This is a genomic window from Rathayibacter sp. VKM Ac-2803 (assembly GCF_009807175.1).
GTDB lineage: Bacteria > Actinomycetota > Actinomycetes > Actinomycetales > Microbacteriaceae > Rathayibacter.
The window spans coordinates 2430466-2487591 of the sequence record NZ_WUCD01000001.1 but is presented as its reverse complement, the minus strand read 5'-3'; the positions used below and the strand labels follow the sequence as shown (position 1 = coordinate 2487591).

The window sequence follows — 57126 nt, the reverse complement described above, 5'->3', positions numbered from 1 at the left end:
CCGCCCCGTCTCGATGGCCCGGAGCCTGGCGATGGCCAGCTGCTGCACGCTCTCGTCGGTGCGGCCGAAGTCGGCGTTGTTCGTCTGCGCCAGGATCACCTGCGCACCGCCGTCGACCATCGCGTTGGTGAGGGCGTCGTCCGAGATGTCGAAGCAGATCGCGATACCGGCGAGGATGCCGTCGATGTCGAAGACGTTCGAGCGGGTGCCGATCGAGTAGTCGCGACTGACGAGGTCGACGAGATCCGGAGCGAAGATCCGCCAGAATGCCCGATCGGGCATGTACTCGGCGAACGGCACCGGGTGGACCTTGTCGTAGACCTGCGTCGCGCCCTCCCCCGCCTTCCACAGCAGCGAGCTGTTGTAGAACACGTCCTCCTCGGGGTTCGTGATCGTGCCGACGATGAAGGGCGCGTCCATCGTGCGGCTCAGGTAGTCGAGCACCGCGGCCGACTGCGCGTTCCTCGTCGGATCGATGTCGACGCCGTTCTCCGGCCAGACCACCATGTCGACGTCCTCGTCGAGGACGGGCAGGGTCGCCGAGGTGTGGTCCTCGAGGATCTGCCCGCGGTAGCTCTGCGAGAACAGGCCCGCATCGGAGTCGCCCTGGATCGCGGCGATGCGCGCCGTGCCCTCCGTCGGCGCCGGCCAGGCGGGGAACACGAGGGCGACGATCGTGAATCCGGCGACGGCCGCGACCCGTCCGGTCGCGGGGACGCTGACCTCGCGGACCGCCTGTGCGAGCGCGGCCGCGAGGAAGGCGACGACGAAGCTGAGCCCCGCGAAGCCGACCCATGCGGCGAGCTCGGCGAGCGGACCCGTGGACTGCGACAGGGCGAGCCTCCCCCAGGCGAAGCCGCCGTAGGGCCAGACGTTCGTGATCGTCTCGCGACCCGCCCAGAGGGCCGCCAGGATCGCGGGCAGCCCGACCATCCGGCCCAGCGGACCGGTCCACACTCGGTGCCCCCGCGTCGAGACGACGGCCATCAGCCCCGCCGACAGCGCGAAGAAGATCGCCTGCAGGCCCGCGAGCGCGGCCCACGGGACCAGACCGAGGTAGAGCGTGAGCCACGAGATGTGGACGCCCCAGAACACGCCGCCGCCGACGAGACCGACGAGCGCACCGCTCCAGAACCCGCGACCGGCGAGGGCCAGCAGGATCGCGGCCGCCCCGAGGATCGCGAGCAGCCAGACGTCGGCGTCGGGGAAACCCTGGTCGAGCACCGCGCCGCCGAGAGCAGCCAACGGCAGCGCGAGCCACAGCGGAGCAGTCCGCCCCGCAGGCGGCGTCATCCCGCCCCTCATGCGACCGAGGAGTAGGCGACGATCCCCCGGCGGACGGACTCGAGAGCGGTGCGCGCGGCGCGCCCGACCTTGCCGTCGGCCACGACGGAGAGCTGGTCGAGGAGGTCGATGGTCTGCTTCGACCAGCGGACGAAGTCGCCGGCCGCCATGTCGGCCTCGCGCAGCACCGCATCCAGCGGCATGCCGCGCGCCCACATGTTCATCGCGAGGGCGAGGCTGGCCGAGATCGGGTTGCTGCCCGGGAGGCGATGCTCCCGCTCCACGTCGTCGAGGCGGGCCCAGAGCAGCTGCGTCTTCTCGAGCGCCTCCGGGAACGTGCCGCGCGGCAGGAACTTCTCGCCGAGGGTCCCCTCCTCGCGCCGCGGCTCGAAGACGAGGCAGCAGGCCATCGCGGCGAGACCGGCGGGGTCGAGCTCGGTCCAGGCCTGCTTCCGGAGGCACTCCGCGATCAGCAGATCGCGCTCTCCGTAGATCCGGCGCAGGGTGCGCCCGTTGGGGGTCAGCGACAGCTCGCCCACGTCGTCCCGGCGGAAGTAGCCGAGCTCGAGGAGGACCTCGGTGATCCGGTCGAAGATCCGCGCGACGGCGCCCGTCCGCGAGCGGATCTGACGCTCGATCTCGTCGGTCTCCTTGCGGAGCTTCCACCAGCGCTCGGCCCAGCGGGCGTGCTGCTCGCGGTCGGAGCAGGCGTGGCAGGGGTGCGCCTTCATCCGGCGACGCAGTTCGGCGAGCTGCGACTGACGCCGCTCGCGCTCGCTGTGCGACGCGGATTCCTTGCGCACGGCGCCGCGGCGCTCGAGGTCGCCGATCTCGCGGCGGATGGACGCGTACTCCGCGAAGTCGCCGAGGTGGCACTGCATCGCGGTGAGGTAGCCCTCCATCGACTGCTCCTGCTGGCGCACGCGGCGGGCGAGGTCGACGACCGATCTGTCGGCCTGGAACTGCGCGAACGACGACTCGAGGATCTCGCGCGTGCGGGTGCGGCCGAACTGCTCGATGAGGTTGGCCGCCATGTTGTAGCTCGGGCGGAAGCTCGAGTTGAGCGGGTACGTGCGCCTCGAGGCGAGCGAGGCGACCGCCTGCGGGTTCATCCCGCCGCGCCACTGGATGACGGAGTGGCCCTCGACGTCGATCCCGCGGCGGCCGGCGCGACCGGTCAGCTGGGTGTACTCCCCCGGCGTGATCGGGACCCGCGCCTCGCCGTTGAACTTCTCGAGCTTCTCGAGCACCACGGTGCGGGCGGGCATGTTGATGCCGAGGGCGAGCGTCTCGGTGGCGAAGACGACGCGCACGAGGCGCCGGAGGAAGAGCTCCTCGACGACCTCCTTGAAGGCGGGCAGCATGCCCGCGTGGTGCGCGGCGACTCCGCGCTGCAGGCCGTCGAGCCACTCCCAGTAGCCGAGGACGGCGAGGTCCTCGTCGCGGATCGTGCGGCAGCGCTCCTCGACGATCGCGCGGATCTCGTCGCGCTCGTGGCGCTCGGTCAGCCGGACGCCCGACCGGAGGACCTGCCGGACCGCCTGGTCGCAGCCGGCGCGGCTGAAGACGAAGAAGATGGCCGGCAGCAGGTTCTTGCCACGGAGGATCTCGACGACCTCGGACCGCGGGACCAGATCCTCGGTGCGCGACTCCTGGAAGCGACTGCGTCCGCCGCGCTGCGATCCGCGACCACCGCGCTCGACCCGGGAACCGCCCTGCGCCAGACGCGCGAGCTCGGGATTGACGCGGTTGGTGGCCGCCCGCCCCGAGGAGTCGAAGAGGTCGAGCAGCTTGCCGCCCACCAGCACGTGCTGATCGAGCGGCACGGGACGCTCCTCCGACACGATGACCTCGGTCTCGCCCCGGACGGTCTGCAGCCAGTCGCCGAACTCCTCGGCGTTCGAGACCGTCGCGCTGAGGGAGACGAGACGCACCCGCTGCGGGAGGTGGATGATGACCTCCTCCCAGACGGCGCCGCGGAAGCGGTCGGCGAGGTAGTGCACCTCGTCCATCACCACGTAGGCCAGATCGCGCAGGAGGTCGGAGTCGGCGTAGAGCATGTTGCGCAGGACCTCGGTCGTCATCACGACGATCCGCGCGCGGGCGTTGACGTTGGAGTCGCCGGTGAGGAGCCCCACCTCGGAGGCGCCGTACTCGCCGACGAACTCCTGGAACTTCTGATTGCTGAGAGCCTTCATCGGCGTCGTGTAGAAGACCTTCGCGGTGGGGTCCCGCATGGCCAGGTGGATGGCGAACTCGGCGACCGCCGTCTTGCCCGCACCGGTCGGAGCGGCGACGAGGACGCTGCGACCGTCGTCGAGCGCGCTGCACGCCTCGTACTGGAACGGGTCGAGGTCGAACGCCAGGGTCGAGCGGAACGTCTCGACCCTGGCGTGGCCCTGTCGTGTCCGGAACGCCGCGAAGCGCTCCGCCGGAGACGGCTCGATCACGCGGGGAGGTCGGACGGGCTGCCGTCGAAGACCACCTGGCGCTTGGCGACCCGCTTGTCGTGCAGGATCGCGATCCCGCAGGCGAGGAAGAACAGGACGATGATCGGGATGGCGAGCAGGAACATCGAGATCGGGTCGGCCGCGGGGGTGGCGATCGCGGTGAACAGCACGATGACCATGATCGCGACGCGCCACGACTTGAGGATGAGCATGCCCGACAGGATCCCGAGGAAGTTCAGGAGCACGAGGAACACGGGCAGCACGAACGCGATGCCCACCATCAGCACGAGCTTGAGCACGAAGTCGTAGTAGTACTTCGCGTCGATGAAGCTGGCCGCGTTCTGCCCGGTGAAGCCGGTGAGCAGCTCGACGATGTGCGGGAACACGAACCAGCCCGCCGCGCAGCCGGCGAAGAACAGAGGGATCGCGGTCAGGATGAAGCCGAGACCGTACTTCATCTCCTTGCGCGTGAGGCCGGGCACGAGGAAGGCCCAGATCTGGTAGAGCCACACCGGACTGGCGATGACGACACCGACGGTCATCGCGATCTGGAGACGGAGATCGAAGGCACCCGCGATCGTCGGGAAGTTGAGGATCGCGTCCTTGCCCTGCGTGGACGCCACCTCGAGGATCGGCGCCTTCAGCGACTCGAACACCCACTCGGAGACGAACCACCCTGCGACGCAGCCGATCACGATCGCGATGGCCGACTTGAAGAGCCTGTTGCGAAGCTCGATCAGATGCGACCCGAGGGACATGCGTCCTTCAGGGTCCTTCTTCGAGCGCTTCGTCCGTGGCTTCTTCGCTGCCACAGACGTCATTACTTGATCGGAGTCTCGGGCGGCAGCGTCGTGCCGGTGCCGGTGGTGCCGGTCGCGGTGGAACCGGGGACCGTTCCGTCAGCAGGACGCTCGGAGCCGTCCTCGTCCTTCATGGTCTTCACTTCGCTCTTGAAGATGCGCATCGACTGCCCGACACTGCGGGCCAGCTGCGGAAGCTTGGGCGCACCGAAGAGGAGGAGGATCACGGCGAGGATGATGAGGAGGTGCCACCCCTGGAGGCCAGCGAACATTGCAGACTCACTTCACTTGTCGGTTGCGGTGTACGAGGAGCTTACCCCGATCGATGCGCGCGGACCGTCGATCCTCAGCCCTGTCGCGGCGAACGTCGCGACGTGACTCATGAGCGCGGCGGACGTCGTCGCGGTCGGCGAACAACGACGAGGGAGGCCGCGTCTCGGCCTCGGCCCCTCCCCCGGGCTGCAGGGCGTCCAGCTTCGCGGTGAGCTCGTCGATCTGCTGGAGGAGCATCCCGCCCTTCCGCCAGTAGGACAGCGCGAACAGCACCAGCACGCCGACGGCGAGCACGGCGAGTCCGAGCCAGATCAGGATCCAGGACCACCAGGTCACGGTGCCTCCTCGTCGTTGGCGCGGAGCGCCGCGCGGGTCCAGTCGGCCACCGCTCGCCGGGCGGCGTCGGGCGCGACGACCACGACCAGCCCCGGGAGGGAGGCGACGAGCCGGGTGAGGCCCTCGAGGTGGGCGACGCGGATCCGCACCACGACTCCGTCGCTCGACTCGTCGCCCGGCACCTCGGGGAACTCGGCGTCGACCGCGTAGTCCCCGAGGAGCGCCACGGAGCCCGGCGCGACCCGCAGGTCGACGACGAGGTCGGAGGCGGACGCCTCGAAGAGCCGCTCGGACAGCGTGACCTCGTTGCGCCTCCGGACGATCGGCGACTCGGTGTCGGTCAGCGAGCGCATGCGGTCGACGCGGAACGTCCGGACTCCCTCCCGCAGGTGGTCCCAGCCGCGGAGGTACCAGTCGCGATCGACGGACTCGAGCAGGAAGGGGTCGACGAGCCGGGACTCCGTCTCGCCGCGGGCGTTGCGGTAGTCGAAGGCGAGCTGGGTCCCCGCGGCGAGTGCGGTGCGGATGAGGGAGACCGACGCGTCGGCACCCGTCCCCCGCGCCACCGCCACCGCACTCGGGGCCGACGAGGCGCCGCGCGCGAGCTTGCCCATCAGAGCCGCGATCCGGTCGTTGCCCTGGTTCTCGGGGAGCGCGGCGAGGTACTGCATCCCCGCGATCAGGGCCGCCGCCTCCCGTGCCGAGAAGCGCGGCGAGTCGTCGATGGCGACCTGCTGGGTGAGGACGATGTGGTCGTTCTCCTCGAAGTCGTCCCAGCTGATGTCGAACAGGTCGTTGGCCTGGTACTGCGAGGTCTCCCCCGGCACCCCCGAGACGGCGATGAGCCGGACCGCGCGGCGCACCTCGTCCTCGGCGATGTCGAAGTGCCGGGCCACCTCGTCGACGCCGACGCGACCGCGGTCGAGGAGGTAGGGCACGAGGGAGAGCAGGACGGCGAGCCTGTCGCGGGCCTGCAGCGAGCGCGGCCTAGCCATCGGTCGCACCTCCGTGATCGGAGAGGGAGCGGCGCAGCCGCTCGACGACCTTCCGGCGCAGATCGGCGGGCTCGAGCACGACGACCTCCGGCCCGTAGCCGGCGAGCTCGTCGGCCAGGATGTCGGGGTCGGTGAAGTGCAGACGGAGGGTGTGCTCGCCCTCCCCCTCGGCCTCGGCGCGGCGGCCGAGTCGCAGGGCGGCATCGGAGTCGGCGGCGACCCGTACGAGGGCGGTGCTGCGACGGAGGATCTCGTCGAGCTGGGCGAGCGCGGTCGCGGCGTGATCGCCCTCCTCGACCGGCGCGGTCCGCCCCGTCGAGGCGACCGGGCCCACGATCCGCGAGAGGAGGAACGTGCGCGTCCCCTCCGCGGCCTCGTCCCAGGCGTGCAGGTGCCACCGGCCCTGGTGGTTCACGAGGGCTCGCGGATACACGGTGCGCAGCCGGGAAGCATCGGCGCCCGGCTTGAGGTAGGGGAACCGGACGACCTGGTTGCGGTCGAGCGCCGTGCTGAGGGGTTCGAACGAGGCCTCGCGCACGCGGATCGAGGGGCTGACGCCGATGACCGGGTCGACGGATTCGACTCCGATCGAGCGCAGCTTGATGAGCGCGCGACGGGACTCGGCCGACAGCGTCCCCTCACGCCAGACCGCTCCCGCCAGGCGCAGCAGGGCGACCTCCTCCGGGTCGAAGGAGATGTCGGCGGGGAGGTCGTAGCTGCGCTTCGCGATCCGGTAGCGCACGGTCTGCGTGTTGCCCGGGTCGCCCGGCGTGTCCACCGTCTCGATCGGGATGCCGAGCTCGCGCAGGTCGTCCTTGTCGCGCTCGAACTGCCGCTCGAGCGCGGCGCGGTCGGCCGTCTCGGCGCGCTGGCGGTAGCCCTGCACCGTCGAGAGCACGTCGGACTTCGTCAGCCCGTTCTCGGCGGCGACGAGCGCGAGCACCAGATTGAAGAGACGCTCCTCGGCCGGGATGCGGCTCGAGGACGAGACGTCGGCAGGCACGCCCACCAGTCTAGGGGCGGGCTGGATCAGCTGATCGCGAGCACGTCGGCAACGAAGACGAGTGCCGACTCGGCCGTCTCAGAATGCGGATCCTGATGACCGATAACGAGGCGGTCTTTAAGCACCAGCAGTCCCTGATGCCCAGATCGCACCGCTCGAGTTGCCGCTTCGCTGATAGATCACCAAGTTGCCGTCAGCTTGCATCACGAGATCGAAAGAGCCTCGATGCCCCTGAGTCCCGGTTGACCACCAGGCCCTGGACGGACGGGGTGGAATATTGTAGATCACAACATTGGCGTCTTTTTGGAAAGACAACGTCTTCGGGTCGGACGAGGATGAATTCGTCGCCCAGACAGGTTGATTACTGTTCTTGTAGATAACAAGATTACCATCCTTCTGAAAAACGGCCTTAAATCGACCGTTTGTCAGACAAAGGTCACCGGCGTCGAAGTACTTGTCGCTTCCCTGACTCCCGAAGGCGTTGTCATAGCCGAACGAACTCGTTGTACCGCAGGCGATTCGGGAAGCCCGAATGGCCGCCTCCGAGGATTGCACCGGTCCAGCAAGCACACTGCTTCCGACGATCCCGACCAACAGGGCCATAGTCGCGACCCCGCGCCCCCTACGCTTGCTTACCATGACTGCCCCTCTATTCCTGCCAATGCGCGAGCGACTCTCGCGATAAAGAAACGGTACCGAGGATCACGTCGGAGGTGCGAGTTGGCGCGAAAGGCGTCCCGCGTTAGCGCGGTTTCAAGGCTGAATAGCCGAAAAGTGAAAGCCCACCATCAATATTCGGGTTGGATCGAGCCGACGCCTCACTGCTCGCTCCTACTGCTAGAAGCTCTTCTTTGCAGGATCCGGCCCCGACGGCCAATCACGATGAGCCTTCTCCTAGAGCCGACCGTGAGCGCTGTCGAGTGAGCCTTCAAGATCATTGCTGGCGGATGACGCGCGTACGATCAGCTGATCGCGAGCACGTCGGCGACGAAGACGAGAGTCGACCCGGCGGGGATGCCCTGCTGCTCGGTGTCGCCGTAGCCGTCACCGGGCGGGATGATCGCGATGACCTGCGAGCCGACCGGCTGGCCGATGAGCGCCTTCGCGAAGCCGGCGATGACGCCGCCCTGAGTGGTGGCTCCGTCAGCAGCGGTGAAGGGGGCGGGCGAACCCTTCTCCCAGCTCGAGTCGAAGATCTCGCCGGTGCTCCAGAGCCATCCGGTGTAGTGGACGACGACCTGGTCGCCCTCCTGCACGACGTCGCCGTCGCCCTTCTTGAGCTGCGCGATCTTCAGCTCGGCGGGAGCGTCGCCCGAGGGCTTCGCGAGTCCGGGCGTGCCGTCCTCGGCGAGCGTGACGGTCGGGAAGCCGTTCGGCGCGGGCTGGGGGTCGCCGTCGGCACGGGCGAGCGCCGCGCTCCGGACGTCGGCGACGAGCACGAGGGTGTCGTCGGCCGAGATGCCGAGCTGCGCGGAGGAGTCGCCGAAGCCGTCCTCGGGGGCGATCGCGATGGCGACGCGCGAGCCGACCTGGGCGCAGAGCAGCCCCTCGTTCAGACCGACGAGACCGGAGCCGCCGGCCACGAAGCTGGCGAGGCTCTCGCCGTCGTACGGCGAGGCCTCGAGGACCGAGCCGTCGGCGCCGTTGACGAGGGTGTAGTCGAGGCTGACCAGCTGCCCCTTCTCGATCGGGTCGCCGGACCCCTCGATGAGGGTGCTGACCTGGGAGCTGCCCGCGTTGAGCGGAGTGGGGACGGTGACGTCGGGCGCGGTTCCGAAGTCGCCGGTCGCCGTGACAGCGGACGAGGAGTCGCCGGAGCCGAAGGGCGCGTCGCAGTCGGCCGACGAGGAGGACGCGGTGCATCCCGTGAGGGCGGCGACGATGCCGATGCTGGCGATGAGCGCGACAGTCCTGCGCACGGGTCCTCTATTCGTCGGGGTGGGAGTGGTGATGCCCGAGTGCGAGACGATCGGGAGGAGGCCGAGAGGCCGGATTCAGCTTAGACGATGCCCTCGTCGCCACCGGGCTCGGCGGTGTCCTCGCCGAACCCGCGGGCCCGCGAGAGCTCGGCGCTCGTCGCCGACTCGCGCACGCGCTTGCGCAGGCTCTTGGGGCTGACCACCCGCTCGCCCAGGGCGCCCGGCGTCCAGGCCTCGACGTCGTCGTCGCTGAAGTCGGTCTTCGAGGGCCGGCGCTTGAGCTCGGGGAGGACGGCCCCGGGAGCGAGGCGTCGGGCCGTGATCAGGAAGCCGGTGTGGCCGATCATCCGGTGGTCGGGTCGCACGGCGAGCCCCTCGACGTGCCAGCCGCGCACCATGGTCTCGTTCGACGCCGGGTTGGTGAAGAGCCCGGAGGCGCGGATCGCCTCGGCCGTCCGCGACAGCTGGGTCACCGTCGCGACGTAGCAGAGGACGACACCGCCCGGCGTGAGCGCGTCGGCAGCGACGTCGAGGCACTCCCAGGGAGCGAGCATGTCGAGGATCACGCGATCCGCCTCGCCGGGCGCCACCGCCTCCGGGAGCGCGTCGACCAGATCGCCGACGGTGACGCTCCAGTTGTCGGGGGTGTAGCCGAGGAAGGTCTCGATGTTGCCGCGGGCCACCTCCGCGAACTCCTCGCGGCGCTCGAACGACGACAGCCGGCCGGTGGGGCCGACCGCGCGCAGCAGCCAGAGCGAGAGAGCGCCGGAGCCGACGCCCGCCTCGACGACGCGCGCACCCGGGAAGACATCGGCCAGCGCGAGGATCTGCGCGGCGTCCTTCGGGTAGACGATGGCCGCTCCGCGCGGCATCGACATCACGAAATCGGCGAGCAGGGGGCGCAGCGCCAGGTGCTCGACGCCCACGGTGTTCTCGACCACGGAGCCGTCCGGCAGGCCGATCACGGTGTCGTGCTCGATGCCTCCGCGATGGGTGTGGAAGACCTTGCCCGGCACGAGGGTGATCGTGTTCATGCGGCCCTTGGGGCCGGTCAGCTGCACGCGGTCGCCCGCGCGGAAGGGGCCGGATTGCTGCAGTGCCTCACCGGTCATCGGCGGGCCTCCGTCTCGGTGGGGCGCGGCGACGAGCCGCGGTGCTCGGTGGACACCTGCGCGAGGTCCGCGAGAGTGCGGCCCGCGAGGGTGGGCCAGAGGGCGTAGGGAGCGTCGGCGTCGAGCTCGAGCTGGTGCGGGACGCCGATGGCGGCGGCACCGGAGGCGACTGCGGAGGCGAGGCCGGCGTGCGAGTCCTCGATCGCGACGCACCGTGCGACGTCGACGCCGAGCGTGCGCGCGGCGAGGAGGTACGCCTCCGGGTGCGGCTTGCTGTGCTCGACCATGTCACCGCTGACGACGGTGTCGAAGGCGGCGAACGGGAGGCGGTCGACGACGGCGTGGGCCATGCGTCCGATCGACATGGTCACCAGCGCCTGGGGGACGCCCGCGTCGCGCACGGCGCGGAGGAGCTCGAGGGCGCCGGGGCGCCACGGGATGCTCTCGGCGAGGCGCGCGACGACCTCGTCGGTCATCCGCTCGATGATCGCCTCGACGGGGAGATCGACGCCCTTGCCCTGCAGGATGCGCGCGGAGGCGGGCAGGCCGGAGCCGACCAGGCTCATCGCGTCCTCGTGGGTCCAGACTCCGCCGAAGGACGAGACGAGGGCGTGCTCCGAGGCCATCCAGTAGGGCTCGGTGTCGACCAGGGTGCCGTCCATGTCCCAGAGCACAGCGGCCGGGACCCCGGCCGGCTGTCCTGCAGGGAGGGTTCGGCCGGGAGAGGTCGGGGCGGTGGTGTCGGCAGTCACGAGCGTCCATGGTAGCGGGAGGCCGTCGGCCCGGCCCCGTACGCGGACAGCGGAAAGCCCCGGGGGCGGCGGAGCGGTCGGAGGGCGGGTCCTATCCTTGTCCGACGGGGACGGGCGCAGCCGGCGCGTCCCCCCACACCGAGTCGAACGCGGAGACCTCACCTATGAACGTCATCAAGGGGAACGTCCTGGTCGTGGCCTTCGAGGGCTGGAACGACGCCGGAGACGCTGCGAGCGGTGCCGTGCGACTCGTGAAGGACGACGGCGGCGAGTACGTCCCCCTCTTCTCCGTCGACGCCGAGCAGTACTACGACTTCCAGTACACCCGGCCGATGCTCTCGATCGGCGAGGACGGCCGGCGCACCCTCTCCTGGCCCGGCACCCAGATCTTCGGCCCCGCCGACACGTCCGTGGACGCCGAGAGCGCCCTCTACCTGATGATCGGCACGGAGCCCTCGCGCAGCTGGAAGAGCTTCGCCGCCGAGGTCGTCGACGCCATGCTGGCGATCGACATCTCGACCGTCGTCTTCCTGGGAGCGATGCTCGCGGACGTCCCGCACACGCGGCCGATCTCGATCTTCGCCTCGAGCGAGAACGCCGAGCTGCGCTCCGCGTTCGAGCTCGAGCGCTCGAGCTACGAGGGTCCGGTCGGCATCCTGAGCGTGATCGGCGAGGCCGCCGCGAAGGTGGGCATCCCCGCCGTCTCGATCTGGGCCTCCGTGCCCCACTACGTGCACAACGCGCCGTCGCCCAAGGCGATGCTCGCGCTGCTCGAGAAGCTCGAGGAGGTCGTCGGGCTGGCGATCCCCCGAGGCGAGCTCGTCGAGGAGGCGGAGGAGTGGGAGCACGGCATCGATGCGCTCGCCGCCGACGATGAGGAGATGGCCGCCTACATCGCCCAGCTCGAGCAGGCGCGCGATACGGTCGACTCCCCCGAGGCGAGCGGCGAGGCGATCGCCCAGGAGTTCGAGCGCTACCTGCGCCGGCGCGGCGACGGGCGCTCCGGCGAGGAGCCCTGGCGCTCCTGACGGAGCCCCCTGGCCGGTCGTTCCGGCGAGGAACCCGGCGCTCCTGACGGGGGCGCCGGGGTCAGGCCGGTCGGACGCCGAGCAGGGCGTCGACCGCGTCGCGCAGCAGCGCCGGGTCGTCCACTCCCTCGGCGATCGCGCTGTCGACGGCCGCGAGGGCGGTCGGCGTGTCGAGATCGTCGGCGAGGGCCGCGCGGAGGCGACTCAGCGTCTCGAGGGACGACACCGGTCCGCGGTTCGCGAGCGACGCCTCCCAGCGGGCGAGACGCGCAACGGCGCCCGGCAGATCGTCCGGGAGCCACTCCCAGTCGGACCGGTAGTGGTGGGCGAGCAGGGCGAGGCGGATCGCCCTCGGGTCGGCACCCTCGGCGCGCAGTCGCGACACCAGGACGAGGTTCCCGAGGGACTTGCTCATCTTCTCGCCCTCGAACGCGACCATCCCGGCGTGCAGGTAGGCGCCGGCGAGGGGCTCGCCCGACAGTGACGCCGCATGGGCGGCGCTGAACTCGTGGTGCGGGAAGACGAGGTCGCTGCCTCCGCCCTGGACGGTGAAATCGGGGCCGAGGCGCTCGAGCGCGATCACCGAGCACTCGATGTGCCAGCCGGGGCGGCCGCGGCCGATCGGGGAGTCCCAGGCGGGCTCGCCCGAGCGCTCGGCACGCCAGAGCAGCGGATCGAGCGGGTCGTGCTTGCCGGCGCGGTCGGGGTCGCCGCCGCGCTGGGCGGAGAGCCGCAGCATCGACTCGCGGTCGAGACGGCTCTCGGCGCCGAGGTGCCAGACCGCGCTCTCGGCGGCGGCGATGTCGTAGTAGACGTCCTCGCCTCCGTCGACCACGGCGTCGGGGGTCGGGACGCGGTAGGCGACGCCCTCGCGCTCGAGGCGGGCCACCGCCTCGGCGATCGGCTCGACCGTCTCGGTCACGCCGACGTAGTGCGCGGGGGGCAGGATGCGCAGCGCTGCCATGTCGCCGCGGAACAGCTCGACCTGCTCCTCGGCCAGCGCGCGCCAGTCGACTCCGGTCGCCGCGGCGCGCTCGAGCAGCGGGTCGTCGACGTCGGTGACGTTCTGCGCGTAGTCGACCGTGCTGCCCGCGTCGAGCCACACCCGCTGCAGGGTGTCGAAGGCGAGGTAGGTGGAGGCGTGGCCGAGGTGCGTCGCGTCGTAGGGCGTGATCCCGCAGACGTACAGGCTCGCGACGCCGTCGGTCGCGGCGGCCTCGACACGAGCGCCCGTGGCGGTGTCGTGCACTCGGGGAGCGCTGCCGTGGCCGGGGAGGGCGGGGACGGCGGCCGTGGTCCAGGCGCGCATCTAGGCGGCGATGGCGCCGGTGCCCAGCGCGATCATGAGGCCGACGCCGAGGACGATGCGGTAGATCACGAACGGCAGGAAGCTGCGCCGCGAGATGTAGCCCATGAAGAACGCGATCACGATGAAGCCGACGACGAAGGCGACGATGGTCGCGACCAGGGTCTCGAGACCGCCGACCTGGATCTGGTTGGGCAGGATCTCGGGATCGCTGATGCTCTTGTACAGCTGGTAGAGACCGCTGCCGAAGACGGCGGGGATCGCGAGGAGGAAGGAGTAGCGGGCGGCGGCCTTGCGCTCGTAGCCCATGAAGAGGCCGGCCGTGATGGTGCCGCCCGACCGCGAGACGCCCGGGACGAGGGCGAGCGCCTGCGCGCCTCCGTAGATCAGGCCGTCGCGGACGTTCAGATCGCGGAGACGGCGCTTCTTCGCACCGACCGCGTCGGCGATGCCGAGGAGGATGCCGAAGACGATGAGGGTGGTCGCGACGACCCAGAGCGAGCGGAGGGTGGTCTCGATCTGGTCCTGGAAGACCAGGCCGAGGACGATGATCGGGATGCTGCCGATGATGATGAGCCAGCCCATGCGGGCGTTGGCGTCGGTGCGCGGGACCCGGCCGACGAGGGAGCGGCACCAGTTCGAGATGATCTTCACGATGTCGCGCCAGAAGTAGATGATCACCGCGGTCTCGGTGCCCAGCTGCGTGATCGCGGTGAACGCCGCTCCGGTGTCCCTCCCGTCGAGGTTCGGCAGCAGCTCGCTGACGATCCGCAGATGAGCGCTGGAGGAGACGGGGAGGAATTCGGTCAGACCCTGGACGAGTCCCAGGATCAGCGCGTCGAGCAGGCCCATGCGTCACTTTCGAGGAGGGCTGGGGCGTCGTCGGCCAGCAGGCGGTCGGTGGCGGTCGTGGATCTGACCTCAGGATCGCAGCAGCAGATCGGTCAGGACCTTCCTGCCAAACACTAGTGCGTCGAGTGGGACCCGCTCATCGACCCCGTGGAAGAGCGCCGGGAAGTCCAGCGAGCCCGGGAGCTGCAGCGGAGCGAAGCCGTAGCCGGTGATCCCGAGGAGCGAGAGGGCCTTGTTGTCGGTGCCTCCGGAGAGCAGGTAGGGCAGCACCTCGGCCTCGGGATCGAAGCGTCGCAACGACTCGGCCATGCTCTCGACGAGGGGCCCGGCGAAGGGGACCTCGAGTCCGATGTCGCGGTGCTGCACGAGGATCTCGACGTGCTCGCCGGCGAGGACCTTGATGCGCTCGAGCACCGAGTCCTCCTCCCCCGGGAGCACGCGGACGTCGATCGTCGCCTCGGCGGTGTCGGGGATCACGTTCGCCTTGTAGCCGGCGGAGAGCATCGACGGGTTCGCCGTGGTGCGCAGGGTCGCGGCGATGAAGCGCGACGCCGTACCCGTCGCGAGGGCGAGCTCCTCCGGGGTGCTGCGCTGCGGGTCGTGGCCGAGGATGCGGGCGACCTCGTCGAGCAGCTGACGGGTCGTGTCGGTGAGCCGGGTCGGCCACTCCTCGCTGCCGATGCGCGCGATCGCCTCCGCGAGGCGGGTGACCGGGTTCTCGCGGTTGATCTGCGAGCCGTGGCCCGCAGTGCCGTGGGCGCGCAGAGTCAGCCACATCAGCGCCTTCTCACCCGTCTGCACGAGGTAGGCGCGCTTGCCGCCCAGCTCGATCGAGTAGCCGCCGACCTCGCTGATCGCCTCGGTCGCTCCGGCGAACAGCTCGGGCCGCGTCTTCACGAGGTGGGCGGAGCCGCGGACTCCGCCGGCCTCCTCGTCGGCGAAGAAGGCGACGACGAGGTCGCGCGAGGGCTTGCGGCCCGAGCGGAGGATGTCGCCGAGGGAGGCGAGGATCATCGCGTCCATGTTCTTCATGTCGACCGCGCCGCGACCCCAGAGCATGCCGTCCTTGATCACGCCGCCGAAGGGGTCGACGCTCCAGTTGTCGGCGATCGCGGGGACCACGTCGAGGTGGCCGTGCACGACCAGGGCGCCGCGCTCGCGGTCCTCCCCCGCGACCCTCGCGACCACGCTGGTGCGGCCGGGATCGGAGTCGACGAGGACGGGCTCGAGACCGAGGTCGCGCAGGTGCGCGGCGACGTACTCGGCGGCCTCGCGCTCGGGCTCGGCCCGCCCGTCGCCGTAGTTGCTCGTGTCGAAGCGGATCAGGTCGCGCGCGATCAGCGCGGTCTCGTCGAGCTCGGGGAGGTCGTCGCGGTGGGGCGTCGTCATGCGAGCAACGGTACCGCGGAGGTGCGACAGCGAAGCCCCGGCCGGTGGCCTGGCGCCCCGCGAAACCGTGCTAATGTCTTCTTCGGCCGCGGAAACGCAGGCCGGAGGAAACACTCGTCCGGGTGGCGGAAATGGCAGACGCGCTAGCTTGAGGTGCTAGTGCCCGTATAGGGCGTGGGGGTTCAAGTCCCCCCTCGGACACCGATCGGAACCCTCGTATCTTCGTGAGAAGGTGCGGGGGTTCCTCGTGTTTAACGGCTCGTCCGCTCGTCGCACCCGCCTCTTCTCTTGAAAACCGAAGACAGCTAGGGTTCGGAGCGCACCGACCGGTGCCCCTCTCGATGACGAGCAAGGACTCCTCCGTGTCACCCTCCCCCTCCGCCCGGCGCACTCGCTCGGGCCTGCTCTCGATCCTCGCGGTCACCGCCCTCGCCGCGGGAGGCGTCGGCGTCGCCGGGTCCGCCTCCGCGGCCACCGGCGCCGACTGCGTCCGCTCGCTCCCCGCGGGCGACTCGACCGTCGCCGTCGCCTTCGGCGGGACGACCTACGACGTGCTCATGCACGTCCCCGCCGACGCCGACGACGGCGCACTCCCCCTCGTGCTCGACCTGCACGGGTCGAACAGCAACGGAGGCGTCCAGGCCGGCATCTCGGACCTCGCCTCGGTCGCCGACGACGAGGGGTTCATCGTCGCGAACCCGACCGGGGCGATCGAGTTCGAGAAGACGCTCGAGGACGGCAACTGGGCCTGGAACGTCCCGGGAGTCCCGCTGACGTCGGGCACCTTCCCGCCCGAGGGGTCGCGCGATGACGTGGCGTTCCTCTCGACCGTGGTCGAGACGCTGTCGGCGCAGGGCTGCGTCGATGCTGGCAGCGTCTTCGCGACCGGGTTCTCGGGGGGCGGCAGGATGGCGTCCGCGCTCGCCTGCACCAGGGCCGATCTGTTCGCCGCCGTGGCGCCGGTCGCGGGCCTGCGGGCCGGGCGCGCGGACCTCGACGATCTGACGACCATCGAGGCCGGCTCCTGCACTCCGAGCCGGCCGGTGTCGGTGCTGACCTTCCACGGCACCGCCGACGCGGTCAATCCGTTCGAGGGCAACACGGATCCGCGCTGGGGCTACAGCGTCGCGACGGCGACCGCGGGGTGGGCAGGGCTCGACGACTGCGAGGGCGAGCCCGTCACCACGGCCGTCACCGCGGAGGTCGGCCGGGCCGTGCTGGCGGACTGCGCTGACGGCACCGGTGTCGAGGCCTACGCGGTCGAGGGCGGCGGGCACACCTGGCCCGGGACGGCCGTCGATCTGGAGGCCTCCGGGCTCGGTGTGGTGAACCGGACGATCAGCGCCTCCGCGCTGATGTGGGACTTCTTCGCGGCGCACGCGCGGACGGTGGAGCCGACGCCGGAGCCGACGGCGACACCGACCGCTCAGCCGACCGCGACTCCTGAGCCGACCGCAACGGCTCGGCCCACCGCGGCACCGGAGCCGACCGCGACGGCCCAGCCCACGGCCTCGCCGAGCTCGTCGCCGTCTGCGACTCCGATCGCGCACCCGTCGAGCACAGGCGCAGGGCCGCGCGGCGGCGCGCTGGCCGAGACGGGCACCTCGGCGGTGGTGCCCCTCGGCGCCGCAGCGATGCTGCTCGCCGCGGGAGCTGTGCTGCTGCTCGCCCGGCGTCGTCGCGCCTGACCAGGATCCTCCGGAGACGGGAGAGACGCCGCTCCGCCTGCGGCGTCTCCCGTCTCCGGAAGCCCGGTCGTCAGGCGGCGGGCGTGAGCGCCGTCGACGACCAGCCGAGAGCCGGCGCGATCGACTCGACGACGGTCTGCAGGAGGCGGGCGTTGTAGGCGACGCCCAACTGGTTGGGCACGGTCAGCAGCAGCGTGTCCGCCTCCTGGACCGCGACATCGGCCGCGAGCTCGGCCGCGATGACGTCGGGCTCGCCGGTGTAGCTGCGGCCGAAGCGCGCGCGCACGCCCTCGAGGGAGGCGACCTGGTCGCGCTCGCCCCGGCCGCCGAAGTAGAGGCGGTCGAGGTCGCTGGTGATCGGGAGGACACTCCGCGAGACCGAGACGCGCGGGGTGCGCTCCCAGCCGGCCTCGGACCAGGCCGCGCGGTACTCGCGGATCTGCCGTGCCTGGAGCTCGTCGAACGGGATCCCCTCCTCTTCGAGCAGCAGGGTGGAGGACTGCAGGTTCATGCCCTGCTCCGCGGCCCAGCGCGCGGTGGCGAAGCTGCCCGCGCCCCACCAGATGCGGTCCTCGAGTCCCGGTGAGCGGGGCTCGATCGCGAGCGGAATCGACTGGCGGGTCATCGCCGAGTCCGACTCGGCGACGGGAGCGCCCGACAGGGCCTCACGGAACAGCTGCACCTTGCGACGGGCGAGATCGGCGTCGGTCATCCCCTCCGGGGGGACGTAGCCGAAGGCCTCCGAGCCGCGGAGGGCCGTCTCGGGCGATCCCCGGCTCACGCCGAGCTCGAGCCTGCCGCCGGAGATGAGGTCGGCGGCCGCGGCCTCCTCGGCCATGTAGAGCGGGTTCTCGTAGCGCATGTCGATCACGCCGGTGCCGATCTCGATGCGGCGGGTGCGCGCGGCGATGGCCGAGAGGAGGGGGAAGGGCGAGGCCAGCTGCGGGGCGAAGTGGTGCACGCGCACGTACGCGCCGTCGAGGCCGATCTCCTCCGCCGCCTCGGCGAGCTCGATCGTCTGCAGGAGGACGTCGCGCGCGGTGTGCGTCTGCGAGCCCGGGACCGACTGGTAGTGACCGAAGGAGAGGAAGCCGATGCGCGAGACCATGCCTGCTTCAGCGTCGGGGCGCCCGGTGCTATTCCCTGCGTTCCCGGAGTGGTCGGAGACTCCTCCCCAGGGACGGGACCACGCGAGTTGTACACAGATCCAGCGTCTCGGCCCCAGGGGACCGCCGCGATTCCTACGGTCGTGCACATGCAGACGCTCTGTGACAGACCGGTCGAGACACGCTCGATACCCGTATGGTGTCCGGATCCCACGCCCCCTCCCGACCAGCCGCGCTCCGCGGGTCGAACGATCGGATCGAACTCCATGGCCGCTCTCCTCCTCGCCCTGATCTCCGCCGCGGCCTACGGCGTCAGCGACTTCCTCGGCGGGCTCGCCTCGAGACGCGTCGCCGCACTCCGTGTGGTGCTGGTCTCGTACCCCGTCTCGGCACTCGTGATCGCCGTCATGGCGCCGTTCGTCGGTGGCCGACTCGATCCGGCGTCGCTGGCGTGGGGAGCCGCCTCCGGGGCCGTCATGGCCGTGGCGATGTGGTGCTTCTACTCGGCGCTGGCCGAGGGGCCCATGAGCGTCGTCTCGCCGGTGACCGCGGTGATGGTCGCCGGAGTGCCGGTCGTCGTCGGTGTCGCCCTCGGCGAGCGCCTCTCCCCCGTCTCGATCGTCGGCATCCTCCTCGCCATCGCAGCGATCGTCCTCGTGAGCCGCGAGTCGGCCGCCGGAGGCGACGGCCGACGGTTCACGCCACGGGTCGCTCGCCTCACCCTCGCCGCGGGCACCTGCTTCGCGCTGAGCTTCGTCTTCACCGATCGGATCGACGGCGCTTCGGGACTCTGGGCTCTCGTCGCCGCCCGGGTGGTGGCGTCCTGCCTCGTCGCGGTCGCCGCGATGCGGAGCAAGGAGTCCGCGCGACTCCGCGGCCGGCTGCTCGTCCTCGCCGTCGGTGTCGGACTTCTCGACGTCGTCGCCAACATCGGCATGCTCTACGCCTTCCGCGACGGCATGCTCTCGCTCATGAGCGTTCTCATCGCGCTCTACCCCGCCGTGACCGTCGGCCTCGCCGTGGCGGTGCTGCGCGAGCGAGTCGGGCCGGGTCAGTTGCTCGGCATGGCGCTCGCGACCGGCGCTGTCGTCACCATCGCGGTGGCGGGATGAGCGCGTCGAGAGCCGCCGGAGAGACGACGCCGTCGGAGCACCGGAGACGGGTCGGCCCGCGGGTCGTCATCGAGCGCGGTCCCCTCACCCGGCCGGAGGCTCACGATCTGATGGAGGAGATCCGCTCCTCCCTGACCATCACCGGCTACAGCCTGGCGGAGTGGACGGGCCGCAGAGTCGTCTTCTCGGCGAGGGACTCCGCATCCGAGGAGCTCGTCGGTGCGGCACTCGTCCATCGACTGATCGGCGGCTGGAGCGAGGTGGCCGTGCTGTTCGTCCGAGAGCCGCACCGCGGTGCCGGCACGGGTGCCGATCTGCTCGCCGAAGTGGTCCGCAGGCTGCCCTCCGACAGGCTCCTCCTCTACTTCTGCGAGGACCGGATGGCCGGGCTCGCGCAGCGGGCCGGGTTCACCGTGCACCCGGATCCCTCGGACGTCTCCCGCCGGACCTGGGCCGACCGGTTCTTCTTCTCGGTCCTGTATCCGCTCCAGTGGCGCGGAGACGCGTATCGACGATCGGAGACGAGGCGCAAGCGCGAACGGTTCGGCTGCTCGTTCGACTTCTCCGTCGCCACCCTCGACCCCCGGAGCCACCCCCTCACGAAGGACGTGCCATGACCTCCACCGACACTCCGACCGATCGACTGCGCGAGCACCGCTTCCACGGAGACGCGCACGAGCTGCTCGTCGAGATCAACGCGTCGATCGACATCGACGTCAGGCTCGCCGCTGTCGACGTCCGCGGTTCGCTCGCCCACCTCGACATGCTCCGGCGCTCCGGCATCCTCGAGGAGTACGAGGCGCGCGTGCTGTCCGAGGGTCTCCGAGCCATCGAGGAGGAGCTGCGGACGCAGACGTTCCCCGTCGATCGCTCTCTCGAGGACATCCACATGAACATCGAGTCGCGGCTGCAGACACTGGTCGGACCGGTCGCGGGCAAGCTCCACACCGCTCGATCCCGGAACGATCAGGTGGCGCTCGACTCGCGCCTCTGGGTCCGCGAGTCGACGGCGCGAATCGATCAGCTCCTCAGGGCGCTCATCGACGCCCTCCTCGACCGTGCCGAGAACGAGGCCGCTTCAGCGATGCCCGGCTTCACCCACCTGCAGGTCGCGCAGCCCGTCACGATCGGGCATCACCTCCTCGCCTACGCCGAGATGTTCCAGCGCGATCGGGACCGCTTCCTCTGCGCCGACGCTCGAGCCGACGAGTCGCCGCTCGGCGCGGCCGCCCTGGCGGGAACCGGCTTCCCGATCGACTCCGCTGCCACCGCGGCGGCGCTCGGATTCAGCCGTCCCATGCGCAATTCGATCGATGCCGTCTCCGACCGCGACTTCATGCTCGACTTCCTCGCGGCGGCGGCGACGCTGGGCATCCACCTCTCGCGGATCTGCGAGGAGCTGGTGATCTGGAGCACTCCCCAGTTCGGCTACGTCGCTCTGCCCGACGGACTGACGGCGGGGTCCTCGATCATGCCGCAGAAGCGCAACCCGGATGCCGCAGAGCTCGTTCGCGCCAAGTCCGGGCGGCTGATCGGCGAACTCGTGTCGCTGCTGGTCGTGATGAAGGGCCTGCCGCTCGCCTACAGCCGAGACATGCAGGAGGACAAGTCCGCGGTGTTCGACGCCTCCGACACGGTCGAGATCTGCCTCCGCACCATGACGGCGATCATCCGCGGCATCGCGTTCGACACCGCTCGCACCCGCGACGATGCCTCCCGCGGTGGATCGCTGGCCACCGAGCTCGCCGACTGGCTGGTGCAGGAGCGTGCACTGCCGTTCCGCGAGGCACACGGCATCGTCGGCGCCGCGGTCCAGTCACTCGAGGCCCGCGGGCTGGAGCTGCGCGACGCCGATCCCGCCCTCCTCGTGGAGTGCTCGGATCGATTCCGCGGCCTCCCCGCCTCCGTGCTCACCGTCGACAGCGCTCTCCGCCGCCGCGACTCGACCGGAGGGACATCACCGGATCGGGTGCGAGCGGCCGTGACCGCCTTTCGAGCCCTCGTCGCCGAGAGCCCGACGAGAGCCCCTTCCGGGGAGAGGAGGGCCCGGTGAACGGCACGGGGCACCGCGTCGTCCTCGCCTACTCCGGAGGCGTGGACACCACAGCGTGCATCCCCTACCTCCGACACGAGATGGGCTGCGACTACATCGTCGCGATGGCGGTCGATCTGGGGCAGGGCGACGAGCTGGAGCCGATCCGCCGCAAGGCGCTTCTCGCCGGGGCCGACGAGGCGATCGTCCTCGATGTGAAGGAGCGCTTCGTCGACGAGTACGGATTCGCCGCACTCGCGGCCAACGCCGTCCATGATCTCCACTACCCGCTCGCGTCGGCCCTGGGAAGACCTCTGATCGCAGAGCTGCTGGTCGAGACCGCCAGGAGGTATCGCTGCGACGCCGTCGCACACGGTGCCACAGGCAAGGGGAACGACCAGGTCCGGATGGACCTCGGCGTCGCGCTGCGCGACCGGGACCTCATCGTGCTCGCTCCGGCCCGCGAGTGGGGCTTCACCCGCGCTCAGACCATCGCCTACTCGGAGTCGTTCGGCATCCCGCCTCACGTCGCTCCCGATCGCCCGTGGGCGATCGACCTGAACGTCCTCGGCCGCAACATCGAGGCCGGTCCGATCGAGGATCTCGAGTGGGAGCCGTCGGAGGACGTGTGGGCACTGACGACGGCTCCCGCCGATGCGCCGGACGAGGCCGACTACGTCGAGGTGTCCTTCGAGAACGGCAGACCTGTCGCGCTCGACGGACTGGTCCTCGACCCCCTCTCCCTGGTCGAGGCACTGAACGCCCGGGCCGGGGCGCACGGGATCGGACGCATCGACATGCTCGAGAACCGCGTGGTCGGCGTCCTCTCGCGAGAGCTGTACGAGGCGCCGGCGCTGACGGTCCTCCTCCGAGCGCACCTCGAACTCGAGATGCTGGTCCTCCCGCCGGACGTCCTGCACCACAAGCGCGCTCTCGACACCGCGTACGGGAAGCTCGTCTACGACGGGCTCTGGCACGGACCGCTGCGGTCAGCCCTCGACGCGTTCGTCGCCTTCACCCAGCGCTATGTCCACGGCACCATCCGGCTGCGCCTGTTCAAGGGATCGGCGACGGTGGTGGGGCGGGAAGCGCGCGCGCCCCTCTACCGGCGCGACCTGGTCACCTACGGTGAGGGCTCCAACTTCGACCAGGGCAGCGCGACCGGGTTCATCGACCTCTTCGGGCTGCCGGGGCGCACCTGGGCGAAGGTCCACGGGGTCTGAGCAGCACCGGGAGAGGGAGTCGCTCAGAGAGCCTCGAAGTCGGCGGAGACCGAGGCCGAGACCTCGATGTCCTCGGGCTTGAGGGCGAGCGCCTCCTCCTGACCGCCGAACTTCGCCGCGCGGCTCATCAGTGCGGAGCCGCCCTCGATGCGGGTGTGCGGGCGGAGTCCCGGCTCGAACAGCGTGAGCACCCGGACCTCGTCGAACCCGAGCGCCGAGGCGTAGGCCGCAGCGCGCTCGCGGGCGTCGCGCACCGCCGCGATCCGCACCTCGCGCTCGGCGGTCGCGCGGTGCGCGGCGGTGACGTCCCAGTCGACGCCCGACACCACCACGCCCGGCAGCTCGGAGACCGACGCGACCCAGCGGCCGAGCGCCTCGAAGTCGCGGTACTTCACCCGGACGCTGGCGGCGGCGACGTGGAAGAGCTGGGTCACGTCGGAGTCCTTGAGGTAGCGGCGGACCGTCGAGACCGAGACCTGGTCGGCCGACCACCAGGTCGCGACGCCCGACGCCTGCTCGGCGACGGCCTCCTCCCTGACCCGGGCGTGCACCGAGGTCACCTCGGAGAGCGCCTGCGATCGCGATCGCGACTCGCGCCGGATCTCGAGACGGACGGTGCCTCGTTCAGCGGGCAGGAAGTGCTGGGCGGTGCCAGCGACGGTGATGGTGGCCATCGTCCCATCGTGCCGCATCGGGCGCCGTCACGACCGGGAGGGGCCGGTCCGACGGATCCGCTCGACGAGGGCGCGCTCGATCGCGAGGTTGCTGAGCACCTGCTCCCGATGCCCACCGCGAGCAGGCGGGACGACCTCGCCGGAGCGGGGGTCGACGAAGCCGCGAAGGGCGCGCTCCCCCTCGGCGATCGACTCCTCGAGGAGCTCGAGTCGACGCGCGAGACGATCAGACTCGTACGTCTCGGCGGAGATCCTGTCCTCGGACGGGGAGTGGGCGGTTCGGGCGGAGGTGCTCATGATGATCCGATCCATCGGGGCGCCCGGTGTCGGCGCCGTCCCCAGAGAGACACGCAGGGGCGCCATCGATGACGCACTGGCGCGGAATGTACCCCCGAGGTGGCGCGAAGTGCACTTGCGCCCGTCAGTCGCGGAAGACCGAGAGCTGCTCGTTCTGGACGATCGCGAGCGTGCGGACCAGGCGCGTGTATCGCTCGACGAGCTCCGACTCCTCCGACCCCTGGCCGAGCAGGGCCGAGATGCTCTCGGCGGGGAACAGGCCCACGATCTCCATCGCGACGGCGCGGGCGTGCTCGAACGAGAGTCCGTGCGCGTACTCCACGGCCCGAGCCAGCTGGGGCCGCTCTCCGGCGGGCAGCGCCGAGGCCGAGCCCGGGTCGGCGGCGTGCGCCAGGACCGCCACGAACACCCGCGCGATCTCATCGACGCGCAGGGCGCGGACGAGGGTCAGGAGGCGGGAGGACACGCGGGAGACTCCGCGTGCGAGGAGCTCGCCGCTGAGAGCGCGCACCTCGATGACGTCGCCTCCGACGAAATCGCCCGAGACCCTCTTGATCCCGGAGGCGAACAGGCTCGATCCGGCGGCGATGCTCCGCTCGGCCTCGAGGTTGATCTCGACGCGTCCGCGGGCGGTCGCGACGCCCGAGATCCAGCGCTGGTCGACTGCGGGGTGCCCGTGGACCGCGCGGACCAGGGTTCCCGGGCCCGGGTCGCTCAGGGCGCTGAGGATCACCTCGGGGGTGCGGGAGCCGGCGATCCTGGTCGAGACCCCGTTGTGCGCGGCCAGCTCGGCCGCCCGGAGCTTCGAGCGGATGCCGCCGCGACCGGTGCCGCCCTTCTGGACCCCGATGCCGCGCAGCTCGGCGATGCCGAGCTCGTCGAGGTGCACGCCCTCGGCGATGCTGCCGGCGAAGACGCCCGGCACGTCGGTGAGCAGCAGCAGCAGGTCGGCACCGAGGAGCATGGCGAGAGCGCCCGCGACTCCGTCGTTGTCGGAGCCCGCGGAGTCGATGGTGTCGTTGCCGTTGACCACGGGGACGACGCCGGCGTCGAGGGCGTGACGGATCGCCTCCGCCACGTGCGCCATCTGCGTCGGGGAGGCGAGGTCGGACTCGCCGATCAGGATCTGCGCGACGAGGGCGCCGGAGAGCTCCGCCACCGAGCGGTAGAAGCCCATCAGGACGGTCTGGCCGACGGCCGCTGCGAGACGCGGGCTGATCGGAGCGTCCTGCGAGCGGGCGAAGAGAGCCCGCCCGGACGAGACGGCGCCGGAGGAGACGAGGACGACGTCCCAGCCCGCCTGGTGAGCGGCGAACGCGCTCTCGAGTGCGCTCGCGAGCAGCACCGGATCGGGCCCGGACTGCTTCGTGACCGAGCTGGATCCCATCTTGACCACGAGGGTCCGCCTCCGGGAGACGGTCGAGGGCTCGGCGGAATCGGAGAGGGCGTCGGGCATGGCTCCCATGGTAGAGGCGCGGTCGCGCACGGTCGGAGCGGCGATTACCTAGTGGGGATCGGTTTTCGCGGGTAGCCTGCGGGAGGAGCCGATGCGGGCTCCCCCTTCGGAAGGACCTCCCGTGACACTGCCGTCAACTCCCTCGGACGTCGACCGCCGCTACCTCGATCCTCTGCGGCCCGTCGAGGAGCGGGTAGAGATCCTCCTCGCGCAGATGAGCGTCGAGGAGAAGGCCGGTCTGTTCTTCCAGACCATGATCGTGATGGGCGAGGGCGGCGAGCTCGCCGACGCGGACGGAGCCTTCGGCCTGCCCTCGACATCGTCGATGGTGCTCGAGAAGAGGATGACCCACTTCAACCTCCTGGGCGGCGGAGGCGCGACGGCGCGAGAGATCGCCGAGTGGCACAACCGACTGCAGGAGCTCGCCTCCGGGACTCGGCTCGGCATCCCGGTGACGCTGTCGACCGATCCGCGGCACTCCTTCACCGACAACCCGGGGACGGGCGCCCAGGCCGCGGCGTTCTCGCAGTGGCCCGAGCCCCTCGGCCTCGGCGCGATCGGCGACGAGGAGCTCGTCCAGCGCTTCGGCGACATCGCCCGGCGGGAGTACCTGGCCGTCGGACTGCGGGTCGCCCTGCATCCGCAGATCGACCTCGCGACCGAGTCGCGCTGGGCCAGGCAGGTGGGCACGTTCGGCGAGGACGCCGAGCTCACCGGACGTCTCGGAGCGGCGTACATCCGCGGGTTCCAGGGCGAGACGCTCGGATCGACATCGGTGGCGACGATGACCAAGCACTTCCCGGGCGGCGGTCCGCAGAAGGACGGGGAGGATCCGCACTTCGCCTACGGGCGCGAGCAGGTCTACCCGGGCGACAACGCCGAGTACCACCTCCGGCCGTTCGAGCGAGCGTTCGAGGCCGGGACGAGCCAGATCATGCCGTACTACGGGATGCCGGTCGGGACTGCGCTCGAGGAGGTCGGCTTCGGCTTCAACCGATCGGTGATCACCGGTCTGCTGCGGGAGCGCTTCGGGTTCGACGGGATCGTCTGCACCGACTGGGGGCTGCTGTCCGACGCGCACATCATGGGCGATCTGCACCCTGCTCGGGCCTGGGGAGTCGAGCACCTGTCGGTGCCGGAGCGGATGCGGAAGGTGATCGAGGCGGGCGTCGACCAGTTCGGCGGCGAGGCGATCCCCGAGGTGCTGGTCGCGCTGGTCGAGGAGGGCGTGATCAGCGAGGAGCGGCTCGACGTCTCGGCGCGGCGACTGCTGCGGGAGAAGTTCGTGCTCGGGCTGTTCGACGAGCGGGCCGTCGACCCGGCGGCCGCGGAGTCCGTGGTCGGCTCGGCGGAGTTCCGGGCGGCGGGCGAGGAGGCCCAGCGCGCGGCGATCACGGTGCTGGCGCACGACGGGGTCCTCCCGGCGCGGCGCGGGCTCCGGCTGTACGTGGAGGGGATCGATGCGGCGACCGCCTCGTCCTACGGAACGGTCGTCGACTCGCCGGAAGAGGCCGATCTGGCGGTGATCCGGCTCCAGGCGCCGTTCGAGCGGCGGACGACGGCGTTCGAGAACTTCTTCCACGCGGGGTCGCTCGACTTCTCGCCCGAGGCGCTGGAGCACGTCACGTCGGTCGCGGGGAGGGTCCCCACCGTCGTCGACGTGTTCCTGGACCGGCCGGCGATCCTGACGCCGTTCGTCGGAACGGTCGCCGCACTGCTGGGCGACTTCGGCGCCTCGGGCGCAGCGCTGCTGGACGTGGTGTTCGGAATGTCGGAGGCCCGTGGGAGGCTGCCGATGGACCTTCCGCGGTCGATGGCCGCGGCGTCGGCGCGACGACCCGATGTGCCGTTCGACACGGAGGATCCGCTGTTCCGCTTCGGACACGGACTCGCTCTCTAGAGGGGCTCCGGGCCCGCGGAACGGGGCGGTGAGACTCCTCCACAGGGGCGTCGAGCAGGGCCTTCTCCCCGGGTCGTGAGCGACTCGCCACGGATGTCGGTGGCGATTGACATACTCGAACACATGTTCGAACATGGGCAGATGAGCCCCCCTTCCCGCCCCCTCTCCGCAGGGACGACCGAGGCAGCAGAACCCCTTCTGCGGCAGCTCGCGTCGGTGAAGGAGCTGCAGTCGCGGATCCGCGACATGCAGGCGACCACGCTCGAGACGAAGAGCATGGCGACCCTGCCGGCGTTCGCCTCCGCTCTTCCCGGCGGATCGCTCAAGCAGGGCGCCGCCTACTCGGTCGAGGGCTCGATGAGCCTCGCGATGGGGCTGCTCGCCGGCCCCTCCGCCGAGGGCGCCTGGTGCGGCGTCGTGGGCGTGCCCGAGTTCGGGGCCGAGGCGGCGGCCGGCATGGGGATCGACCTCGAGCGGCTGGTGCTCGTGCCCTCGCCGGCCGAGCACTGGCTCACCGTCACCGCGGCGCTGGTCGACGTCCTGACGGTCGTCCTCACCCGCCCGCCCGCCTCCGTGTCCTCGGCCGACGTCTCCCGGCTGGGTGCTCGGCTGAGGCAGCGGGGCGCCGCCCTCGTCGTCCTCGGCGAGTGGCCGCAGGCCGAGGCGCGGCTCAGCCTGCGCAGCAGCCGCTGGGAGGGGCTGGGGGCCGGGCACGGCTACCTGCGCTCGCGGGAGGCGCTCGTCGACGTCGTCGGCCGCGCGGGGACGCGCGTGCGCACGGTGCGGATGAGCATGCCGGGCACGGGCGGGGCCTTCGGCGTCCTCACCGAGCGCTCGCGCCTGCACGAACGGGCGGTGTGAGATGGCGAGCGCTCCCGAGCTGCGCCGGACCATCCTGGTCTGGTGCCCCGACTGGCCGCTGCTCGCGGCGGCCGCCGACGCAGGTCTCGCGGCGGAGGCGCCTCTCGCCCTGACCGAGAAGAGCAGGGTCTTCGCCTGCTCCCCCTCTGCGCGCGCCGAGGGAGTGCGCCGGGGCATGAGGATCCGCGAGGCGCAGTCGCGCTGCACCGGCCTCACGGTCCTCCCCTACGATCCGGTGCTCGACCACCGCGCCTTCGAGCCCCTCGTCCAGGCGCTGGAGGAGATCACCCCGGGCGTCCAGCTCATCCGTCCCGGCCTGTGCGCGATCCGGGCCAGGGGCCCCCGGCGCTACTACGGGAGCGAGCAGTCCGCGGCGGAGGCCGTGCTGCGCCGGCTCGCCGAGCTGGGCGTGGCGCGGGCGCGCATCGGGATCGCCGACGGCCTCTTCGCCTCCGAGCTCGCGGCGAAGCACTCGGGTGAGCCCGTCGCGATCGTGCCGACCGGCGCGACCGCGGAGTTCCTCTCCTCCCTGCCGCTCGACGCCCTCGAGACCGAGGCCGTCGGGATGCGCTCCCGGCCTCCGGTCAGAGGAGAGGATCTCGTGACCCTCCTGCGTCGACTCGGCGTGCGGACGCTCGGCGCCTTCGCCGCCCTCCCCCGAGAGGACGTCGCAGCGCGGTTCGGCCCCGACGGAGCCCGGGCGCACCTCCTGGCCTCCGGCTCCGAGACCGAGACGGTGGTCCCCCGGCTGCCCCCCGAGCGCCTCGATCGGGCGCTCGAGTTCGAGCCGCCGCTCGACCGGATCGACCAGGCGGCCTTCGCCTTCCGCGTCCCCGCGGAGGAGTTCGTCGACGAGCTCACCCGCTCGATGCTGGTCGCGACGGCGATCCGCATCGAGGTCACCAGCGATCGAGGAGAGCTCTCATCGCGGAGCTGGCTGCACCCACGCTGGTTCACCCCCGCCGACGTCCTCGACCGCGTGCGCTGGCAGCTGCAGGGCAGCGGGGCGATCGACGCGGGGCTCGGCTCGCCGATCTCCCGCATCCACGTCGAGCCCGAGGCCGTCGACGCGATCGGCAACCACGAGCAGGGGCTGTGGGGCACGGCACCCGAAGAGCGGGTCCACCACGGCCTGAGCCGGGTGCAGAGCGTCCTGGGCCACGAGGCGGTCGTCACCGCATCGGTCGGCGGAGGACGGGCCCTGCGCGACCGCCAGCACCTGATCCCCTGGGGGGACCGCGAACCGGGCGACGCCCGCCCGCGCGGACTGCCGTGGCCGGGCTCCCTCCCGCCGCCGCTGCCGCCCACGGTCTTCCCCGAGCCGGCGGCCGTGCTGGTGCGGGGGCCGCGGGGCGAGCCGGTCTCGGTCGACGACCGCGGCACCCTCACCTCCGTCCCCGCCTACTTCACCCCCGGCACCTCCCAGGCCCGGCTCGAGCCGGTGACGGGCTGGGCCGGCCCGTGGCCGATCGACGAGCGGTGGTGGGACGCGCGCACGGCCGTCCGCTACGACCGCTTCCAGGTGGTCGACTCCGGAGGGGTCGCCTGGCTGCTGCTCTGCCTCGACGGCGAGTGGGCGGCCGAGGCCCGCTACGACTGACCGCACGTCTCCGGATCCGCACTGCCCTGCACTCCCGGACCTCCGCACTCCCGGACCTCTGCACTCCGAGACTGCGACCCCGACACTCCGCACTCCCGATTCCGACGAAGGAGCCCCATGGGCTGGAACAACCCGCCGATCCCCTGGTCGGAGTTCGAACGGCGCCTGTCCACCGGTCGCCGCGCCGACGGCACCGTCGTCCGCGGCGACGGAGGCGACAGCCCCGCCTGGTCGCACAAGCGCGGCGCCTACTCCTCGGCAGACGACGTCACGGCGCCCGCCGAGAAGGTGCCCTACGCCGAGCTGCACGCCCACTCCAACTTCAGCTTCCTCGACGGCGCCAGCCGCCCCGAGCAGCTGATCGAGGAGGCGGTCCGACTCGGGATCGACACCCTCGCCCTGACCGACCACGACGGCCTCTACGGCATCGTGCGGATGGCGGAGGCGGCACAGGGGCAGAGAGCCCTGGGTCACGACGTGCGCACCGCGTTCGGTGCCGAGCTCTCGCTCGGGCTGCGGAGCCCGCAGAACGGCATCGCCGACCCGGAGGGCTCGCACCTGCTCGTCCTGGCACGCCGCGAGGAGGGCTACCACCGCCTCGCGCGAGCGATCACGACCGCTCAGCTCGCCGGAGCCGAGAAGGGCAAGCCGAGCTACGACCTCGACGAGCTCGCCCGCGCGGCCGACGGGCACTGGATCGTGCTCACCGGGTGCAGGAAGGGCCGCGTGCGCCAGGCCCTCCTCGCGGAGGGAGCGGCGGCGGCCGAGGACGAGGTGCGCGAGCTCGTGCGCCTGTTCGGCGTCCCCAACGTCCTCGTGGAGCTCTTCGACCACGGCGACCCGCTCGCCTCCCTGCACAACGACGTGCTCGCCGAGATCGCCGGCCGCCTCCGGCTGCGCCTCGTCGCCACCGGCAACGTGCACTACGCCCGGCCGGAGGACCGGCCGCTGCAGACGGCGCTGGCGGCCGTCCGCGCCCGACGGAGTCTCGACGAGATGGACGGCTGGCTTCCCGCAGCAGCAGGGGCGCACCTGCGCTCCGGAGCCGAGATGGCCGAGCGCTTCGCGCGCTATCCCGGTGCGGTCGAGAACACGGTCCGCGTCGCGGACGAGGTCGCCTTCGAGCTGAGCCGGGTGCGGCCCCGGCTTCCTCGTCAGGAGGTCCCCGAGGGTCACACGCCGATGAGCTGGCTGCGCGAGCTGGTCCGCGAGGCCGTGCCCCGGAAGTACCCCCGTGCCGACTCGGACGTGCTCGACCGCCTCGACAAGGAGCTCGCTGTCATCGAGGACAAGGACTTCCCCGGCTACTTCCTGATCGTGCACGACATCGTCCACTTCGCGAAGGGCAAGGGGATCCTCTGCCAGGGGCGGGGATCCGCCGCCAACTCCGCGGTCTGCTACGTCCTCGGCATCACGGCGGTGGACTCGATCTTCTACGACCTCCCCTTCGAGCGCTTCCTCTCGAGCATCCGCGATGAGGAGCCCGACATCGACGTCGACTTCGACTCCGAGCGGCGCGAGGAGGTGATCCAGCACGTCTACGAGAAGTACGGACGGCTGAACGCGGCCCAGGTCGCGAACGTGATCACCTACCGGCCCAAGTTCGCGGTGCGCGACATGGCGAAGGCGCTCGGCTACAGCGCCGGCCAGCAGGACGGCTGGTCGAAGCAGGTGGAGAGATGGGGAGCCATCACCGAGAGCAGCGCCGACCACGACATCCCCGACGACGTCGTCGCGCTGTCGACCCGCGTCCTCGGGGCGCCCCGCCACCTGGGCATCCACTCGGGCGGCATGGTGCTCACCGACCGGCCGGTCGGCGAGGTGTGCCCGATCGAGCCCGCGCGGATGGAGAAGCGGACGGTCCTGCAGTGGGACAAGGACGACTGCGCCTGGATGGGGCTCGTCAAGTTCGACCTCCTCGGCCTCGGGATGCTCGCCGCCCTGCAGTACACCTTCGACCTCGTCGCCGAGCACGTCGGCGAGAAGTGGGACCTCTCGACCATCCCCCGCGAGGAGAAGGGCGTCTACGACCAGCTCTGCCGGGCCGACTCCATCGGGGTCTTCCAGGTCGAGAGCCGGGCGCAGATGGGCACGCTCCCCCGGCTGCAGCCGCGACGCTTCTACGACCTGGTGATCGAGGTCGCCCTGATCCGCCCAGGTCCCATCCAGGGCGGCGCCGTGCACCCCTACATCCGCCGCAAGCTCGGCGAGGAGCCGGTCAGCTACCAGCACCCCCTCCTCGTGACGCCCCTCAAGCGCACGCTCGGGGTGCCGCTGTTCCAGGAGCAGCTCATGCAGGTCGCCGTGGCCGTCGGCGACTGCAGTGCGGAGGACGCCGACCTGCTCCGCCGGGCGATGGGCTCCAAGCGGGGCACCGAGAAGATCGAGACCCTGCGCGGCCGCCTCTACGAGGGCATGGCCCGCAACGGGATCACGGGCGACGTGGCGGACGACATCTACCGCAGGATCCAGGCCTTCGCCAACTTCGGCTTCGCCGAGAGCCACGCGATCAGCTTCGCCCTGCTCGTCTACGCCAGCGCGTGGCTGCGCCTGCACTACCCGGCCGCCTTCACCGCCGCCCTGCTGCGCGCGCAGCCGATGGGCTTCTACGCCCCGCACACGCTGGTCGCCGACGCCCGGCGGCACGGAGTGCGCATCGGCTCCCCCGACGTCAACCTGTCCCTCTCGCACCCGGGTCTCGAGGCGATCACCGACGGGCCCGCCCTCCGGCGGAACGGCGCACCCCTCGGCCACGACCGCTGCCTCGCGGCGGATCAGCCCCCGACGGGTCTCTTCGACCGCTCCGAGCCGTTCGACACCGACGACCACCGTCGCGACGGCGGCTTCCTCGTGCGACTGGGGCTGGCCGAGGTGAAGGGCATCGGAGCGGCCCTCGCCGAGCACGTCGTCGCCGAGCGCGAGCGCGGCGGCCCGTACGCGAGCATGGCCGACCTCTCGCGAAGGGCGGGCCTCACGGCGAGTCAGCTCGAGGCGCTCGGCGCGGCCGGAGCGTTCGACTCGCTCGGACTCGACCGCCGACAGGCGCTGTGGGAGGCGGGGACGGCGTCCGCCGACCGCGAGGAGTTCCTCCCCGACTCCGTGGTCGCCGTTCAGCCTCCCCTGCTCCCGATGCTCTCGGCGCAGGAGCGCGTCGTCTTCGACTTCTGGGCCACGGGGATCTCCCCCGACGACCACCCCCTCCGGCACCTGCGCGGCGATCTGCGCGACCGGGGAGCACGGTCGACCGCCGATCTCCCGGGCACGCCCTCCGGAACCCGGGTGGAGGTCGGCGGGGTCGTGATCCACCGTCAACGTCCCTCCACAGCCGGCGGAGTGACCTTCATGAACCTCGAGGACGAGCACGGGATCCTCAACGTGATCTGTTCCGTCGGAGTATGGAACCGCTACCGGCGCATCGCCCGGGAGGCGCCCGCTCTGCTCGTCAGAGGGATCCTCGAGCGCTCCGACGAGGGCGTGACCAACCTCCTCGCCGACCGCTTCGAGGCGCTGACGGTCGGCGCCCGAACCACGTCCCGCAACTTCCGATGACCGCACGCACGCGACGACGACCACACCGACGACAGCTCGACCCACGAGGAAGCGACACCATGACGCACACCGACCACGTCCCCACCACGACGATCGACGCACCCCTCGTGGAGGACCGCGAGCTGCGCGACCGCGTCTCCTCGCTGATCGGGCCCGCCTACCGCAGGGCTCTCTGGCCGCTCTTCCTCGACCGCGACGGCTACCAGCTGCCGATCCTCTACCCGGTCGACGGCCTGCCCGTGCACCCCGACGAGGAGAAGACGGAGCGCATCGTCGCGACGCTCGCCAAGGCCGTCGCCCATCAGGACGTCGGAGCGCTCGCCTTCGCGCTCGAGCGCCCCGGCCGGGCCTTCCTCGGCGAGTCCGACCGCGTCCTCGCCCGGCACCTCGCCGCCGCCTGCCACCGCAGGGCGATCCCCCTGCGAGCCCTCCTGCTCGTTCACGACGACGGCGTGCGCATCATCGCGACAGGAGAGTACGCGGGGGTGGTGCGGTGAGGGCGGTGGCGATCGGCGACGTCCCCGCGGGACGGCGACTCAGACGGGACGGGCGAGGGTGATCAGCAGCGACGAGGCGCCGAGGTCGACCTCGGTGTCGCCGGGCTGCACCGCGTACTCGCCCACGCCGAGAAGCGACTCCGCCACCTCGGGCAGCGGGACGCGGGCTGCGGCGTCGCCGACGTTGATCGCGATCGTCACGCGACCGCGACCGAGGGTCAGCCAGCGCGCCTGCTCGTCGAGCGCGACCTCGACCGAGCCGAAGCGCGGGTCGGTCAACTCGGGGAAGCGGCGGCGCAGGGCGGCGAGCTCGCGGTACACGCCGAGGATGCGAGCGTGACGCCCCTCCTCGGCCTCCGACCAGTCGAGGCGCGAGCGCGTGAAGGTCTCGGGGTCCTGCGGGTCGGGGACGACGGCGGGGTCCCAGCCCATCCGGGCGAACTCCTCGATGCGACCCTTCGCCGTCGCCTCGCCCAGATCCTTCTCGGGGTGCGAGGTGAAGAACTGCCACGGCGTCGACGCCGCCCACTCCTCGCCCATGAAGAGCATCGGGGTGAAGGGGCCGAGCAGGGTCAGCGCGGCGGCGATGGCGAGCCGGCCCTCGTCGAGGGTCGCGGTGAGCCGGTCGCCGATCGCACGGTTGCCGATCTGGTCGTGGTTCTGGCTGCAGACGACGAGTCTCCAGGTCGGCATGTGCTCGACATCGACAGGGCGACCGTGGTGACGGCCGCGGAAGGTCGAGAGGGTCCCGTCGTGGAAGAAGCCGCGCGTGAGCACCTTCCCCAGAGCGCCGAGCGGGGCGAAGTCCTCGTAGTAGCCCGTCGTCTCGCCCGTGAGCGCGACGTGCACGGCGTGGTGGAAGTCGTCGCTCCACTGGGCGTCGAGGCCGTAGCCCCCCGCCTCCCGCGGCGTGATCAGCTTCGGGTCGTTCAGATCCGACTCCGCGATCAGCGTCAGCGGCCGACCGACGTGCGCCGACAGAACGGCGACCTCGGCGGCCATCTCCTCGAGCACATGCACCGCGCTCTCGTCCGAGAGGGCGTGCACCGCGTCCAGGCGCAGCGCGTCGACGTGGTAGTCGCGGAGCCACATCAGCGCGTTGTCGATGATGTAGCCGCGCACCACGTCGGCTCCGGGGCCGTCGAGGTTGACGGAGCTGCCCCAGGTGTTGGCCTTCTCGCTCTTGAGGTAGGGGCCGAACTCGGGGAGGTAGTTGCCGCTCGGGCCGAGGTGGTTGTACACCACGTCCTGGACGACGCCGATCCCGGCGCGGTGAGCGGCGTCGACGAAGCGCTGGTACGCCTCCGGTCCGCCGTACGGCTCGTGGACGGCGTACCAGAGCACTCCGTCGTAGCCCCAGTTGTGCGTCCCGTTCACCGCGTTCACGGGAAGGATCTCGACGAAGTCGACACCGATCGAGCGCAGGTGCTCGAGCTTGCCGGCCGCCGCCTCGAGCGTGCCCTCGGGAGTGAACGTCCCGACGTGCAGCTCGTAGATGACCGCACCGGCGAGCTGGCGCCCGGTCCACGCCTGATCGGCCCACTCGTGCGCCGCCGGGTCGAACGTCCGCGACAGCTCGTGGACACCGCTCGGCTGGCGCCTCGACCGCGGGTCCGGGAAGGGACCGGACCCGTCGATGCGGTAGCCGTAGTCGACCTCGCCCGTAGTCGCGACCCGATCCGTCACGCGCCACCAGCCGTCCTCCCCGCTCGAGGCCATCGGCACGGCGCTGCCTCCGCCGAGGACGAGCTCGACGGAGGAGGCGTCGGGCGCCCAGACGTCGAACCGCTCGGGACCCGTCGTCGGCAGGGCGTGGCGGTAGTGGGTCGTGCTGTTCACGGAGATCTCCAGAGTCGATCGGAAGGAACGGGGAAGGGGAAGCGGTCAGGCGACGGGAGCGAGGAGGGCGACCGGGAGATCACCCAGGATCTCGGCCACCGCCGTCGGCCCCCCGGCGAAGGTGCGTCCGGTGAGGACGTCCTCGACGGGGTGTCCGGGCAGGACGACCAGGGTCTCCCCCCAGCCACCGGCCGAGACGAGGCCCGCGGGGAGCCGCGTCGCGAGGGTCAGCGCGCCGCCGCGGTCGAAGGCGATGGCGTGGTCGGCCGCCGGCCCGACGACCGAGACCGGGACGTAGCGGGTGAAGAGCTCCGGCCGGTCGCGACGCAGGCGCAGAGCGCGCGAGGTGACGAGCAGCTTGGCCGCACCCTGCTCGTCGATCGGCGGCAGCCAGCCCCCGTCGATCCGCTCGAGCAGCGCGCGCCGCTCGCCGAAGTCGACCGGACGCCGGTTGTCGGGATCGACGAGCGACGTCTCCCAGAGCTCGCTGCCCTGGTAGACGTCCGGGATTCCCGGAGCCGTCAGCTGCACGAGCTTCGCCGCGAGGCCGTTCGACCACCCGGCGGCCTTCACCCGCGTGACGGTCTCCTCGACGAGTCGGCGCACGGCGGGCTCGTCGAACGCGGCGTCGACAGCGGCGTGCATCCGCTTCTCGAAGGCCTCGTCCGGAGCGGTCCAGTGCGTCGAGCTGTCGGCCTCGCGCGACGCCTTCTCGGCGTAGGCGTGCAGGCGCTCGCGGGTCGCGGGCCAGGTGCCGACGACGGCCTCCCAGAGCAGGTGCTCGATCGGCCCGTCGCCGAAGCCCACCAGCTGGTGGAGCTCGCGCAGCGTGCTCGCCCACGCCTCCGGGTCCTCGGCCAGCGCGGTGATGCGTGCCCGGGTGTCCTCGCCGCGCTTGGTGTCGTGCGTCGACAGCGTGGTGAGCGAGGCGGGGAACGACGCCTGACGCACCGACTGCCGGCGGTGGAACTCGTCGAGCTCGATGGAGAACTCGTCCGGATCGGCGCCGACCTCGTTCAGCGACGTGAGCCGGCTGTAGCGGTAGAACGCCGTGTCCTCGACGCCCTTGGCCATGACCATGCCCGAGGTCTGCTGGAACCGCATCGAGACCGGGCTGCCGGTCTCGCCGAGCAGCTCGGCGACCCGATCGATGACCGGCGCGATCTCGGGGCGGCGGTGGACGGCGTCGCGGCGGGCGTGCTCGAGGTGCTCGGCCCCGGCGGGGAGGTAGCTGCGGTAGACCGGGAAGGTCGCCAGGAGCTCCGCCAGGGCGTCGTCTGCCCCGTCGACCTCGGGGATCAGGCGGGCGAGTCGGAGGACCTCGGAGCGCAGGATCCCGTCGGCGATGCCGCGCTTCGTGTCGTGGATCAGGTCGGCCCACACGAGGGGCGCACCGCCGCCGGCGAGCTCGGCGTCGAGTCCCTCGAGGACGGGACGCGCGTCGGGGTCCACCAGGATGCGGTCCACGTCGGCCAGGGCGTCGTAGCCCGTGGTGCCCACGGTCGCCCAGTGCGCGGGCAGCTGCTCGTCGCCCTCGAGGATCTTCTCGACCCACACCGGCGCGCCGTCGATGGCGCGCGCCAGGTCGTCGAGGTATCCCCCCGGGTCGGCGAGACCGTCGGGGTGGTCGACGCGGAGGCCGTCGGCGAGCCCTTCGGTGAACCACCGGATGATCTCGCGGTGCGACGCGTCGAACACCTCGGGGCGCTCCACCGCGATCGCGGCGAGGGTGTTCACCGCGAAGAAGCGGCGGTAGTTGAGCTCGGCGTCCGCGCGCCGCCAGTTGACCAGCTCGTAGCTCTGCCGCGCGTGCACCGTGCGGCCGGAGTCGCCGGGCTCGACCGTCCCCGGAGCGATCGGCAGGCGGTTCTCGTAGTAGTGCAGCTCGTCTCCGACCACCTCGAGCGCATCCAGCTCGCTGTCACTGTCGCCCTCCGAAGCCCCGTCGCCGAGGATCGGGACGCGCAGGCGACCGGCGCCCGCTTCCCAGTCGATGTCGAACGCGTTCGCGTAGCGCGACGACGTGCCGTTCTTCAGCAGGTCCCACCACCACGCGTTCTCGATCGGAGTCGCGACGCCCATGTGGTTGGGCACGATGTCGATCAGAACGCCGAGCCCCTCCTTGCGGGCGGCCGCCGAGGCGTGCGCGAGACCCTCCGCACCGCCGCGGGCGGGGTCGACGGAGTCGTGGTCGACGACGTCGTATCCGTGGTCGGAGCCGGGCTCCGCCGTCAGGAGGGGCGAGAAGTAGAGCCAGTCCGCACCGAGGGCACGCACGTAGTCGGCGATCTGCGCCGCCTCGTCGAGATCGAAGCCGGAGCGGATCTGCAGTCGGTAGGTCGAAGCGGGCAGTCGCACGTCAGGCTCCTGTCGAAGGGGCGGTCGCGGCGTCGGTCGACTCCGCGTGGGGGCTCATGTGGCTGGTGATGATCGGGATCGCCGAGGTGGCGGCCTGCGAGGCGAGGGAGGCTGCCACGGAGTGGTCGACCTCGGGCTCGGGTGCGCTGTGCTCCTGCAGGATCACGAGCGACTTCGCCTGCACCGTCAGGATCGCGCCGGCCGGGCGCGGGATCGAGTCGGCCTCGGCTCCCGCGGTGTCGACGAGGACGGCCCACGCGAGCGCGTACTCGTCGCTCGGGATCGTGAACTCGACGTCGACGTCGTCGGCGTTGAAGTAGAGCAGGAAGCTGTCGTCCATCACCGGCTGGCCGCGCTCGTCGCGCTCGCGGATCCCGTTGCCGTTCAGGTAGATGCCGACCGAGCGGTCCAGACCCGAATCCCAGTCGGACGGCGTCATCTCGGTGCCGTCGGCCTTGAACCAGACGATGTCGGGCAGGGGCTCCCCGGTGCCGCGCAGCACGGGGCGGCCGTCGAAGAACCGCCCGCGGCGGAACGTCGGGTGCTCGGCGCGGAGGCGGATCAGCGCGGCCGTGAACTCGACCAGGGGCCGGTCCGCGGTCGTCCAGTCGATCCAGGTCAGCTCGCTGTCCTGCGCGTAGGTGTTGTTGTTGCCGTTCTGCGTGCGGCCGAGCTCGTCGCCGTGCAGGATCATCGGGACTCCCTGCGAGATCAGCATCGTCGCGAGGAAGTTGCGCTGCTGGCGCGCGCGCAGGCCGAGCACCGTCGGGTCGTCCGTCGGGCCCTCGGCGCCGTGGTTCCAGGAGCGGTTGTGCGACTCCCCGTCGTTGCCGTTCTCACCGTTCGCGTCGTTGTGCTTCTCGTTGTACGAGACCAGGTCGCGGAGGGTGAAGCCGTCGTGCGCGGTGACGAAGTTGATCGACGCGACCGGGCGACGGCCGGAGCGGGCGTAGAGGTCGGCCGATCCCGTCAGCCGCGAGGCGAACTCACCGAGAGTCGAGGGCTCGCCGCGCCAGAAGTCGCGGACGGTGTCGCGGTACTTGCCGTTCCACTCCGTCCACTGCGGCGGGAAGTTGCCGACCTGGTAGCCGCCGGGGCCGACGTCCCACGGCTCGGCGATCAGCTTGACCTGCGAGACCACCGGGTCCTGCTGCACGAGCTCGAAGAAGGTCGAGAGGCGGTCGACGTCGTAGAACTCGCGGGCCAGAGCCGAGGCAAGATCGAACCGGAAGCCGTCGACGCGCATCTCGGTCACCCAGTAGCGCAGCGAGTCCATGATCAGCTGCAGCGAGTGCGGGTGCCGCACGTTCAGCGTGTTGCCGGTGCCGGTGTAGTCCATGTAGTAGCGCTTGTCGTCGTCGACGAGGCGGTAGTACGCGTCGTTGTCGATCCCGCGGAACGACAGCGTCGGGCCGAGGTGGTTGCCCTCGGCCGTGTGGTTGTAGACCACGTCGAGGATGACCTCGATGCCGGCCGCGTGCAGCGCCCGCACCATGCTCTTGAACTCCTGCACCTGCTGGCCGCTGTCGCCGGTCGAGGAGTAGGTGTTCTGCGGCGCGAAGAAGCCGATGGTGTTGTAGCCCCAGTAGTTCGAGAGGCCCTTGTCGATCAGCGTCGAGTCGTTCACGAACTGATGCACCGGCATCAGCTCGATCGCCGTGATGCCGAGGTGCTTGAGGTGCGCGATGACCGCCGGGTGGGCGACTCCGGCGTACGTGCCGCGGAGCTCCTCCGGGATGTCGGGGTGCGTCTTGGTGAGTCCCTTGACGTGCGCCTCGTAGATCACGGTGCTGTCGTAGGAGGTGAGCGGGCGTCGGTCACCGGCCCAGTCGAAGAACGGGTTGATGACGACGCCCATCATCATGTGGGCCGCCGAGTCCTCGTCGTTGGTCGAGTCCGGGTCGCCGAACGTGTACGAGAACAGCGACTGGTCCCAGTCGATCTCGCCGGCGACGGCCTTCGCGTACGGGTCGAGCAGCAGCTTGTTGGGGTTGCAGCGCTTGCCCTCGGCCGGGTCGTACGGTCCGTGGACGCGGTAGCCGTACTTCTGGCCGGGCTGGACCTGCGGCAGGTAGCAGTGCCAGACGTACGCGTCCGACTCGAGCACGTCGACGCGCGTCTCGGTGCCGTCCTCGTCGAACAGGCACAGCTCCACACGTTCGGCGATCTCGCTGAACAGGGCGAAGTTCGTACCGCTTCCGTCGAAGGTGGCGCCCAAGGGGTAGGCGGTTCCGGGCCAGGTCTCCACGAGACTCCTCTGAGTTCTGGTCTCGGGCGATCCGGGAGAGGCCGTCGTGCGGTCTGCGGATGCCCGACGTCGGGGGTGGGGGTCCACCACTCGCGCGACGGACCGACTGCCCAGCTTAGCGAGAGGCGCCTCCCCGGTCTGTGGGGTGGACGCGCTCACGCTCCGACGCCCCGGTGGAGCCGAGCCGTGTGTGCGCTCGAGCAGGCGGGGGGTGTCACGCTCGAACAGTACGGCCGGCCCCCGCTCGCCGGGAGGGCTGGCGCCACGTCGAGGCGATCCGGTAGTGCCGCCCGCTCAGTGCGAGCCGAGCCGCCGGCGGAGGAGGTCGATCCGCGCCTGGAGCTGGGTCACGCTCGCCTGGGCGACCGCCGGCCCGCCGCAGAGACGACGGAGCTCGGAGTGGACCGTGCCGTGGGTCTCGCCGGTGTTGCGGGCCCAGAGGCCCACGAGGGAGTTGAGCAGGCTGCGCTGCTCCTTGAGCGTGCGGTACAGCGGTGCCGGGATCTCGGCCTGCTTCGCCTCCGGAGCCGCCTGCGCCGCCGCGCGGCCGCCCGCGCGCTTCGCCTGCCGCTGCTGCCGGTGCTGCAGCAGCTCCCGCACCTGGTCGGGCTCGAGCAGCCCGGGGAGACCGATGAAGTCGAGCTCCTCCTCGCTCTCGACCTCGACCTCCATCCCGAACTCCGCGCCCTCGTAGACGACGCGGTCGAAGGTCGCGGCGGAACCGAGCGACTCGAAGCGCCCTTCCTCGAGCAGCTCCGACGACGCCTTCTCGCTGCGCTCGGCGTCGGCCATCATGTCGGCCTCGGGGTACTCCTCGTCGTCCGACGTACGACGGTCGAGCGCGTGGTCGCGCTGCAGCTCCATCGAGCCCGCCAGCGCGAGCAGCCCTGGCACGTTGGGGAGGAACACCGAGGCGGTCTCCCCGCGGCGCCGCGCTCGTACGAAGCGGCCGATCGCCTGCGCGAAGAAGAGCGGAGTGGAGGCGGAGGTGGCGTAGACGCCCACGGCGAGGCGCGGCACGTCCACTCCCTCCGACACCATGCGGACGGCGACCATCCAGCGCGAGGTGTCCTGGGCGAATCCCTCGATCCGGTCGCTCGCCTCCTTCTCGTCCGACAGCACGACCGTGACGGGCTCGCCGCTGATCTCGCGGAGCATCGCGGCGTAGGCGCGGGCCGTGTAGTGGTCGGTCGCGATGACGAGCCCGCCGGCATCGGGAACGGCGCGGCGCACCTCGGTGAGGCGGGTGTTCGCGGCACGCAGGACCGAGGGGATCCAGTCGCCCTTGGGGTCGAGGGCCGTCCGCCAGGCCTGGGAGGTGATGTCCTTCGTGTTGCCCTCGCCGAGCCGCGCCTCCATCTCGTCGCCGGCCTTCGACTTCCAGCGCATCTGGCCCGCGTAGACCATGAAGAGCACCGGGCGCACGACGCCGTCGGCGAGAGCGCGGCCGTAGCCGTAGTTGTAGTCGGTCAGGGAGGTCCGGATCCCCTCCTCGTCGGCCAGGTAGCTGACGAAGGGGATCGGCGCCGTGTCCGAGCGGAACGGCGTCCCCGTCAGCGAGAGACGGCGCACCGCCGGCTCGAAGGCCTCGCGGACCGCGTCGCCCCAGCTCATCGCGTCGCCCGCGTGGTGCACCTCGTCCAGGATGACGAGCGTGCGCCCCGATAGCGTCAGCTCGCGGTGGAGCTCGGCGCGGACGGCCACCTGCGCGTACGTCACGGCGACGCCGTGGTAGTGCCGGGCGTGTCGGCCCATCCGGTTGGTGAAGGTGGGGTCGAGCCGGATGCCGACGCGATGGGCCGCCTCGGCCCACTGGCGCTTGAGGTGCTCGGTGGGCGCGACGACGGTGATGCGGTCGACGGTGCGGTTGTGAAGCAGCTCGGCGGCGAGGCGGAGGGCGAAGGTCGTCTTGCCCGCGCCCGGTGTCGCGGCGGCGAGGAAGTCGCGCGGCTCGTGCTCGAAGTAGGACTCGAGCGCCTCGGCCTGCCAGGCGCGGAGCTTGTTCGCGGTGCCCCACGGAGCACGCCCGGGGAACGACGGCGACAGGTGCTCGGCCGCGGAGGTGCCGACCGGATGACCGAAGCTCGAGGGACTGTTCACGTGGGCCAAGGCTACGCGACGGCACCGACACGGGCACGGCCTCCGCGCTCCCCCGCGGGTGCATCGGCGTGTCGTGATCGATCGCACGGCGGATCCTCGCGGGCTCCGTCCGGAGCAGAATGGAGGGATGGTCGAACAGCCTCACTCCTGGTCCCGCTACGTCGCTCTCGGCGACTCGTTCACGGAGGGCATCGGCGATCCGGCGCCCGCGAGCCCCGGTGGGCACCGCGGCTGGGCCGACCGCGTGGCCGAGGTTCTCGGCAGCACCAACGACGACTTCACCTACGCGAACCTCGCGGTGCGCGGCCGTCTGCTCCAGCAGATCGTGGACGAGCAGATCGAGCCCGCCCTGGCGCTGAAGCCCGATCTGATCACCATCTCCGCCGGCGGCAACGACGTGATCCGCCCCCGCACCGACCCCGACGACATCGCCGCGCGGTTCGAGGCGGGCCTCGCCCGACTGCGGTCGGGCGGCGCGACCGTGGTCCTGTTCACGGGCGTCGACGTGGGCTTCTCCCCGGTCTTCAGCCGGATCCGCGGCAAGGTCGCGATCTACAACGAGAACCTCCGCGCCCTCGCGAAGCGCTACGGCTGCATCGTGGCCGACCAGTGGTCGCTCGAGGAGATCCAGGACGCGCGGATGTGGGCGCCCGACCGCCTGCACCTCAATCCGCACGGCCACCACGAGGTCGCCCGGATGGTCCTCGACGCGCTCGGCGTCGAGAACTCGCTGCAGCCCTTCGCACCGGAGCCGCTGCACGAGGTCACCTGGCGCGCCGCACGCACCGAGGACCTGCAGTGGGCGCGCGAGTACCTGGTGCCCTGGGTCGTCCGCCGCGTGCGGCACCAGTCGTCGGGCGACTTCATCACCGCGAAGCGCCCGTCGGCCGAGCCCTACCTGCGGGCGAGCATCCCGGGCACCGCGGTCGAGGGCAACGCGACCCCCGAGCAGGTCGCCGAGGACATCGCGACGGCGGGCATCCGCATCATCGACTAGCGCGAGGGCCGCTCTAGCCGAAGAGCTCGGCGGGATGCGAGAGGCGCCAGCCGAAGCCGGGGTCCTCGATCCCGCCGTCGGCGACGAGCGGCAGCTCGTAGGGGGTGCCGTTGACGTCGACCGTCGCCGTGCCGATCCGCTCGCCAGCCGCCACGGTCTCGACCGTGTCGAGCGCCACGGTCGTCGACGTCGAGACCGCGCCCCAGACGAGCACGGACTGCGCTTCAGCGGTCTCGGCGACCGCCGACTCCCCCCACGCGCTCGTGTACGAGCCGAAGTCCTGCCCCGCGGTGGTGAGGGCGACCGAGTGGAACCCCGCCTCCACGCTCGGGATGAGGGACTCGATGTCGGCGGCGAGCTGCGGATGCGTCCGCGCGCCGACCACGACGCCCACCAGCGTCATCGGCTGACCCTCGACCGTCGTGTCCAGCGCGAAGAGGAGGCACGCGCCCGCCTCGTCGGTCGTCCCCGTCTTGATGCCGTCGACGCCCGAGCGCCCGAGCAGCGTGTTCGTGTTCTCGACGGTGCCGACTCCCGGGATCACGGCCGACGGCAGGGCGACGATCGGCGCGAGCACCGGATCGGCCACCAGCAGCTCGCCGAGTCGCACCATCTCGGAGGTGGTGCTCACCGTGTCGGGTGAGAGCCCGCTCGTGTCGGTCACCGAGGTCCGGGTGAGCCCCTGCCCGTCGAGCCAGGTCCGCGCGGCGGCGAGGTAGGCGTCCTCCGAGCCGTACGCCCAGATCGCGAGCGACTTCGCGTAGTTGTTGGCGGACGGGAGCATCAGCACCGTCAGCGCCTCGCGCTCCGTCAGCTCGAGTCCGGCGGACACGGGCGCGACCGAGCCGTTCTCGGCGACCGACTCGTCGTAGTAGCCGACGTCGGTGCTCGTGAACGCGATCGTGTCTCCGTCGGTCCCCTCCGCGATCGGCTTCGCCGCGAGGACCACCAGGGCGGTCACGACCTTGGCGATGCTGCCGATCGGCACGGTGTCGGCCGATCCGTAGCTCGCGAGCACCCCGCCCTCGCCCGTGCCGTCCATCCCCACCGCGGCGACGGCGCCCGAGCCGTAGGACGGCCAGGCGAGCGCCGGGGCGTCGACCGAGACGGCGGGCGCGTCCACGACGGCGGCGCTCGCCGCGGGGAGCTCGGCGCTCGCCGCGTTCGCTCCGTAGGCGCCGCCCGCGCTGAGCACGATCGCCCCGGCGACGATCGCCGCGATGGCGGCGGGTCGACGACGACGGCGGCGGGGACGAACGGCGGGAGCCTCGCCCTCGAGTCCGGCGAAGACGTCGAGAGGTGAGGCGTCGGGTCGCGTCGGGGAGGTCACCCGGCCATCGTAGAGCGGGAGTCCGGAGAGATCCGCGGCGGTCGTGTGAGCGCCCACAGCGCCACTGCGCTCGCCGACGCCACGTTGAGCGAGTCGACTCCGTGCAGCATCGGGATCGTCACGACGGTGTCCGCCGCGTCCAGAGCCGCGCGGGACAGACCGTCGCCCTCGGTTCCCAGCACCAGCGCGACCCGTTCGGGCCGCGCGTCCGCGTACTCGTCGAGCGGCACCGCGCCCGGCGCCAGCGCGAGGGCGGCGACCGAGAAGCCGGCGGCGATCAGCTCGGCCCTCGTCGGCCCCCACTCGGGCGTCCTCGTCCACGGCACCTGGAGCACCGTGCCCATGCTCACCCGGACGCTGCGCCGGTACAGCGGATCCGCGCAGCGCGGAGTGACCAGCACGGCGTCGGCGCCCATCCCCGCCGCCGCGCGGAAGACCGCGCCGACGTTCGTGTGATCGACGATGTCCTCGAGGATCACGACGAGCCGCGCCCGGGCGAGCAGCTCGCTCAGCGCGGGGAGGACCGGCCGGTGCATCGATGCGAGCGCCCCGCGGTGCAGGTGGAACCCGGTCAGCTCCTCGATCACGGCATCGGGGCCCACGAAGACGGGCACGTCGGGGAAGCGCTCGAGGACCTCGGCGGCATCGGGGAGCCGCTTCTCCTGCACCAGCACCGAGCGCGGCCGGTGGCCCGCGTCGAGCGCCCGCCCGATGACCTTCGCCGACTCCGCGATGTACAGCCCGCCCTCCGGCTCCAGCACGCGGCGGAGGGCGACGTCGGTGAGGCGGTGGTAGTCGGCGAGGAGGGGCTGGTCGAGGTCCGCGATGTGCACGATCGGCATCCCGGCACCCTAGGGCACGGGGCCCACTAAACTCGTCCGGGGGCTCTCGCGACTGCGGTGGCCCTCTGACAGGAGGCGTGGATGGAGTCGAGTCCGACACCGGTCGCCGACGGCCTGCGGGCCGAGGCGATCGAGCAGGCCGTCGAACTCCTCGGCGGGCGGCGCATCGCCGCCGTCACCGGAGCCGGCATGAGCACGGACTCGGGCATCCCCGACTACCGCGGAGCGGGCGCCCCCGTCCGCACCCCGATGACCTACTCGCAGTTCGTCGCCGATCCCGACTACCGCCGCCGCTACTGGGCCGGCAGCCAGCTCGGCTGGCGCCGCTTCACGAGCACCCTGCCCAACGACGGCCACCGGGCCCTCGCCCGGCTCGAGGAGCGCGGCCTGCTGACCGGCGTCGTCACGCAGAACGTCGACGGCCTGCACGTCCGCGCGGGCTCGCGCCGCGTCGTCGACCTGCACGGCTCGGCCGACCGCGTCCGCTGCATGACCTGCGGCCAGTACTTCGCCCGCGACGCGATCGCCGAGCGGATCGCCTCGCTCAACCCCTGGCTCGACGACCCCGACATCTCCTCGCTCAACCCCGACGGCGACGCCGAGGTGCACGACGTCTCGGCGATGATGGTGCCCGAGTGCACGGTCTGCGGCGGGATCCTCAAGCCCGACATCGTCTTCTTCGGCGAGTTCATCCCGACCGAGCGCTTCCAGGAGGCGAAGGCCATCGTCGCCGGCGCCGAGGCGCTCCTCGTGGCCGGCTCGTCGCTCGTGGTGAACTCCGGCATCCGCTTCCTCGAGATCGCCCGCCGCGGCAAGCTGCCGATCGTGATCGTCAATCGCGGGACGACCAAGGGCGACTCGCGCGCGAGCATCAAGATCGACGGAGGGACGAGCGAGGTCCTCCAGGTCCTCGCAGACCGCCTCCCCTCCCTCTAGACACCCCGAAAGGCCTCCGTGACCCAGCTGACCCTCGTCCGACACGGGCAGACCGACTGGAACGCCGCCCGCCGCATCCAGGGCGCGAGCGACATCCCCCTCAACGAGGTCGGCCGCTCGCAGGCCAGGGCGGCCGCCCGCCTCCTGCGCGATCGCCCGTGGGACGCGGTCGTCGCGAGCCCCCTCGGTCGTGCCTACGAGACCGGCGCGATCATCGCGCGCGGCCTCGGGCTGGACGAGCCGCTGGTCGTCCCCGGTCTCGCCGAGCGCGCCTACGGCGAGGCCGAGGGCATGACGGCCGCCGACCTCCGCGAGCTGTTCCCCGGCGGGATCGAGGGCCAACGTGTCCCCGGCTGCGAGACGCGGGCCGAGGTCGTCGAGCGGGCGAGCGCCGCGCTGGCCGAAGTGGCCGAGCGCTTCCCCGACGCCCGCGTGATCGTCGCGACCCACGGCGCCGTGATCGGCAGCCTCCTGCGCTCCCTGAGCCAGGACGCGCTCCCGCCGCAGGGGATCACGGTCGGCAACGGCTCGCGGCACGACTTCGCGATCGTCGACGGATCACTGCAGATCGTCGCGTTCGACGACTCCGGTGACGTGGTCGTGACCGACCCCGACCTCGAGGACGTCCTCGACCCGACCCCCGGCGGCTGAGCGCCGATCAGCGGTGCCCGAGCTCCGTCAGCAGCTCGAAGAGCACCCGCGCGGAGTCGCGCCACGAGTACGCGGCGGCCCGCTCCCGCGAGCGGCTCGACCGCTCGGCCCAGACCTCGGGCGTCTCGAGCGAGCGCACCCCGTCGGCGATCGACTTGGCGCTCGCCGGGTCCACGTAGACCGCGGCGTCGCCTCCGATCTCGCGGAAGATGGGGATGTCGCTGACGACGACCGGCGTTCCGAGCGACATGGCCTCGACCAGCGGGATCCCGAAGCCCTCGTCCCGGCTGGCCGTGACCAGCGCGGTCGCCCGGGCGAGCACGGCGCGGTACTCGGTGTCGTCCGCCCCCTGGTGGAACACCAGCTTCGCGGTCGGCGCGAGCGAGCGGAGCGTCTCCACCGTCTCCTCGCTCGCGCGGCTCATCAGGTGCAGCTCGTAGTCGGGCAGCAGCCGCATCGCCCGCGCGAGCGACTCCACGTTCTTGTAGGGCATGAACGAGCCCATGTAGACGAGCGAGCGGGCGTCGGAGCGATCGGGGAGCGACGCCGCCAGAGCGGCGCTCGCCTCATCCCCCTCGCCGGCGGCGTTCGGCACGACCACGACGGGGCGAGTCGTCAGGCGGTGCTCACGCAGGAGCGAGCGAGTGGTCTCCGAGACCGTCACCACGGCGTCCGCCCGCTGCAGCAGACGACGCTGCGGCCACCACGCCAGGTGGTACAGGCGCCAGAGGCCGCGCACCGGTGCAGGCAGATCGCGCGGAGGCGTGCGGTGGCGGTAGTAGATCAGGTCGTGCACCGTGAGCACGAGCCGGTAGCGCCGCCCCAGCGAGCCCATCGTCTGCATCGGGGAGAAGACCACGTCCGGCCGCAGCCGGTTCACCAGCAGCGCGACGAACGGCTCGAACGGCCCGGTCGGGCTCGTGACCTTCTCCCACGGCAGGGCCGGGAGCATCGCGAGCTGCCGACGGTCGCTGATCAGCATCGTGACGTCGTGCAGCCGCGCGAGCTCACTGACGATCTCGGCCGTGTAGCGGCTGATGCCGTCGTGCCGGCCGAGCCGGGTGTACCGGCAGTCGACGACGATCCTCATCGGTCGATCCCTTCCTCGAGGGCTCGGCGCAGCACTGCGGCGGCCTCGTCCGGCGTCTCGTAGTGGATCAGGTGGCCCACTCCGTCGATCACGTGCAGGCGCCCGTGCGGCAGCGCCTCCAGGAGGCGGTACTGGGCCGGGAGCGGGGTGATGTCGTCCTGCGCGGCGGCGATCAGCTGCGTCGGCACGGTGATGTCGCGCGCGTACTCGCCGACGTCGTGCGAGACCGAGGCGCGGAACGCCTCCAGGACCGTGTCGCGGGACGCGAACGCACTGAAGTAGCGGTCGTGCTGATCGTGGACGAACCGCCGGAGCGCCGGCTCCTTCGTCTTCACCATCGAGAGGCTCATCACGCGGACGATCCGCGGGTCGCGCAGCAGGGCGAAGCCGAGGGGGCGGGGCAGCACCGCCCCGAGGCGGTAGTAGAGCACGGCGAGTCGCGTGAGGACTCCGCGCGGGCCGGCCAGCGCGGGCGCCGCGATCGGGTTCACGAGCACCAGGAGGGGCGTCGGCAGCCCGCCCGCGACCGCGGCGGCGGCGACGATCGAGCCGAAGGAGTGCCCGAGCACGACCGCGCTCCCCCGCACGCCCAGGGCCTCGAGGAACTCTCCGAGCCATGCGGCGTAGCCCTCGACGTCGTGCGCACGGTCGATCATCGGCGGTGATGCGCCGAACCCCGGCAGGTCGGGTGCGATCACCCTGACGTCCGCTCCCCCGGCCAGCAGCCGCGCGACGACGGGCTCGAGCCCGTGGTGCTCGCCGCGGAAGCCGTGCACCAGCACGAGCACGGTGCCCGCCGACGCCGAGCCGTAGGTCCAGTAGGCGGTGGGGGCCCCGGAGACGCTCACGACACCCTCGCCGATGGCGAGTCGTGCGAGGTCGTCCGCATAGGGTGAGGCAGTGGTCATGGCGTTCCCCATCGTAGGCACCGCCCGGTGAACTTCTGGCCGCAACGCCTTGCCTCACCCGATCCCAGCCGAGAACATGAGGACGCGCTTTCACCGCGTCGCACCGCCCCGTCCCCCTGACCCTCATCCGCTCAGGGCGCAGCAGAAGGAGCACCGTGAGCTTCACGTCGCCGATCCAACTCCCAGGACTCGCCCTCGACCCGCAGTGGTACCGCAGGGCGGTGTTCTACGAGGTGATGATCCGCACGTACGTCGACTCGAACGGAGACGGTGCCGGCGACATCAACGGACTCGCGTCGAAGCTCGACTACCTGCAGTGGCTCGGGATCGACGCCCTCTGGCTCCCGCCGTTCTACATGTCGCCGCTGCGCGACGGCGGCTACGACGTCTCCGACTTCAAGGCGATCCTGCCCGAGTTCGGCACGATGGAGGACTTCCGCGACCTGGTGCGCAAGGCGCACGAGCGCAACATGCGCATCGTGATGGACTTCCCGCTGAACCACACCAGCGACCAGCACGAATGGTTCCAGCAGTCGCGGTCCGACCCCGAGGGCCCCTACGGCGACTTCTACGTCTGGAACGACACCGACGAGCGCTACCCCGACATCCGCATCATCTTCGTCGACACCGAGGACTCGAACTGGGCCTTCGACTCCGAGCGGCGCCAGTTCTACTTCCACCGCTTCTTCTCGCACCAGCCCGACCTCAACTTCGAGAATCCGGCCGTGCACGAGGCGATCCACGACATCGTCAAGTTCTGGCTCGACCTCGGCGTCGACGGCATCCGGCTCGACGCGATCCCCTACCTCTACGAGTCCGACGAGGGCAACGGAGAGGGTGAGCCGCCGACCCACGACTTCATCAAGAACCTGCGCACGATGGTCGACCGCGACTACCCCGGCCGCATCCTCATCGCGGAGGCGAACCAGTGGCCGCGCGAGGTCGCCGCGTTCTTCGGCACCGAGGAGGAGCCGGAGTGCCACATGGCCTTCGACTTCCCCGTCATGCCCCGGATCTTCTACTCGCTGCGCGCGCAGACGGCGAACGAGCTCAAGAAGGTGCTCTCCGAGACCTTCGACATCCCCTCCGGAGCGGCGTGGGGCGTCTTCCTCCGCAACCACGACGAGCTGACGCTCGAGATGGTCTCGGAGGAGTACCGGCAGGCGATGTACGGCTGGTACGCCTACGACCCGCGGATGCGCTCCAACATCGGCATCCGGCGCCGCCTGGCTCCCCTGCTCGACAACTCGCGCGCCGAGCTCGAGCTGATCAACGCCCTCCTGTTCTCCCTCGCCGGCAGCCCGTTCCTCTACTACGGCGACGAGATCGGGATGGGCGACAACATCTGGCTCAACGACCGCGACGCCTCCCGCACGCCGATGCAGTGGACGCCCGACCGGAACGCCGGCTTCTCGGCGGCCGACCCGGGCAAGCTCGTGCAGCCGGTCGTGCAGTCGCTCGTCTACCACTACAACCAGGTCAACGTGGAGGCGCAGCTCGCTCAGTCGCGCTCGCTCCTGCACTGGATGCGCAACGTGCTGCACGTGCGCCGCGGCCACCCCGCCTTCGGGCTGGGCTCGATGCGCGTCCTCGAGACCGACCACGAGTCCGTGCTGGCGTTCGTCCGCGAGTACGCCGGCTCCGGCAGCGCGATGGGCGACCAGCCGGAGGACGTGCTGTGCGTCTTCAGCTTCAACCACAACCCGGTCTCGGTGACGATCACCGACCCCGAGAACGGCGGATCGACGCTCACCGACCTCTTCGGCGGCGGACGCTTCCCCGGCTTCTCGGACGACGGCGCGCTCACGATGACCCTCGGGACGCAGGGCTTCTTCTGGCTGCACGTCACGAAAGCGGCGGCCCGCTGACCCGGTCGGCAGCACGCCGCGGGGCCTCCTGACGATGTCGGAGGCCCCGCCTACTCTGGTCGAGTGAGCATCACCGAGACAGGCACCGACGCGACGCTGTTCGATCTCGAGCCGGGCGGCGAGCTGTCCCCCTCGCACCGAGCATCGGAGGGCGGGGCGTACGGCGTCGAGCTGAGCCCCGGCTTCGGCCGCACGCTCGGGGGCACCTCGGTGCCCGAGACGGCGGCCCCGCGCTGGTTCGACGAGCTCGCCGTCTTCGATCTCGAGACCACCGGGATCGACGTGCGCACGAGTCGCATCGTCACGGCGCACGTCGGCGTGATCGACGCCTCCGGAACCCCCGTCGAGGCGATGACCTGGCTCGCCGACCCCGGCGTCGATATCCCCGAGGGCGCGAGCGCCGTGCACGGGATCAGCACCGAGCACGCCCGCGCCCACGGTCGTCCGGCCGGCGAGGTGGTGGCCGAGATCTCGGAGGCGCTCCGCTCGCTCCTCGAGCGCGAGATCCCCGTCGTCGTCTACAACGCGCCGTACGATCTGTCGCTCCTCGCCCACGAGTCGCGCCGCTGGGGCGTCCCGGTCCTGCTCGACCCGAGCCCGGTGATCGATCCCCTCGTCATCGACAAGGCGCTCGACCGCTACCGCAAGGGCAAGCGCACCCTGGTCGCCGCCGCCGAGCACTACGGAGTCGCCCTCACCGACGCTCACGACGCCGGAGCAGACGCCGTCGCCGCCGGGCGCCTCGCGCAGGCCCTCGGCCGCGCCTACGCCGACGAGCTGGGGGGCGACGCGCGCGCGCTGCACGCCCTGCAGGTCGACTGGTGCCGCACGCAGGCCGAGTCGTTCCAGGAGTACATGCGGCGCGTCCGCGACGAGGGCTTCGTCGCCGACGGAGGGTGGCCCGTCCGGCACTGAGGCGGGCGGCCTATGTCAGCGTGCGCCCCTCGGCGAGGAGGGCGACGTACTCCGCGATCCGCTTCGCGCGCGACTCGGGTCGCTTCAGCTGCTGGATCCGGAACAGGAACGCGAACCGCTTCTGACCCGTCACGGTCTCGAAGAAGGCCTTGGCGGCCGGATCCGCGTCGATCGCCCGCTGGAAGTCGGCGGGCACCTCCGCGCCCTTCTGACGGTACGCGGCGTCCCACCGGCCGTCCGCCTTCGCGCGCTCGATCTCGGCGTGACCCGCCGGACGCATCCGCCCCTCCTCGATGAGGCGCGCGACGTGCTCCTGGTTCACCTTCGACCAGGGGCTCGCGCGCCGGCGCGGCGTGAAGGCCTGCAGGCTGAACTGGTCGTCGAACGCACCCGCCTGGCCGTCGATCCAGCCGTGACAGAGCGCGACGTCGAGCGCCTCCGCGTAGGTGATCCCCGGATCGACGGCCGCCTTCTTGCGCATCTTCAGCCGCACACCGCCCGGATCCGGTTCCCCGCTCAGGTACGCGTCCCACTCCTCGGCCGTGACGAACGGCAGGATCGGCTTGTCGGCCCAGGACACCATGCCCGGACGCTACCGCACCCTCTCCCCCACCGGAACGCCCGCCTCGCGCGACATGCCTGCATTGCAGAGAAGTCGGCGCCGGCCGCCACTCCTTGCTGGTCGAGTAGCCCCGCAGGGGCGTATCGAGACCCACCAGCGTCAGCAGATCAAGCGTCTGTCCGCCCCTCTGACGGACGTGGATCTCGATAGGCCCGCTGCGCGGGCTGCGGGCTCGATCAGCAGGGAGGGGACAACGACGAAGGGCCCCCGACCGCGAGGTCGAGGGCCCTTCGGAGGAGCGTCCTACTTGCCGAAGTTCTTGTAGCGGCTGTTGAACTTCTCGACGCGGCCGGCCGAGTCCATGATGCGCTGCTTGCCCGTGTAGAACGGGTGCGAGGCCGACGAGATCTCGACGTCGATGACGGGGTAGGTCACTCCGTCGAGCTCGATGGTCTTGCTGCTCTTCGCCGTCGAACGGGTGAGGAAGGTCTCACCGGACGCGAGGTCGCGGAAGACGATGGCCTCGTACACGGGGTGGATGTCGGTCTTCATGGTCGTTTCCTGTCGCTGAGTGGTCCTGAACCGCACCTGTCGTCGACGGGAACGGGTGGAGTGGTGGTGGGCACGCCGCGAACGGGGCCCGAACCAGCTACCGAGGCTACCAGATCCGCCGCGGAGCGAGAAGGAGCGCCGCGGCCCGGTTCGTCAGCGCGCTCGAGCCGAGTAGCGCCCGTTCTCGCGGCTGAGCGCGATGTCGAGCCCGAAGGTCTCGGCGAGTGTCGCCTCCGTGAGGGCCTCGTCGAGCGGGCCCGCCGCCACCACGGCGCCGTCGCGCAGCAGGAGGGCGTGCGTGAAGCCGTCGGGGATCTCCTCGACGTGGTGGGTCACCATCACGATGGCCGGCGACGCCGGGTCCTTCGCGAAGCCGCTGAGCAGCTGCACGAGCTCCTCGCGCGCACCGAGGTCGAGGCTCGCGGCCGGCTCGTCGAGCAGGAGCAGCTCCGGGTCGGTCATGATCGCGCGGGCGATCTGGACGCGCTTCTGCTCGCCGTCCGAGAGGGTGCCGAAGGTGCGGTCGGCGAGGTGGTCGAGCTTCCACTCGGTGAGAACGCGGCGGGCGCGGCGCTCATCGATCTCGTCGTAACCCTCGTTCCAGCGGCCGGTGACGGCGTAGGCGGCGGTCATCACGACGTCGAGGACAGTCTCGCCCGCGGGCAGGCGACGCGCCATGGCGGTCGAGGCGTAGCCGATCCGGGGGCGCAGCTCGAAGACGTCGACGCGGCCTAGCGTCTCCTCGAGGAGGTGCGCCTGCCCGGTCGACGGGTAGTTCTGGGCCGCGGCGATCTGGAGGATCGAGGTCTTCCCGGCGCCGTTGGGCCCGAGGATCACCCAGCGGTCCTCCTCGGCGACGGCCCACTCGACGCGGTCGAGGATCCGCTTGCCGTTCCGGACGAAGGACACATCGACGAACGAGACAACACTGGGCATACCGCCAATCCTAGGCGGAGGAGCGCAGCCGGTCAGACGAGCGAGTCGTAGATCGCGCGGGTGTCCCTCGCGATCTGTGTCCAGCTGAAGTCGCTCTGCGCGCGCTCGCGGCCGGCGGCGCCCATCCGCTTCGCCGCCGCGGGGTCGGCGACGACCTCGGCGAGGGCCTCGGCGAGGTCGGCCACGTAGCGATCGGGATCGACCGGGGTGCCCGTGCCGTCCGTGACCTGCTCGATTGGAACGAGCCGCCCGGTGACGCCGTCGACGACGACCTCCGGGATGCCTCCGGTGGCGGTGCCCACGACGGCGGCACCGCAGGCCATCGCCTCGAGGTTCACGATGCCCAGCGGTTCGTAGATCGACGGGCAGACGAAGGTGGTCGCGGCGGTCAGGACCGCCGACAGCTGGTGGCGCGGCAGGTGGCGGTCGATCCAGACGACGCCGGTGCGCTCCTCCTGCAGCCCGCGGACCAGGGCGGTGACCTCGGCCATGATCTCGGGGGTGTCGGGGGCGCCTGCGCAGAGCACGAGCTGCACCTCGGGGGGCAGGGTCGCCGCCGCCCGGAGGAGGTAGGGCAGGCCCTTCTGCCGGGTGATGCGACCGACGAAGACGACGGAGGGGCGCGACGGATCGATCCCCAGCTCGTGCAGCACGGCCTCGTCGTCGACGGGGTGCCACGCGTCGAGGTCGATGCCGTTGTAGACGACGTGCACCTTCGCGGGGTCGAGTGCCGGGTAGGAGCGGAGTATGTCGTTCCGCATGCCGCCCGAGACCGCGATGACGGCGTCGGCGCTCTCGTACGACTCGCGCTCGATCCAGCTCGACACGCGGTAGCCGCCGCCGAGCTGCTCGGCCTTCCACGGACGCAGCGGCTCGAGGCTGTGCGCCGAGACCACGTGCGGGATGCCGTGCAGCAGCTGCGAGAGACGGCCGGCCGCGTTGGCGTACCAGGTGTGGGAGTGCACCAGGTCGGCGCCGGCGGTGTCCTGCGCGATCTGCAGATCGACGCCGAGGGTCTGCAGCGCGCCGTTGGCGGCAGCGAGCTCAGCGGGCACCGGGTAGGCGAACGCCCCCGGCTCCTCGCGCGGCGCACCGAAGCAGCGCACCACGACATCGATGTCGGTGCGCAGCGCCTTGGTGAGCTCGGCCACGTGGACACCGGCTCCCCCGTACACCTCGGGCGGATATTCCTTGGTCAGCAGATCGACTCGCACACCCGAACCGTAGTACAGCGCACGTCTCGGCTGACACCCGGGTTCGCACCGGCGTCCGGCACCTCTACTGTGGAGCCATGCAGTCAAAGAAGATTTTCGGCATCGTCCTCGCCGGCGGCGAGGGCAAGCGGCTCATGCCCCTCACGGCCGATCGGGCCAAGCCCGCGGTGCCCTTCGGCGGGCAGTACCGACTCATCGACTTCGCGCTGTCGAACCTCATCAACTCGGGGCTCACCCAGATCGTCGTGCTGACCCAGTACAAGTCGCACTCGCTCGACCGCCACGTCTCGCAGACCTGGCGCCTGTCGGGTCTGCTCAACTCCTACGTCGCCTCCGTGCCCGCGCAGCAGCGCCTGGGCAAGCGCTGGTTCAGCGGATCCGCCGACGCGATCCTGCAGAGCCTCAACCTGATCCGCGACGAGAAGCCCGACATCGTCGTCGTGGTCGGCGCGGACCACGTGTACCGCATGGACTTCTCGCAGATGATCGAGGCGCACATCGCGTCCGGCGCCAAGGCGACCGTCGCCGCGATCCGTCAGCCGATCGAGCTCGCCGACCAGTTCGGAGTCATCCAGCTCGCGGGAGACGAGGCCGGCGACGGCATCGTCCCGACCAAGATCGCCGAGTTCCTCGAGAAGCCCAAGGACGCGATCGGCCTCGCCGACTCGCCTCACGAGGTGCTCGCGTCGATGGGCAACTACGTCTTCGACGCCGACGCGCTGATCGACGCGGTGATCCGCGACGGCGAGCTCTCCACCTCCGATCACGACATGGGCGGCGACATCATTCCCGACTTCGTCGCACGCGGCGAGGCGGGCGTCTACGACCTCAAGCTCAACGAGGTGCCCGGCTCGACCGATCGCGACCGCTACTACTGGCGCGACGTCGGGACGATCGACTCCTTCTACGAGGCGCACCAGGACCTCATCTCGGCCCTGCCGATCTTCAACCTCTACAACCAGAAGTGGCCGATCTTCTCGTCTCAGCTGAACTCGCCGCCGGCGAAGATCGTCCGCGACGGCAAGGGCAACATGGGCTCGACCGTCGACTCGGTCGTCTCGCTCGGCACCGTCATCTCGGGAGCGCACATCGAGCGCAGCGTCATCGGCCCGTGGGTGAACATCGAGTCGAACGCGACCGTCGCCGACTCCGTCGTCTTCGACAAGGTGCGCATCGGCCCGGACGCCGTGGTGGCTCGCGCTATCCTCGACAAGGACGTCGTCGTCGAACCCGGAGCGCGTGTCGGAGTGGATCACGACCACGACCGCGAGCGCGGGTTCACCGTCACCGAGTCGGGCATCACCGTCGTCGGCAAGGGCGTCGTCGTCCGCCCGTAGCATCCCCGCGGGCTGCACAGCGTCTTCCCGCGCCCGCCGCGGACCGATCGATCGGACCGTCCATGAGTGAGCGCCTCACGACGCCCGCCCGCTTCCTCGTCGTCCTCGACGCCGACTCGACCCTGCTGCAGGACGAGGTGATCGAGCTCCTCGCCGCTCACGCGGGCTCCGAGGAGCAGGTCGCCGCGGTCACCGAGCGGGCGATGCACGGCGAGATCGACTTCGGCGAGAGCCTCCGCGAGCGCGTCGCCACCCTCGAGGGTCTCGGCATGGAGGTGTGCGCGGGCGTCAGCGGCGACGTCCGCGTCACCCCCGGCGTCGAGCAGCTCATCGAGGGCGTCCACGCGGCCGGCGGGCGGATCGGCGTCGTCTCGGGCGGCTTCCACGAGATCCTCGACCCGGTCGCCGGAGCGCTCGGTCTCGACTTCATCCGCGCCAACCGGCTGTCGAGCAGCGACGGCCGCCTCACCGGTGGCGTCGACGGGCCCGTCATCGACGCCTCGGCGAAGGCCGCCGCGCTGCAGGAGTGGGCGGCGGAGTCGGGCGTCCCACTGCACCGCACCGTCGCGATCGGAGACGGTGCGAACGACCTCGAGATGATGGCCGTCGCAGCCCTCGCGGTCGCCTTCAACGCGAAGCCCGTCGTGCGCGAGCGCGCCGACCTCGTCGTCGACGGCCTCGACCTCAGCCAGCTGCTGCCCGTGCTGGGCCTGCGCGGCTGACGCTCAGGCGACCGCGACGAGCGCGGCGCAGGCCAGGGCTATCGCCCAGCTCACGAGGGAGCCGACCAGGAAGTACTCGGCCTTCGCTCCGCTCGCGCCGTCCCGCGAGATCTCGGGGAACCGCACGATCCCCTTCGCCGCGAACACGGCGCCGGCCAGGCCGACGGCGCCGGCCAGCGTCAGCCCGGCGACCAGCATCCGCTCGAGCGGGCCGATGGCCCGGCCAC

At 71.2% G+C, this 57126-nt stretch carries 49 protein-coding genes and 1 tRNA gene (2 of these 50 cut by a window edge); 19 read left to right on the top strand and 31 right to left on the bottom strand.

What is annotated here, in order from left to right:
* From lnt to GRS96_RS11485, 11 genes are all read right to left on the bottom strand, one after another.
* On the bottom strand, positions 1-1293 hold the 5' portion of the coding sequence (gene lnt, locus GRS96_RS11535) for an apolipoprotein N-acyltransferase (RefSeq protein WP_159988511.1). Its footprint begins 249 nt before the window's first position; 1293 of the gene's 1542 nt are visible here — the first part of the coding sequence; it begins with the start codon at positions 1291-1293; its stop codon lies off the left edge, out of view.
* An 8-nt stretch (positions 1294-1301) separates the two neighbouring features.
* The gene (locus GRS96_RS11530; RefSeq protein WP_159853605.1) at positions 1302-3734 is read right to left on the bottom strand and encodes a DEAD/DEAH box helicase; all 2433 of its coding nucleotides are present in this window, start codon (positions 3732-3734) and stop codon (positions 1302-1304) included.
* On the bottom strand, positions 3731-4492 hold the full coding sequence (gene tatC, locus GRS96_RS11525; protein ID WP_159853603.1) for a twin-arginine translocase subunit TatC: 762 nt from the start codon (positions 4490-4492) through the stop codon (positions 3731-3733). Before tatC ends, GRS96_RS11530 begins: the two co-directional genes overlap by 4 nt.
* 62 nt (positions 4493-4554) lie before the next feature.
* The gene (gene tatA / locus GRS96_RS11520; RefSeq protein ID WP_159853601.1) at positions 4555-4806 is read right to left on the bottom strand and encodes a Sec-independent protein translocase subunit TatA; all 252 of its coding nucleotides are present in this window, start codon (positions 4804-4806) and stop codon (positions 4555-4557) included.
* 7 nt (positions 4807-4813) lie between these two features.
* Complete coding sequence (locus GRS96_RS11515) at positions 4814-5143, bottom strand: hypothetical protein (RefSeq protein WP_159988510.1); 330 nt, start codon at positions 5141-5143, stop codon at positions 4814-4816.
* Positions 5140-6138, bottom strand: a complete 999-nt coding sequence (locus GRS96_RS11510) for a helix-turn-helix transcriptional regulator (protein ID WP_159853597.1) — start codon at positions 6136-6138, stop codon at positions 5140-5142. Before GRS96_RS11510 ends, GRS96_RS11515 begins: the two co-directional genes overlap by 4 nt.
* Complete coding sequence (locus tag GRS96_RS11505) at positions 6131-7141, bottom strand: helix-turn-helix transcriptional regulator (protein WP_159988509.1); 1011 nt, start codon at positions 7139-7141, stop codon at positions 6131-6133. The genes GRS96_RS11510 and GRS96_RS11505 overlap by 8 nt, the downstream gene beginning before the upstream one ends.
* A gap of 117 nt (positions 7142-7258) precedes the next feature.
* Positions 7259-7744: a hypothetical protein gene (locus GRS96_RS11500; protein WP_159853593.1), complete on the bottom strand. Its 486-nt coding sequence runs from the start codon at positions 7742-7744 to the stop codon at positions 7259-7261.
* A gap of 359 nt (positions 7745-8103) precedes the next feature.
* Positions 8104-9060 (bottom strand): FKBP-type peptidyl-prolyl cis-trans isomerase, encoded by a 957-nt coding sequence (locus GRS96_RS11495; protein ID WP_159853591.1) that lies wholly within the window; start codon positions 9058-9060, stop codon positions 8104-8106.
* A gap of 80 nt (positions 9061-9140) precedes the next feature.
* The gene (locus GRS96_RS11490) at positions 9141-10172 is read right to left on the bottom strand and encodes a tRNA (adenine-N1)-methyltransferase (protein WP_159988508.1); all 1032 of its coding nucleotides are present in this window, start codon (positions 10170-10172) and stop codon (positions 9141-9143) included.
* Positions 10169-10846, bottom strand: coding sequence for an HAD family hydrolase (locus GRS96_RS11485; RefSeq protein ID WP_268893235.1), 678 nt, complete (start codon positions 10844-10846; stop codon positions 10169-10171). Before GRS96_RS11485 ends, GRS96_RS11490 begins: the two co-directional genes overlap by 4 nt.
* Before the next feature lie 242 nt (positions 10847-11088).
* Here GRS96_RS11485 and GRS96_RS11480 point away from each other — a divergent pair, with 242 nt between their 5' ends.
* Positions 11089-11952, top strand: a complete 864-nt coding sequence (locus GRS96_RS11480; RefSeq protein ID WP_159853587.1) for a PAC2 family protein — start codon at positions 11089-11091, stop codon at positions 11950-11952.
* Between the two features lie 61 nt (positions 11953-12013).
* Here the strand turns inward: GRS96_RS11480 and mshC are convergent, their stop codons facing one another.
* The 3 genes from mshC to GRS96_RS11465 form a co-directional block, all read right to left on the bottom strand.
* Entirely contained in the window at positions 12014-13261 is a 1248-nt protein-coding gene (gene mshC / locus GRS96_RS11475) for a cysteine--1-D-myo-inosityl 2-amino-2-deoxy-alpha-D-glucopyranoside ligase (RefSeq protein ID WP_159988507.1), read from the bottom strand.
* A complete protein-coding gene (locus tag GRS96_RS11470; RefSeq protein WP_159853583.1) occupies positions 13262-14110 on the bottom strand; it encodes an undecaprenyl-diphosphate phosphatase in 849 nt (282 codons plus the stop codon). It lies immediately after the preceding gene.
* A 69-nt stretch (positions 14111-14179) separates the two neighbouring features.
* Positions 14180-15499, bottom strand: a complete 1320-nt coding sequence (locus tag GRS96_RS11465) for a M20/M25/M40 family metallo-hydrolase (protein ID WP_159853581.1) — start codon at positions 15497-15499, stop codon at positions 14180-14182.
* Between the two features lie 116 nt (positions 15500-15615).
* Between GRS96_RS11465 and GRS96_RS11460 the strand changes: the two genes are divergently transcribed.
* Positions 15616-15700, top strand: a tRNA-Leu gene (locus tag GRS96_RS11460).
* Positions 15701-15861: 161 nt separating this feature from the next.
* Entirely contained in the window at positions 15862-17187 is a 1326-nt protein-coding gene (locus tag GRS96_RS11455; RefSeq protein WP_204162077.1) for an alpha/beta hydrolase family esterase, read from the top strand.
* 70 nt (positions 17188-17257) lie between these two features.
* On the opposite strand, the gene GRS96_RS11450 is transcribed toward GRS96_RS11455, so the two are convergent.
* Positions 17258-18295, bottom strand: a complete 1038-nt coding sequence (locus GRS96_RS11450; protein WP_159988506.1) for an LLM class flavin-dependent oxidoreductase — start codon at positions 18293-18295, stop codon at positions 17258-17260.
* A gap of 264 nt (positions 18296-18559) precedes the next feature.
* Here GRS96_RS11450 and GRS96_RS11445 point away from each other — a divergent pair, with 264 nt between their 5' ends.
* The 4 genes from GRS96_RS11445 to GRS96_RS11430 are packed head-to-tail and all read left to right on the top strand — an operon-like array spanning position 18560 to position 22660.
* Positions 18560-19405, top strand: a complete 846-nt coding sequence (locus GRS96_RS11445; RefSeq protein ID WP_159853577.1) for an EamA family transporter — start codon at positions 18560-18562, stop codon at positions 19403-19405.
* Complete coding sequence (locus GRS96_RS11440; protein ID WP_159853575.1) at positions 19402-20022, top strand: GNAT family N-acetyltransferase; 621 nt, start codon at positions 19402-19404, stop codon at positions 20020-20022. The genes GRS96_RS11445 and GRS96_RS11440 overlap by 4 nt, the downstream gene beginning before the upstream one ends.
* Positions 20019-21458, top strand: a complete 1440-nt coding sequence (gene argH, locus GRS96_RS11435) for an argininosuccinate lyase (RefSeq protein WP_159988505.1) — start codon at positions 20019-20021, stop codon at positions 21456-21458. Before GRS96_RS11440 ends, argH begins: the two co-directional genes overlap by 4 nt.
* Positions 21455-22660 carry an argininosuccinate synthase gene (locus tag GRS96_RS11430; RefSeq protein WP_159988504.1) on the top strand — a complete coding sequence of 402 codons (1206 nt, stop codon included), beginning with the start codon at positions 21455-21457 and terminating at the stop codon, positions 22658-22660. The genes argH and GRS96_RS11430 overlap by 4 nt, the downstream gene beginning before the upstream one ends.
* A gap of 23 nt (positions 22661-22683) precedes the next feature.
* On the opposite strand, the gene GRS96_RS11425 is transcribed toward GRS96_RS11430, so the two are convergent.
* From GRS96_RS11425 to proB, 3 genes are all read right to left on the bottom strand, one after another.
* Positions 22684-23334, bottom strand: a complete 651-nt coding sequence (locus tag GRS96_RS11425) for an SIMPL domain-containing protein (RefSeq protein WP_159988503.1) — start codon at positions 23332-23334, stop codon at positions 22684-22686.
* A 27-nt stretch (positions 23335-23361) separates the two neighbouring features.
* Positions 23362-23631, bottom strand: a complete 270-nt coding sequence (locus GRS96_RS11420; RefSeq protein WP_159988502.1) for a hypothetical protein — start codon at positions 23629-23631, stop codon at positions 23362-23364.
* 124 nt (positions 23632-23755) lie between these two features.
* On the bottom strand, positions 23756-25087 hold the full coding sequence (gene proB / locus GRS96_RS11415; protein WP_159988501.1) for a glutamate 5-kinase: 1332 nt from the start codon (positions 25085-25087) through the stop codon (positions 23756-23758).
* A gap of 91 nt (positions 25088-25178) precedes the next feature.
* Between proB and GRS96_RS11410 the strand changes: the two genes are divergently transcribed.
* The 5 genes from GRS96_RS11410 to GRS96_RS11390 all read left to right on the top strand — a co-directional run bounded on the left by GRS96_RS11410 (position 25179) and on the right by GRS96_RS11390 (position 33494).
* On the top strand, positions 25179-26987 hold the full coding sequence (locus tag GRS96_RS11410) for a glycoside hydrolase family 3 N-terminal domain-containing protein (protein WP_159988500.1): 1809 nt from the start codon (positions 25179-25181) through the stop codon (positions 26985-26987).
* Between the two features lie 141 nt (positions 26988-27128).
* Positions 27129-27848, top strand: a complete 720-nt coding sequence (locus tag GRS96_RS11405) for a hypothetical protein (protein ID WP_159853562.1) — start codon at positions 27129-27131, stop codon at positions 27846-27848.
* A gap of 1 nt (position 27849) precedes the next feature.
* On the top strand, positions 27850-29448 hold the full coding sequence (locus tag GRS96_RS11400; RefSeq protein ID WP_159988499.1) for a DNA polymerase Y family protein: 1599 nt from the start codon (positions 27850-27852) through the stop codon (positions 29446-29448).
* A gap of 117 nt (positions 29449-29565) precedes the next feature.
* Entirely contained in the window at positions 29566-32997 is a 3432-nt protein-coding gene (locus GRS96_RS11395; protein ID WP_159988498.1) for an error-prone DNA polymerase, read from the top strand.
* 59 nt (positions 32998-33056) lie between these two features.
* Complete coding sequence (locus GRS96_RS11390) at positions 33057-33494, top strand: hypothetical protein (protein ID WP_159988497.1); 438 nt, start codon at positions 33057-33059, stop codon at positions 33492-33494.
* A 39-nt stretch (positions 33495-33533) separates the two neighbouring features.
* On the opposite strand, the gene treZ is transcribed toward GRS96_RS11390, so the two are convergent.
* The 4 genes from treZ to GRS96_RS11370 form a co-directional block, all read right to left on the bottom strand.
* A complete protein-coding gene (gene treZ / locus GRS96_RS11385; protein WP_236553619.1) occupies positions 33534-35333 on the bottom strand; it encodes a malto-oligosyltrehalose trehalohydrolase in 1800 nt (599 codons plus the stop codon).
* Positions 35334-35378: 45 nt separating this feature from the next.
* Positions 35379-37691: a malto-oligosyltrehalose synthase gene (gene treY, locus GRS96_RS11380; protein WP_159988496.1), complete on the bottom strand. Its 2313-nt coding sequence runs from the start codon at positions 37689-37691 to the stop codon at positions 35379-35381.
* 1 nt (position 37692) lies between these two features.
* Positions 37693-39939, bottom strand: a complete 2247-nt coding sequence (gene glgX / locus GRS96_RS11375) for a glycogen debranching protein GlgX (RefSeq protein ID WP_159853557.1) — start codon at positions 39937-39939, stop codon at positions 37693-37695.
* A gap of 294 nt (positions 39940-40233) precedes the next feature.
* Entirely contained in the window at positions 40234-42039 is a 1806-nt protein-coding gene (locus GRS96_RS11370; RefSeq protein WP_159853556.1) for a DEAD/DEAH box helicase, read from the bottom strand.
* 127 nt (positions 42040-42166) lie between these two features.
* Between GRS96_RS11370 and GRS96_RS11365 the strand changes: the two genes are divergently transcribed.
* Complete coding sequence (locus GRS96_RS11365; protein ID WP_159988495.1) at positions 42167-43036, top strand: SGNH/GDSL hydrolase family protein; 870 nt, start codon at positions 42167-42169, stop codon at positions 43034-43036.
* Between the two features lie 13 nt (positions 43037-43049).
* Here the strand turns inward: GRS96_RS11365 and GRS96_RS11360 are convergent, their stop codons facing one another.
* Both GRS96_RS11360 and GRS96_RS11355 read right to left on the bottom strand, forming a co-directional pair.
* A complete protein-coding gene (locus GRS96_RS11360) occupies positions 43050-44366 on the bottom strand; it encodes a D-alanyl-D-alanine carboxypeptidase family protein (RefSeq protein ID WP_159988494.1) in 1317 nt (438 codons plus the stop codon).
* Positions 44363-45208 (bottom strand): TrmH family RNA methyltransferase, encoded by an 846-nt coding sequence (locus GRS96_RS11355; protein ID WP_159853553.1) that lies wholly within the window; start codon positions 45206-45208, stop codon positions 44363-44365. Before GRS96_RS11355 ends, GRS96_RS11360 begins: the two co-directional genes overlap by 4 nt.
* An 81-nt stretch (positions 45209-45289) precedes the next feature.
* Between GRS96_RS11355 and GRS96_RS11350 the strand changes: the two genes are divergently transcribed.
* Positions 45290-46144, top strand: coding sequence for a Sir2 family NAD-dependent protein deacetylase (locus GRS96_RS11350; protein ID WP_159988493.1), 855 nt, complete (start codon positions 45290-45292; stop codon positions 46142-46144).
* 18 nt (positions 46145-46162) lie between these two features.
* Positions 46163-46795, top strand: a complete 633-nt coding sequence (locus GRS96_RS11345) for a histidine phosphatase family protein (protein WP_159988492.1) — start codon at positions 46163-46165, stop codon at positions 46793-46795.
* Between the two features lie 7 nt (positions 46796-46802).
* Here the strand turns inward: GRS96_RS11345 and GRS96_RS11340 are convergent, their stop codons facing one another.
* Complete coding sequence (locus GRS96_RS11340) at positions 46803-47885, bottom strand: glycosyltransferase family 4 protein (protein ID WP_159988491.1); 1083 nt, start codon at positions 47883-47885, stop codon at positions 46803-46805.
* Positions 47882-48793: an alpha/beta fold hydrolase gene (locus GRS96_RS11335; protein WP_159853545.1), complete on the bottom strand. Its 912-nt coding sequence runs from the start codon at positions 48791-48793 to the stop codon at positions 47882-47884. The genes GRS96_RS11340 and GRS96_RS11335 overlap by 4 nt, the downstream gene beginning before the upstream one ends.
* A 155-nt stretch (positions 48794-48948) precedes the next feature.
* Here GRS96_RS11335 and treS point away from each other — a divergent pair, with 155 nt between their 5' ends.
* Positions 48949-50661, top strand: a complete 1713-nt coding sequence (treS, locus tag GRS96_RS11330; protein ID WP_159853543.1) for a maltose alpha-D-glucosyltransferase — start codon at positions 48949-48951, stop codon at positions 50659-50661.
* A 210-nt stretch (positions 50662-50871) separates the two neighbouring features.
* Positions 50872-51576 carry an exonuclease domain-containing protein gene (locus tag GRS96_RS11325; RefSeq protein ID WP_235021830.1) on the top strand — a complete coding sequence of 235 codons (705 nt, stop codon included), beginning with the start codon at positions 50872-50874 and terminating at the stop codon, positions 51574-51576.
* 10 nt (positions 51577-51586) lie between these two features.
* On the opposite strand, the gene GRS96_RS11320 is transcribed toward GRS96_RS11325, so the two are convergent.
* From GRS96_RS11320 to glgA, 4 genes are all read right to left on the bottom strand, one after another.
* Positions 51587-52159, bottom strand: a complete 573-nt coding sequence (locus GRS96_RS11320) for a YdeI/OmpD-associated family protein (RefSeq protein WP_159853541.1) — start codon at positions 52157-52159, stop codon at positions 51587-51589.
* A gap of 282 nt (positions 52160-52441) precedes the next feature.
* Positions 52442-52690 (bottom strand): type B 50S ribosomal protein L31, encoded by a 249-nt coding sequence (locus GRS96_RS11315; protein ID WP_056042757.1) that lies wholly within the window; start codon positions 52688-52690, stop codon positions 52442-52444.
* Between the two features lie 153 nt (positions 52691-52843).
* Positions 52844-53626, bottom strand: coding sequence for an ABC transporter ATP-binding protein (locus GRS96_RS11310; protein ID WP_159853539.1), 783 nt, complete (start codon positions 53624-53626; stop codon positions 52844-52846).
* 32 nt (positions 53627-53658) lie between these two features.
* Entirely contained in the window at positions 53659-54840 is a 1182-nt protein-coding gene (gene glgA, locus GRS96_RS11305) for a glycogen synthase (protein ID WP_159853537.1), read from the bottom strand.
* A gap of 77 nt (positions 54841-54917) precedes the next feature.
* Here glgA and GRS96_RS11300 point away from each other — a divergent pair, with 77 nt between their 5' ends.
* Together GRS96_RS11300 and serB are read left to right on the top strand one after the other, a co-directional pair.
* A complete protein-coding gene (locus GRS96_RS11300; RefSeq protein ID WP_159853535.1) occupies positions 54918-56177 on the top strand; it encodes a glucose-1-phosphate adenylyltransferase in 1260 nt (419 codons plus the stop codon).
* Between the two features lie 62 nt (positions 56178-56239).
* A complete protein-coding gene (serB, locus tag GRS96_RS11295) occupies positions 56240-56899 on the top strand; it encodes a phosphoserine phosphatase SerB (protein WP_159853533.1) in 660 nt (219 codons plus the stop codon).
* Between the two features lie 3 nt (positions 56900-56902).
* On the opposite strand, the gene GRS96_RS20490 is transcribed toward serB, so the two are convergent.
* On the bottom strand, positions 56903-57126 hold the 3' portion of the coding sequence (locus GRS96_RS20490; protein WP_204162076.1) for a hypothetical protein. Its footprint extends 541 nt past the window's final position; only the last 224 of its 765 coding nucleotides appear in the window; its start codon lies beyond the right edge, outside the window — the gene reads right to left on this strand; the stop codon is at positions 56903-56905.

Coding starts and splice junctions, on each gene's coding strand:
- GRS96_RS11335 (WP_159853545.1), bottom strand. CDS start 48,793: ATGACCACTGCCTCACCCTATGCGGACGACCTCGCACGACTCGCCATC.
- GRS96_RS11445 (WP_159853577.1), top strand. CDS start 18,560: ATGGCCGCTCTCCTCCTCGCCCTGATCTCCGCCGCGGCCTACGGCGTC.
- GRS96_RS11480 (WP_159853587.1), top strand. CDS start 11,089: ATGAACGTCATCAAGGGGAACGTCCTGGTCGTGGCCTTCGAGGGCTGG.
- GRS96_RS11470 (WP_159853583.1), bottom strand. CDS start 14,110: ATGGGCCTGCTCGACGCGCTGATCCTGGGACTCGTCCAGGGTCTGACC.
- GRS96_RS11355 (WP_159853553.1), bottom strand. CDS start 45,208: ATGCCGATCGTGCACATCGCGGACCTCGACCAGCCCCTCCTCGCCGAC.
- GRS96_RS11395 (WP_159988498.1), top strand. CDS start 29,566: ATGGGCTGGAACAACCCGCCGATCCCCTGGTCGGAGTTCGAACGGCGC.
- GRS96_RS11405 (WP_159853562.1), top strand. CDS start 27,129: ATGAGCCCCCCTTCCCGCCCCCTCTCCGCAGGGACGACCGAGGCAGCA.
- GRS96_RS11400 (WP_159988499.1), top strand. CDS start 27,850: ATGGCGAGCGCTCCCGAGCTGCGCCGGACCATCCTGGTCTGGTGCCCC.
- GRS96_RS11465 (WP_159853581.1), bottom strand. CDS start 15,499: ATGACGACGCCCCACCGCGACGACCTCCCCGAGCTCGACGAGACCGCG.
- GRS96_RS11390 (WP_159988497.1), top strand. CDS start 33,057: ATGACGCACACCGACCACGTCCCCACCACGACGATCGACGCACCCCTC.
- tatA (WP_159853601.1), bottom strand. CDS start 4,806: ATGTTCGCTGGCCTCCAGGGGTGGCACCTCCTCATCATCCTCGCCGTG.
- GRS96_RS11500 (WP_159853593.1), bottom strand. CDS start 7,744: ATGGCCCTGTTGGTCGGGATCGTCGGAAGCAGTGTGCTTGCTGGACCG.
- mshC (WP_159988507.1), bottom strand. CDS start 13,261: ATGCGCGCCTGGACCACGGCCGCCGTCCCCGCCCTCCCCGGCCACGGC.
- GRS96_RS11315 (WP_056042757.1), bottom strand. CDS start 52,690: ATGAAGACCGACATCCACCCCGTGTACGAGGCCATCGTCTTCCGCGAC.
- GRS96_RS11300 (WP_159853535.1), top strand. CDS start 54,918: ATGCAGTCAAAGAAGATTTTCGGCATCGTCCTCGCCGGCGGCGAGGGC.
- GRS96_RS11365 (WP_159988495.1), top strand. CDS start 42,167: ATGGTCGAACAGCCTCACTCCTGGTCCCGCTACGTCGCTCTCGGCGAC.
- GRS96_RS11420 (WP_159988502.1), bottom strand. CDS start 23,631: ATGAGCACCTCCGCCCGAACCGCCCACTCCCCGTCCGAGGACAGGATC.
- proB (WP_159988501.1), bottom strand. CDS start 25,087: ATGCCCGACGCCCTCTCCGATTCCGCCGAGCCCTCGACCGTCTCCCGG.
- GRS96_RS11440 (WP_159853575.1), top strand. CDS start 19,402: ATGAGCGCGTCGAGAGCCGCCGGAGAGACGACGCCGTCGGAGCACCGG.
- GRS96_RS11410 (WP_159988500.1), top strand. CDS start 25,179: ATGCGGGCTCCCCCTTCGGAAGGACCTCCCGTGACACTGCCGTCAACT.
- GRS96_RS11340 (WP_159988491.1), bottom strand. CDS start 47,885: ATGAGGATCGTCGTCGACTGCCGGTACACCCGGCTCGGCCGGCACGAC.
- serB (WP_159853533.1), top strand. CDS start 56,240: ATGAGTGAGCGCCTCACGACGCCCGCCCGCTTCCTCGTCGTCCTCGAC.
- argH (WP_159988505.1), top strand. CDS start 20,019: ATGACCTCCACCGACACTCCGACCGATCGACTGCGCGAGCACCGCTTC.
- GRS96_RS11425 (WP_159988503.1), bottom strand. CDS start 23,334: ATGGCCACCATCACCGTCGCTGGCACCGCCCAGCACTTCCTGCCCGCT.
- GRS96_RS11510 (WP_159853597.1), bottom strand. CDS start 6,138: ATGGCTAGGCCGCGCTCGCTGCAGGCCCGCGACAGGCTCGCCGTCCTG.
- tatC (WP_159853603.1), bottom strand. CDS start 4,492: ATGTCCCTCGGGTCGCATCTGATCGAGCTTCGCAACAGGCTCTTCAAG.
- GRS96_RS11450 (WP_159988506.1), bottom strand. CDS start 18,295: ATGGTCTCGCGCATCGGCTTCCTCTCCTTCGGTCACTACCAGTCGGTC.
- GRS96_RS11320 (WP_159853541.1), bottom strand. CDS start 52,159: ATGGTGTCCTGGGCCGACAAGCCGATCCTGCCGTTCGTCACGGCCGAG.
- GRS96_RS11310 (WP_159853539.1), bottom strand. CDS start 53,626: ATGCCCAGTGTTGTCTCGTTCGTCGATGTGTCCTTCGTCCGGAACGGC.
- GRS96_RS11350 (WP_159988493.1), top strand. CDS start 45,290: ATGGAGTCGAGTCCGACACCGGTCGCCGACGGCCTGCGGGCCGAGGCG.
- GRS96_RS11490 (WP_159988508.1), bottom strand. CDS start 10,172: ATGACCGGTGAGGCACTGCAGCAATCCGGCCCCTTCCGCGCGGGCGAC.